Origin of the sequence: Acidiphilium sp. C61 (genome assembly GCF_905116885.1) — a bacterium.
GTDB lineage: Bacteria > Pseudomonadota > Alphaproteobacteria > Acetobacterales > Acetobacteraceae > Acidiphilium.
Map to the genome: position 1 here is coordinate 743017 of NZ_CAJHNI010000005.1, position 57671 is coordinate 800687.

At 60.6% G+C, this 57671-nt stretch carries 47 protein-coding genes, 1 tRNA gene and 8 pseudogenes (2 of these 56 only partly in view); 26 read left to right on the forward strand and 30 right to left on the reverse strand.

Annotated elements, in window-relative coordinates; all coding sequences use genetic code 11:
- From HUW10_RS06335 to HUW10_RS06350, 4 genes are all read left to right on the forward strand, one after another.
- Positions 1-671, forward strand: partial view of an L-aspartate oxidase gene (locus tag HUW10_RS06335; protein WP_174502732.1) — the final stretch only. The gene continues 790 nt to the left of window position 1, outside the view; the window shows 671 of its 1461 coding nt (coding positions 791-1461); its start codon lies off the left edge, out of view; its stop codon occupies positions 669-671.
- A complete protein-coding gene (gene nadC, locus HUW10_RS06340) occupies positions 668-1513 on the forward strand; it encodes a carboxylating nicotinate-nucleotide diphosphorylase (protein ID WP_174502733.1) in 846 nt (281 codons plus the stop codon). The genes HUW10_RS06335 and nadC overlap by 4 nt, the downstream gene beginning before the upstream one ends.
- Positions 1514-1519: 6 nt before the next feature.
- Positions 1520-2002, forward strand: coding sequence for a DUF3429 domain-containing protein (locus tag HUW10_RS06345; protein ID WP_174502734.1), 483 nt, complete (start codon positions 1520-1522; stop codon positions 2000-2002).
- 100 nt (positions 2003-2102) lie between these two features.
- Entirely contained in the window at positions 2103-2405 is a 303-nt protein-coding gene (locus HUW10_RS06350) for a hypothetical protein (protein WP_174502735.1), read from the forward strand.
- A 135-nt stretch (positions 2406-2540) separates the two neighbouring features.
- Here the strand turns inward: HUW10_RS06350 and HUW10_RS06355 are convergent, their stop codons facing one another.
- Together HUW10_RS06355 and HUW10_RS06360 are read right to left on the reverse strand one after the other, a co-directional pair.
- Positions 2541-3299, reverse strand: a complete 759-nt coding sequence (locus HUW10_RS06355; RefSeq protein WP_174502736.1) for a molybdopterin-binding protein — start codon at positions 3297-3299, stop codon at positions 2541-2543.
- Between the two features lie 14 nt (positions 3300-3313).
- Positions 3314-4324 (reverse strand): bifunctional GNAT family N-acetyltransferase/(deoxy)nucleoside triphosphate pyrophosphohydrolase, encoded by a 1011-nt coding sequence (locus tag HUW10_RS06360; RefSeq protein ID WP_174502737.1) that lies wholly within the window; start codon positions 4322-4324, stop codon positions 3314-3316.
- Positions 4325-4427: 103 nt separating this feature from the next.
- Here HUW10_RS06360 and HUW10_RS06365 point away from each other — a divergent pair, with 103 nt between their 5' ends.
- From HUW10_RS06365 to HUW10_RS06385, 5 genes are all read left to right on the forward strand, one after another.
- Positions 4428-5690: a glutamate-5-semialdehyde dehydrogenase gene (locus tag HUW10_RS06365; RefSeq protein WP_174502738.1), complete on the forward strand. Its 1263-nt coding sequence runs from the start codon at positions 4428-4430 to the stop codon at positions 5688-5690.
- A 2-nt stretch (positions 5691-5692) separates the two neighbouring features.
- Entirely contained in the window at positions 5693-6331 is a 639-nt protein-coding gene (locus HUW10_RS06370) for a nicotinate-nucleotide adenylyltransferase (RefSeq protein ID WP_371808644.1), read from the forward strand.
- Between the two features lie 125 nt (positions 6332-6456).
- Positions 6457-6852, forward strand: a complete 396-nt coding sequence (rsfS, locus tag HUW10_RS06375) for a ribosome silencing factor (RefSeq protein ID WP_174504773.1) — start codon at positions 6457-6459, stop codon at positions 6850-6852.
- Positions 6849-7325 (forward strand): 23S rRNA (pseudouridine(1915)-N(3))-methyltransferase RlmH, encoded by a 477-nt coding sequence (locus HUW10_RS06380; RefSeq protein ID WP_236656252.1) that lies wholly within the window; start codon positions 6849-6851, stop codon positions 7323-7325. Before rsfS ends, HUW10_RS06380 begins: the two co-directional genes overlap by 4 nt.
- Positions 7326-7379: 54 nt before the next feature.
- A tRNA-Met gene (locus HUW10_RS06385) sits at positions 7380-7454 on the forward strand.
- A gap of 330 nt (positions 7455-7784) precedes the next feature.
- Here HUW10_RS06385 and flgH read toward each other — a convergent pair.
- Genes flgH through flgF form a run of 4 tightly spaced genes read right to left on the reverse strand, consistent with a single transcriptional unit; the run spans position 7785 to position 11119 of the window.
- On the reverse strand, positions 7785-8564 hold the full coding sequence (gene flgH, locus HUW10_RS06390) for a flagellar basal body L-ring protein FlgH (protein ID WP_174502739.1): 780 nt from the start codon (positions 8562-8564) through the stop codon (positions 7785-7787).
- Positions 8557-9555 carry a flagellar basal body P-ring formation chaperone FlgA gene (flgA, locus tag HUW10_RS06395; protein ID WP_174502740.1) on the reverse strand — a complete coding sequence of 333 codons (999 nt, stop codon included), beginning with the start codon at positions 9553-9555 and terminating at the stop codon, positions 8557-8559. Before flgA ends, flgH begins: the two co-directional genes overlap by 8 nt.
- Positions 9556-9565: 10 nt before the next feature.
- Complete coding sequence (gene flgG / locus HUW10_RS06400; protein ID WP_174502741.1) at positions 9566-10348, reverse strand: flagellar basal-body rod protein FlgG; 783 nt, start codon at positions 10346-10348, stop codon at positions 9566-9568.
- Positions 10349-10375: 27 nt separating this feature from the next.
- Positions 10376-11119, reverse strand: coding sequence for a flagellar basal-body rod protein FlgF (gene flgF / locus HUW10_RS06405; RefSeq protein ID WP_174502742.1), 744 nt, complete (start codon positions 11117-11119; stop codon positions 10376-10378).
- Between the two features lie 168 nt (positions 11120-11287).
- On the opposite strand from flgF, the gene HUW10_RS06410 reads away from it, so the two are divergent.
- The 7 genes from HUW10_RS06410 to HUW10_RS06440 all read left to right on the forward strand — a co-directional run bounded on the left by HUW10_RS06410 (position 11288) and on the right by HUW10_RS06440 (position 20421).
- Complete coding sequence (locus tag HUW10_RS06410; RefSeq protein WP_236656253.1) at positions 11288-11884, forward strand: ImuA family protein; 597 nt, start codon at positions 11288-11290, stop codon at positions 11882-11884.
- The gene (locus HUW10_RS06415; RefSeq protein ID WP_174502743.1) at positions 11808-13109 is read left to right on the forward strand and encodes a DNA polymerase Y family protein; all 1302 of its coding nucleotides are present in this window, start codon (positions 11808-11810) and stop codon (positions 13107-13109) included. The genes HUW10_RS06410 and HUW10_RS06415 overlap by 77 nt, the downstream gene beginning before the upstream one ends.
- The gene (locus HUW10_RS06420; protein ID WP_174502744.1) at positions 13109-16228 is read left to right on the forward strand and encodes an error-prone DNA polymerase; all 3120 of its coding nucleotides are present in this window, start codon (positions 13109-13111) and stop codon (positions 16226-16228) included. The genes HUW10_RS06415 and HUW10_RS06420 overlap by 1 nt, the downstream gene beginning before the upstream one ends.
- A 72-nt stretch (positions 16229-16300) precedes the next feature.
- Positions 16301-16813, forward strand: a complete 513-nt coding sequence (locus HUW10_RS06425; protein WP_174502745.1) for a flagellar basal body-associated FliL family protein — start codon at positions 16301-16303, stop codon at positions 16811-16813.
- A gap of 50 nt (positions 16814-16863) precedes the next feature.
- Complete coding sequence (locus HUW10_RS06430) at positions 16864-17388, forward strand: hypothetical protein (protein ID WP_174502746.1); 525 nt, start codon at positions 16864-16866, stop codon at positions 17386-17388.
- A complete protein-coding gene (locus HUW10_RS06435; protein WP_174502747.1) occupies positions 17378-18103 on the forward strand; it encodes a hypothetical protein in 726 nt (241 codons plus the stop codon). The genes HUW10_RS06430 and HUW10_RS06435 overlap by 11 nt, the downstream gene beginning before the upstream one ends.
- Positions 18100-20421 (forward strand): lipopolysaccharide assembly protein LapB, encoded by a 2322-nt coding sequence (locus tag HUW10_RS06440; protein ID WP_174502748.1) that lies wholly within the window; start codon positions 18100-18102, stop codon positions 20419-20421. Before HUW10_RS06435 ends, HUW10_RS06440 begins: the two co-directional genes overlap by 4 nt.
- Positions 20422-20489: 68 nt before the next feature.
- Here HUW10_RS06440 and HUW10_RS06445 read toward each other — a convergent pair whose 3' ends face one another.
- A complete protein-coding gene (locus HUW10_RS06445) occupies positions 20490-20810 on the reverse strand; it encodes a transposase (RefSeq protein WP_174502749.1) in 321 nt (106 codons plus the stop codon).
- Positions 20811-20855: 45 nt separating this feature from the next.
- On the opposite strand from HUW10_RS06445, the gene HUW10_RS06450 reads away from it, so the two are divergent.
- Positions 20856-22043 (forward strand): IS256 family transposase, encoded by a 1188-nt coding sequence (locus HUW10_RS06450; protein WP_236656256.1) that lies wholly within the window; start codon positions 20856-20858, stop codon positions 22041-22043.
- 203 nt (positions 22044-22246) lie between these two features.
- On the opposite strand, the pseudogene HUW10_RS06455 reads toward HUW10_RS06450, so the two are convergent.
- From HUW10_RS06455 to HUW10_RS06485, 7 genes and pseudogenes are all read right to left on the reverse strand, one after another.
- Positions 22247-23355: pseudogene (locus tag HUW10_RS06455) on the reverse strand (IS3 family transposase); the annotation flags it as partial.
- A gap of 140 nt (positions 23356-23495) precedes the next feature.
- A complete protein-coding gene (gene istB, locus HUW10_RS06460) occupies positions 23496-24251 on the reverse strand; it encodes an IS21-like element helper ATPase IstB (RefSeq protein WP_174502216.1) in 756 nt (251 codons plus the stop codon).
- A gap of 11 nt (positions 24252-24262) precedes the next feature.
- Positions 24263-25804 carry an IS21 family transposase gene (gene istA, locus HUW10_RS06465; protein ID WP_174502215.1) on the reverse strand — a complete coding sequence of 514 codons (1542 nt, stop codon included), beginning with the start codon at positions 25802-25804 and terminating at the stop codon, positions 24263-24265.
- Between the two features lie 337 nt (positions 25805-26141).
- Positions 26142-26384 (reverse strand): annotated as a pseudogene (locus tag HUW10_RS06470) (transposase); the annotation flags it as partial.
- A gap of 39 nt (positions 26385-26423) precedes the next feature.
- Positions 26424-27791: an IS5 family transposase gene (locus HUW10_RS06475; protein WP_174502750.1), complete on the reverse strand. Its 1368-nt coding sequence runs from the start codon at positions 27789-27791 to the stop codon at positions 26424-26426.
- 199 nt (positions 27792-27990) lie between these two features.
- Positions 27991-28098, reverse strand: a pseudogene (locus HUW10_RS18665) (IS5/IS1182 family transposase); the annotation flags it as partial.
- Positions 28099-28227: 129 nt separating this feature from the next.
- Positions 28228-29622, reverse strand: a complete 1395-nt coding sequence (locus tag HUW10_RS06485; protein WP_174502751.1) for a hypothetical protein — start codon at positions 29620-29622, stop codon at positions 28228-28230.
- An 844-nt stretch (positions 29623-30466) separates the two neighbouring features.
- Between HUW10_RS06485 and HUW10_RS06490 the strand changes: the two are divergent.
- Together HUW10_RS06490 and HUW10_RS06495 are read left to right on the forward strand one after the other, a co-directional pair.
- Positions 30467-30601 (forward strand): annotated as a pseudogene (locus HUW10_RS06490) (transposase); the annotation flags it as partial.
- Between the two features lie 65 nt (positions 30602-30666).
- Positions 30667-30959, forward strand: a pseudogene (locus tag HUW10_RS06495) (transposase); the annotation flags it as partial.
- Positions 30960-31168: 209 nt separating this feature from the next.
- Here the strand turns inward: HUW10_RS06495 and HUW10_RS06500 are convergent.
- Positions 31169-32274: pseudogene (locus HUW10_RS06500) on the reverse strand (IS3 family transposase); the annotation flags it as partial.
- A 211-nt stretch (positions 32275-32485) separates the two neighbouring features.
- A pseudogene (locus HUW10_RS06505) lies at positions 32486-33401 on the reverse strand (IS630 family transposase).
- An 81-nt stretch (positions 33402-33482) separates the two neighbouring features.
- Here HUW10_RS06505 and HUW10_RS06510 point away from each other — a divergent pair.
- Positions 33483-33682 (forward strand): annotated as a pseudogene (locus HUW10_RS06510) (transposase); the annotation flags it as partial.
- 34 nt (positions 33683-33716) lie between these two features.
- On the opposite strand, the gene HUW10_RS06515 reads toward HUW10_RS06510, so the two are convergent.
- From HUW10_RS06515 to flgE, 11 genes are all read right to left on the reverse strand, one after another.
- Positions 33717-34199: a nuclear transport factor 2 family protein gene (locus HUW10_RS06515; protein WP_174502752.1), complete on the reverse strand. Its 483-nt coding sequence runs from the start codon at positions 34197-34199 to the stop codon at positions 33717-33719.
- A gap of 131 nt (positions 34200-34330) precedes the next feature.
- Positions 34331-35530, reverse strand: a complete 1200-nt coding sequence (locus tag HUW10_RS06520) for a pyridoxal phosphate-dependent aminotransferase (protein ID WP_174502753.1) — start codon at positions 35528-35530, stop codon at positions 34331-34333.
- A gap of 31 nt (positions 35531-35561) precedes the next feature.
- The gene (locus HUW10_RS06525) at positions 35562-37421 is read right to left on the reverse strand and encodes a hypothetical protein (RefSeq protein WP_174502754.1); all 1860 of its coding nucleotides are present in this window, start codon (positions 37419-37421) and stop codon (positions 35562-35564) included.
- 334 nt (positions 37422-37755) lie between these two features.
- On the reverse strand, positions 37756-38541 hold the full coding sequence (locus tag HUW10_RS06530; RefSeq protein WP_174502755.1) for a M48 family metallopeptidase: 786 nt from the start codon (positions 38539-38541) through the stop codon (positions 37756-37758).
- A gap of 54 nt (positions 38542-38595) precedes the next feature.
- Positions 38596-39468 carry a DUF1217 domain-containing protein gene (locus tag HUW10_RS06535; protein WP_174502756.1) on the reverse strand — a complete coding sequence of 291 codons (873 nt, stop codon included), beginning with the start codon at positions 39466-39468 and terminating at the stop codon, positions 38596-38598.
- A 21-nt stretch (positions 39469-39489) separates the two neighbouring features.
- Positions 39490-39831, reverse strand: coding sequence for a flagellar biosynthesis regulator FlaF (locus tag HUW10_RS06540; RefSeq protein WP_174502757.1), 342 nt, complete (start codon positions 39829-39831; stop codon positions 39490-39492).
- Between the two features lie 32 nt (positions 39832-39863).
- A complete protein-coding gene (locus HUW10_RS06545) occupies positions 39864-40262 on the reverse strand; it encodes a flagellar biosynthesis repressor FlbT (protein WP_174502758.1) in 399 nt (132 codons plus the stop codon).
- Between the two features lie 70 nt (positions 40263-40332).
- On the reverse strand, positions 40333-41205 hold the full coding sequence (locus HUW10_RS06550; RefSeq protein ID WP_174502759.1) for a flagellin: 873 nt from the start codon (positions 41203-41205) through the stop codon (positions 40333-40335).
- A 96-nt stretch (positions 41206-41301) separates the two neighbouring features.
- A complete protein-coding gene (locus HUW10_RS06555) occupies positions 41302-42363 on the reverse strand; it encodes a flagellin (protein ID WP_174502760.1) in 1062 nt (353 codons plus the stop codon).
- On the reverse strand, positions 42360-43820 hold the full coding sequence (flgK, locus tag HUW10_RS06560; RefSeq protein WP_174502761.1) for a flagellar hook-associated protein FlgK: 1461 nt from the start codon (positions 43818-43820) through the stop codon (positions 42360-42362). Before flgK ends, HUW10_RS06555 begins: the two co-directional genes overlap by 4 nt.
- Before the next feature lie 43 nt (positions 43821-43863).
- Positions 43864-45270: a flagellar hook protein FlgE gene (gene flgE / locus HUW10_RS06565; RefSeq protein WP_236656257.1), complete on the reverse strand. Its 1407-nt coding sequence runs from the start codon at positions 45268-45270 to the stop codon at positions 43864-43866.
- Positions 45271-45835: 565 nt separating this feature from the next.
- Here flgE and HUW10_RS06570 point away from each other — a divergent pair.
- From HUW10_RS06570 to HUW10_RS06595, 6 genes are all read left to right on the forward strand, one after another.
- Complete coding sequence (locus HUW10_RS06570; protein WP_174502762.1) at positions 45836-47098, forward strand: flagellar hook-length control protein FliK; 1263 nt, start codon at positions 45836-45838, stop codon at positions 47096-47098.
- A 48-nt stretch (positions 47099-47146) separates the two neighbouring features.
- A complete protein-coding gene (locus tag HUW10_RS06575) occupies positions 47147-47899 on the forward strand; it encodes a flagellar hook assembly protein FlgD (RefSeq protein WP_174502763.1) in 753 nt (250 codons plus the stop codon).
- Between the two features lie 599 nt (positions 47900-48498).
- Positions 48499-49326: a response regulator transcription factor gene (locus tag HUW10_RS06580; RefSeq protein ID WP_174502764.1), complete on the forward strand. Its 828-nt coding sequence runs from the start codon at positions 48499-48501 to the stop codon at positions 49324-49326.
- A 167-nt stretch (positions 49327-49493) separates the two neighbouring features.
- Complete coding sequence (locus tag HUW10_RS06585) at positions 49494-50321, forward strand: IS5 family transposase (protein ID WP_174502765.1); 828 nt, start codon at positions 49494-49496, stop codon at positions 50319-50321.
- A 333-nt stretch (positions 50322-50654) separates the two neighbouring features.
- Complete coding sequence (locus HUW10_RS06590) at positions 50655-50981, forward strand: hypothetical protein (protein WP_174502766.1); 327 nt, start codon at positions 50655-50657, stop codon at positions 50979-50981.
- Positions 50981-53887, forward strand: coding sequence for a glycosyltransferase (locus tag HUW10_RS06595; RefSeq protein WP_174502767.1), 2907 nt, complete (start codon positions 50981-50983; stop codon positions 53885-53887). The genes HUW10_RS06590 and HUW10_RS06595 overlap by 1 nt, the downstream gene beginning before the upstream one ends.
- A 68-nt stretch (positions 53888-53955) precedes the next feature.
- Here HUW10_RS06595 and HUW10_RS06600 read toward each other — a convergent pair whose 3' ends face one another.
- The 3 genes in view from HUW10_RS06600 to infB are tightly spaced (each overlapping or abutting the next) and all read right to left on the reverse strand, a layout consistent with a single transcriptional unit that may run on beyond the window.
- On the reverse strand, positions 53956-54942 hold the full coding sequence (locus tag HUW10_RS06600) for an L-threonylcarbamoyladenylate synthase (protein WP_174502768.1): 987 nt from the start codon (positions 54940-54942) through the stop codon (positions 53956-53958).
- The gene (gene rbfA / locus HUW10_RS06605; RefSeq protein ID WP_174502769.1) at positions 54939-55361 is read right to left on the reverse strand and encodes a 30S ribosome-binding factor RbfA; all 423 of its coding nucleotides are present in this window, start codon (positions 55359-55361) and stop codon (positions 54939-54941) included. The genes HUW10_RS06600 and rbfA overlap by 4 nt, the downstream gene beginning before the upstream one ends.
- Positions 55331-57671 carry the 3' portion of a translation initiation factor IF-2 gene (infB, locus tag HUW10_RS06610; RefSeq protein WP_174502770.1) on the reverse strand. It continues 347 nt past the right edge of the window, so 2341 of the gene's 2688 nt are visible here — the last part of the coding sequence; the start codon falls outside the window, past its right edge; it ends in the stop codon at positions 55331-55333. The genes rbfA and infB overlap by 31 nt, the downstream gene beginning before the upstream one ends.

Genomic DNA, 57671 nt, shown 5'->3' on the forward strand with positions numbered 1-57671 from the left:
CCATTGTCCATCATCTCGCCGCCGGCCACCGCGTCACGCTCGACGCCACACATCTCGGCGCCGGCTTCGCCGCCCGATTCCCGACGATCGACGCCGCCTGCCGCGCCGCCGGGATCGATCCCGCGCGACAGCCGATCCCGGTGCGCCCGGTCGCGCATTACCACATGGGCGGCATCGCCGTGGACGCGCAGGGCCGCGCGAGCGTGGGCGGGCTCTACGCCGCCGGCGAGGCCGCCTGCACCGGGCTGCACGGCGCGAACCGCCTGGCCAGCAACTCGCTGCTCGAAGCCTTCGTCACCGGCACCGATGCCGGAACCGCGCTCGCCGGTGAACCCGATGCAACCTCGATGACCGCGTCCGCCGCTGCGCCGCGCAGCGCACCGCCACCGGCGCTGGTGCGCGATCTTGTCAGCCGCCATCTCGGCGTGCTGCGCGATGCCGCCGGCCTGGCGCACCTGATCGAGCGCCTCGCCCCGCTGGCTCCGGCTCACGATGCCGCGCTGATCGGCCTCATGATCGGCGTCGCAGCACTCGACCGCGCCGAAAGCCGTGGCGCCCATGCGCGGACCGATGCGCCCTCCCGCGCCGCGCAGCCGCGCCATTCCGATCTCACCCAGGCGGCGGCCCTCGCCCGTGCCGCTGCCCTCGCGCAAAGGCCCCACGCCGCATGACCAAGCTGCCCCGCATCATGATCGAACCGGCTGTTCGCGCCGCCCTGCTCGAGGATCTCGGCCGCGCCGGCGACATCACTGCCGACGCGGTGATTCCGGACGACAGCCGCACCACCGTCGCCTTCGTCGCCCGCGAGAAGGGCACGATTGCTGGCCTCGATTGCGCCGCCATCGCCTTCGACCTGCTCGATCCGTCCCTCGCGCTCGATATCCTGATCCCGGATGGCGGCACGGTCGCGCCCGGCGACGTGATCGCGCGGATCGAGGGAAAGGCGCGTGCCATTCTCTCGGCCGAGCGGACAGCGCTGAACTTTCTCGGCCAGCTTTCCGGGGTTGCCACCGCCACCGCCGGCATCGCCGCCGCCATCGCCCATACCGGGGCGCGGATCACCTGCACGCGCAAGACCATTCCCGGCCTGAGGGCCTTGCAGAAATACGCTGTGCGCTGCGGCGGCGGCGCCAATCACCGCTTCGGGCTCGATGACGCGGTGCTGATCAAGGACAACCACATCGCCATTGCCGGCGGTGTCGGCCTCGCGGTGCGCCGTGCCCGCGCCGCGGTGGGCCATCTGGTGAAAATCGAATGCGAGGTCGACCGGCTCGACCAGCTCGCCGAGGCGCTAGAGGCCGGTGCGCATGCCGTGCTGCTCGACAACATGGACCCTGCAACTTTGCGCCGGGCCGTCGCGATGGCGAAAGATCGTGCGATCACCGAGGCCTCCGGCCGGATCACCCCGGAGAGCGCCCCCGCCATCGCGGAAACCGGGGTCGACCTGATCTCGGCCGGGTGGCTGACCCACAGCGCGCGGGTGCTGGATATCGGGCTCGATTTCATGACATAAACAGGCATGAACCGCGCTCCCTTCACCATCGCCACCCTGCTCGCAATCGCCGGGCTGGTCCCCTTCCTGGTCAGCCTCGCCGCCATCATCACCGACCCGACGCGCGCTCCGCTCGCGACCACTGTCATGATCGATTACGGCGCCTGCATCCTCGCCTTTCTCGGCGCGGTACACTGGGGCTTCGCACTGGAGCCAGGCGGCATCGTGCCCGAGATGCGGCTGAACAACCAGCGCCTGCTGTTCGGTGTGCTGCCGGCGTTGGTCGGCTGGCTCGCTCTGCTCGCCCTCTCGCTGGCCCAGGCGCCGCGCCTGGCCATCGCGATCCTGATTGCCGGCTTCTTCGCGACCATCGTGGCCGAAACGGTCGGCCGCGGGCGCGACATCGTGCCGGGAAACTATCTCATCCTGCGCTGGGCGATCTCGATCGTCGTGCTCGCGGTGCTGATCGTCGCTCTGTTCATCGAGGCGGTAGGCATGCGCCAGGGCTGAACCGCGGGATGAACGGAATTTCATCCAGCGGTAAATCAGGATCGCCGAATTCCGCCGCATTCTCCTGACAGATTACGATCATCGATCAGGAGATGCCCACATGAAGCGAACCAGCATCATCGTCGGCGGTGCGATGGCCGCCTGTGTTGTCCTCGCCGCGACCAGCGTCGCCCAAGCCGACTGGGATGGCGGCCCGAGCTTTTCAATCGGCTTTGCCGGCCCGCCGGCCTATTACGCGCCGCCGCCGCCTCCGGTCTATTACGCGCCGCCCCCACCCCGCTACTACGCACCGCCGCCACCGGCCTATTATGCGCCACCGCCGCCGGCGTATTATGCGCCGTCCTTCCCGGCCGGCCTGTCCTTCGGCTTCAGCCTGCCGTTGGGCCACGACGACGATCACTAGAGGATCGTCCGATCAGCTAGAGGATCGTCCGATCAGATGGAACCATTTGATTAGGCAAAGATACTATTTTTATCAATACAATAGAGCGCTACACCCGATCCGAAGGGATCGGGAAGTGCTCTAGCCGTGCCGGCATCACACCGGCGGTTCACCCCGGACCGGCGTGATGCCCTCGGCTGCAATGAGCGACTCGGCCTCACCGGCTGCTGCATCCAGCGCCTCGACATCCGTACCTTTGACAACAACCGCCACCCCGCTGCCGGCCTCGCGGTAGAACGGATAGCTGCCAACGTCGATCTGCGGATACCGCGCCTGGATCGCCGAGAGCCGGGCCGCGATGCTGCCTTCCTTCACCCCGAGCCCATGCACCGCCCGCATCGCGATCGGCGTGCCGCGGGTCAGCACAGTCTCCAGCCCGGTGAACATCGCCTGCATGATCCGCGGTACGCCGGCCATCACATGCACGTTGCCGATGGAGAATCCCGGCGCGATCGAGACCGAGTTCGGGATCGGCACGGCACCGCGCGGCAGCATCGCCATGCGCTGCCGCGCCTCGTTGAACTGCTCACGGCCGAGATGCCGCTCCAGCGCGTCCCAGCTCTCCTGATGCTTTTCCCACGGCACGCCGAAGGCGGCGGCGATGCATTCGCTGGTGATGTCGTCATGCGTCGGCCCGATGCCGCCGGTGGTGAACAAATTGTCATAGGCGGCGCGCAGTTCATTGACCGCGCGGACGATCCGCTCGGCGATATCCGGCACGACCCGCACCTCCTCGAGCCGGTGGCCGAGCACTGCGAGACGACCGGCGATGAATTTCGTGTTCACATCCTGCGTGCGGCCCGAGAGAATCTCGTTGCCGATGATCAGGATGACGGCGGTGGGGTTACTGGGCATACAGGTCTCCCGGATCACAGAAAATCGCGCAGCAGCGGCAGCAGCGGACGGTCGGCCGGCGGCATCGGGTATTCATCGAGCCGGTCCGGCGCCACCCAGGCCAGTGCCTGGCCCTCGCGCGGCTCGGGCGTGCCGCTCCAGCGGCGGGCGAGATAGAGCGGCATCAGCAGATGAAACTGGTCATAGGCGTGCGAAGCAAAGGCGAACGGGGCGACATCCTCCTCGCGGAGCCGAATGCCGAGTTCTTCCTCCATCTCGCGCACCAGCGCCTGTTCGGGGGTTTCGCCCGGGGCGAGCTTGCCGCCCGGAAACTCCCACAGCCCCGCCATCTTCTTCCCTGGCGGGCGACGGGCCAGCAGGATGCGCCCCTCGATATCGACCAGCGCGCAGGCGGCCACCAGCACCAGCGGCTTCACGGCAGTGACCGCGGTCGCTGACACCGGTTCGGGAGCTGCGAGATGGCGCAGCGCCAGCGCCTCCCGCGTGATCGCGTAATGCACCACCGGCAGGCTGGCGCCGGGCTGGCCGATGAACTTCGCATGGCCCCGCCCCGTCGCGCTGAACCCGGCGCGTTCGAGCAGCGCGACCGAGGCCGCATTGTCGGCGGCCACCGTCGCCTCGATCATGGCGATCGGCAGCTCGGCGAACCCCCAGTGCAGCAATTCGGCGACCGCCGCCCCCGCATGCCCACGTCGCCAGAAACGTCGGCCGATCCAGTAGCCCAGCGCAGCGCTGCCCCGCGCGGCATCGAGCCGCAGGCCGGCACTGCCGATCATGCCGCCATCGGCATCGAGAATCGCGAATTCATGAGCGCGCCCGGCCTCACGATCGGCCACCGCCGCAGCCACCCAGGCCTCGGCCGTCTCCAGCGGATAGGGAAACGGCGCTTCCGGCAGCCGGCGGCAGATGTCCCAATCGTTGATGAGTTGGTGGAAGCGGGCGGCATCCTCCTGCGCGAGCGGCCGCAGCACGGCGGTTCCGACGGCGTCCCTGGTGGCGATGTCCGGCACGAAAAACCCCCGCACTGTCTCCTGGCCGCTCCGGGATAGCTTGTCCGGGACGCGGCCGAAAGGGCGATCCACAGTTTGACGGTTGATTTGCCGGCCGCGGGCGCGCAATTCTTCCTCCATGGACACCGCGACCCATAAAGCCGAAGAATTCCTTAACGCCGCCGCGGGCCGCGCGCGCGCTGCCATGCGTGGCCTTGCAGCAATGCCGGCGGCCCGGCGCGATGGCGCACTGCGCGCCGCCGCGGCCGAGTTGCGCATTCACGCCGTGAACATCCTCGCTGCCAACGCCCGCGACCTCGACAGTTTCGCGGGATCGCCGGCGATGCGTGACCGGCTGCTGCTGAACGAGGCGCGCATCGAGGCGATCGCCGCCGGAATCGAGGCGATTGCCGACCTGCCCGACCCGCTGGCAGCCAGCCTCACCGAATGGACGCGGCCCAACGGCCTCGTGATCCGCCGCGTGCCGCAGCCGCTCGGGGTGATCGGCATGATCTATGAAAGCCGCCCCAATGTCGGCGCCGATGCTGCCGCGATCTGTATCAAGTCGGGCAATGCGGTGATCCTGCGCGGCGGCTCGGAAAGTTATCATTCGAATACCGCGATCTATCTCGCGATGACCAAGGGCCTGCGCCAGGCCGGATTTCCCGATGGCGCCGTGCAGATCGCCCCGAATATCGACCGCGCCTTCGTCGCGGCGATGCTGGGCGCGTCAGGGCAGATCGACCTCATCATCCCGCGCGGCGGCAAGTCGCTGGTCGAGCGGGTGCAACGCGAGGCAAGAGTGCCCGTGCTCGCGCATGCCGAGGGGCTGAACCACACCTACATCCATGCCGAGGCCGATCCGGGGATGGCCCGAACCGTGCTCGCCAACGCGAAAATGCGGCGGACCGGCATCTGCGGCGCCACTGAAACCCTGCTGATCGACGCAGCCATCGCCCCTGCCCTGCTCCCGCGCCTGATCGAGGATCTCGCCGCCCTTGGCTGCACCTTCCGCGCCGACGACCGCGCGCGGGCCATCGTGCCGAATCTCCCCGCCGCGGGGCCCGATGATTTCGACACCGAATGGCTCGATTCGGTGCTTTCGGTCAGCGTCGTCGACGATCTCGACTCAGCACTCGACCACATCTCCCGGCACGGCTCGTCGCATACCGAGGCGATCGTCACCGAAAACGCCGATGAGGCTGGCCGTTTTCTCGCCGGCACCGACAGCGCGGTGGCGATGTGGAACGCTTCGACCCAGTTCTGCGATGGCGGCGAGTTCGGCTTCGGCGCCGAGATCGGCATCGCCACCGGGCGAATCCACGCCCGCGGCCCGATCGGCCCGGCACAGCTGACGACATTCCGCTACCACGTCGTCGGCACCGGCCAGGTGCGTCCCTGAACATTGACCGACTGCCGCGCTTCGGCGACCGCAGGCCACTGCGCATCGGCCTGCTCGGCGGCAGCTTCAACCCCGCGCATGAGGGCCATCGTCACGTCGCGACTGCGGCGCGCAGGGCGCTGAAACTCGATCAGGTCTGGCTCATGGTCTCGCCCGGCAATCCGCTGAAGAGCCGCGCTGACATGGCACCCTTCGCCGAACGCTTCGCCTCTGCGACACGGCTTGCCGACGGGCGGCGACTCGTCGCAACGGGGATCGAAGCCGCGCTCGGAACCCGCCGGACCGCCGACACCCTGGCCAAGCTGCGCCGCCGGTTTCCCCGCGCGCACTTCGTCTGGATCATGGGGGCAGACAACCTCGCCCAGTTGCACCGCTGGCACCGCTGGCGTGATATTGCCGCCGCCGTGCCGATCGCCGTGCTGCCGCGGCCGGGCGAAACGCGCGCCGCGCTGGCCGGGCGGGCCGCGGATGTGCTACGAAATGCACGGATCGCTGCGCGCTCGGCGGCGACCCTCCCCGGCAGCCCACCGCCGGCCTGGACTTGGCTGCCCGCGCGCGAAAATCCATTATCAGCCACCGCGCTGCGCGCCCGTGCCCGCAAGGCAGGCGCGTCGCACGGCATTCAAGGAGACCGGCCATAGCCCGCCCGCCGACCCGCTCGACCCCGCCCACCGCCGCACCGCGAAAGCCGGCGGCGAAGCGCAAGCCGCCGCTTCCCGCCGAGGCTGCACCCAAGACCCCAGGAACCCCGCGCAAGAAGGCCGCCATCGCCGGCCCCGCGCCGCAAACCGCACGCCAGCGCCGCAGCGCGGACAAGGCTGCCGAACGGCTCGCGCAGATGGAACAGGTCATCACCGAGAGCCTAGCCGACGACAAGGCCGAGGATATCGTGACGATCGACCTTGCCAGCCGTGCCAGCTTTGCCGACCGGATGGTGGTGGCCACCGGCCTTGCCGACCGGCAGATCGCCGCGATGGCGACCCACCTGCTCGAGAAGCTCGCCGCCATCGGCGTCAAGCGCGTGCAGGTCGAGGGTGCCGGCGGATCGGACTGGGTGCTGGTCGATGCCGGCGACATCGTCGTCCATCTCTTCAAGCAGGAAGCGCGCGAGCTCTACGCGCTCGAAAAGATGTGGAGTGCCGATCTGGACGAGCCGGTGTGACGGCTCCGAGCGCCCGGTTGCGCATCGTTGCGATCGGGCGCGATACCAGGGGACCGGAAGCCGATCTCGTCGCCCGCTACGCCGCGCGGCTCCAGCCCCGGCTGGAAGTTGTCGCCCTGCCTGATGGCACCGGAAGCCCGGCTGAGATCAAGCGGCGCGAGGCAGACGCGATCCTCCGCCGCCTTACCGCCGACGATCTGGTCATTGCTCTCGATCTCGACGGCAAAGCGCCTGACAGTGCTACCTTCGCCGCAATGCTCGCCTCATGGCGCGAGACCGCCCGGCCGCTAGCCTTCGTCATCGGCGGCGCCGAAGGCTTGGAGCGGCGGATCATCGAGCGCGCCGAGGCCGTGCTGTCGCTTGGCCGGCTGACCCTGCCCCACCTTTTCGCCCGCGCCGTGCTCGCCGAACAGCTCTACCGGGCGCAATGCATCCTCGCCGGACACCCCTATCACCGGGCGGGGCGGCCATGAAGACAACATGATTGACTTGCTCCTCCTGTGACGCTACCTCAACGCCAGCCATGGGGCGGCGTAGCTCAGCGGTAGAGCAGGGGAATCATAATCCCTTGGTCGGTGGTTCAAATCCGCCCGCCGCTACCAAGGCGTTCAATCCTGCACAATACATTGGCTCAATGGAACAAGCGACTATGGTCGCATGTGACCAAGGTATTTTTTCTTGCATGGTTCATGGGTCCACAGAACCGTGCGGCGCTTGACCTGTCGGTTCACGGTCATGACTGTCAATCATTAGCTCACTTCCCGGTCCTTTCGGATCGGATTTGGTGCTCTAGCGTATTGATAAACAGAGGATCATGGCATCGGCACGGAACAGCCGAGCAGCCTGACAGGATAACCGGCAGATTCACCGTCAGGAACGCTTGTACTCGGATGGCGTGAGCCAGCCTGCCGGGCGACCCTCGTGCCGCAACGTCAGAACGGCACGATATCGTCGAGAATCTGCTGACCGTAGCGAGGCGATTGCTGCCCGCTCACAATGCCGCGGCCGCCATAGGAAATCCGTGCTTCGGCCAGCTGATTGGACTGAATGGTGTTGCTGCTCGAAATATCCTGCGGCCGGCAAATGCCGGAGACGGTCAGGACTCGCAATTCATGATTAACCCGCATTTCCTGCTTCGCCATCACCACGAAATTTCCATCCGGCAAGACTTGGGTGATCTCTCCCGCGAGGGAGAGCGAAACCGCCTCGTTGCGCTGGATCTGACCGGTGCCGGTCGAATTGCCGGCACCCGACACTGACACCAGGCTGGATGGGCTGACTGCCTTGCCGATCACGCGCGGTATCAGGCTCTCCAGACCGAACAGGTTCGGCACGCCAAGGGATTCCGAGCCGGTGCGACCGAGCGTCGTCTGGTCTTTGACATTGGCATTGTCATTGATGTTGATCAGAATGGTGATGATATCGCCGACCTGTGAAGCCCGCTGATCCTTGAAGAATGCGCGCGCCCCCCGGCGCCAGAGGCTGTTGGGCTCGGTCGGCACCTTTCTGAGCGGCGGCATGGGCATGCTCACGGGGCGCCAGGATGGCTCCTTGGTCGGATTGACGATGGGCGACATCGGCGGCGGCCGACCGACATAGGCAAGGTTGGAAAACGCGCCACATCCCTGCAAGAGCGAGACAACGGCAAAAGCGGAGATCCTCAGCCCACGCCTGCGCTGTTTCGACAGGAACACAAGGAAACGCTCAGCCATTCTGGCCAACCATGCGGCTGTAATACGGCACCGTCCCATTCTGTGGCGTGGGGTGGCTGCCGGGGATGACATGGGCATGATTCTGCCCATCGACCACGGCCTGCACCACCTCGCGCGAACTCGGATTGAGAACCGGGATCACGGCACCTTCAGGGCCAGAGGCCAGTGCCACCCCCTCGGCCGTCACTTCAAGACCGGGTGTCTCCACCGCGAGGCTGACCGTCGCGCCGCGGGTGACCATCATGACCCGTGCCATGGTTTGCCGGCTGAGTGGCGTGCCCGCAGCAAGGCGGCGGCTGATCTGCATGCCAAGCACGTCGGCCGCGCTGGTCAGGATGCCCTGCGGCAACGCTGCCCTGGCGACCCATGCCATCTTGACGTCATTGATGGTGACGACATCGCCGGGTTGCAGGGTGCGGCGAGCGACGATCACCCGCTCGGCAGGTGCCGCGATACCGGTAATATCGAAGCTTTCGGGCTTCATGCCGGTGGCGCTGATCAGGAGGGAGGCGGCAAACTGCCCGTTGACCTGATCATAGCGAACATTGTTGACCACGATGTCCGGCAGCGCGCCGGGTGGAATCATCGGCAGGCGATCCGAGCCCAGCTGAACCACGAAATGGTCGGGTGCGCCTGCGCCGAGCAGGGCGGGCCGCAATACGTGCGTGATCGCCGCCGCCCTGACCGGCACGCCCGGACGCTCGATGACGACGACATTGTCCGACCCGCTGCCTGTCCAGCCGACGCCGTAGGCACGGGCAATGGCCGAGAGCTGCGCTGCGCCAACATTGATCCGCTGCCCCGGCGCAGGCGCCGGCCCCAGGACATCGCCCGCTTTCGGCCCCGCATCGCTGAACAGATCCTGAAGCTGGACCACGGAACGGTTGATCGTGACGATCCCGCGCGGCGCCGGCGCCGCGACCGCGACACCGGCGGCAAGGCCAAGCATGACGGTCAGAACCGCAATCGTGCGTCCGGTCGATCGGGGCATGTCGCAATCCTCAGAGTTGCGTCAGGGTCTGCAGCATCTGGTTGGTGGCGGTGACGACCTGACTGTTCATGTCATAGGCGCGCTGGGCCGTGATGAGATCGGTCACTTCACTGACGACATTGACATTCGAGTTCTCGACAAAGCCCTGCATCACAGTTCCGAAACCGGGGGCGCTGGCCGCGCCGGTCACCGGATTGCCGGAAGCGGCGGTCTGGAGGAAAAGGTTCCCGCCCTGCGCGGCAAGGCCGGCATCGTTCGGGAAGACCGCGAGTTGCAACTGACCGACCGTTTGCGGTGCGGTCTGCCCGGGCAGTGAAACCTGAACCTGGCCGGACGCATTGATCGTGACATTCGTGGCGTTTGTCGGCACCTGAATGCCAGGCTGGACGATATACCCATCCGCAGTCACGATCGTCCCATTCGGCGACAGTCCGAACGTGCCGTCGCGCGTGTAGGCGAGCTGGCCGGACGGCAGGGTCACCTGGAACCATCCGTTGCCCGAAATCGCCATGTCAAGCGTGTTGTTCGTCTGCTGGAGATTGCCCTGCTGATCGATCCGGTAGATCGCAGCGGTCTTCACGCCGAGGCCGATCTGCGTGCCGGACGGAACGATCGTCCCCGCATCCGAACTGTTCGATCCCGCGCGCCGCAGATCCTGGTAGAGCAGATCCTGGAAGGCGACGCGCTGGGCCTTGTAGCCCGTGGTCGTCATGTTCGCGATGTTATTTGAAATGACTTCCACATTAGTCTGCTGGGCCTGCATGCCGGTGGCAGCGATATCGAGTGCGCGCATTCTTGCTTTCCTGTCAGGACAGTGGCGTCAGCTGGTGGTGCCGCCGAGGATCTGGGAGATGGCAGACTGACTGCGGCTCTTCTCGGAGGTCAGGAACTGGGCGAGCATCTCGTAGTTCCGGCTGGCCTGGATCATGTTGGTGATTTCCGTGACCGGCTGGACATTCGATTCCTCTACCGCCCCCTGCACGATCTGCGGGTTGGGTGAGGGAATGGGCGGGGCCGCCGCCTGGAAGAGGTTTGCGCCCTGGGCAGTCAGGGTTTGCGGATTTGCAACCGTCACGACGCCGATCTGCCCGATAATGCCTTGCTGGGTGCTGACCGTCCCATCGGCCGCGATGGTTAGCGCGCCGCTCTGCGGCGGTACCGTGATGGGCTGAGCGTTCGTGCTGAGAAGACTGTAGCCATCGGCATTGGCGATCGTGCCATCCGGCATCAGGTTGAACTGCCCGTCCCGCGTCAGGCGTGGGCCGTTCGGGGTCTGGACGGTGAAATAGCCGCCGGCCGGCAGTGCGAGATCAAGGGGATTGCCGGTGTTGCGGATGGTTCCGGGCTGCGCGTCGCGCCAGGTTCCGTTGGACTGGGTATAGGCCTGGGTGGACCCGCCGGGAGGTGCAGTGACGCCGCGCATGTGATCGAGCCAGGATGTCGATGCGAGATGCAGCGACTGGTAGCCGGGCGTGGATGCGTTGGCGATGTTGTTTGCGATCACGTCGACATCGCGGGATGCCGTCAGCATGCGCGAAAGAATGATCGTGCTGGTATTCTGCATCCTGTCCTGTCACCCTTTTGGGACGTCGCACCGGAACGTGCAGCGGAACAATGGCGGTTAAAGCTTAATGATCGGCTAAGCCGGTGAATAAATTCGCCCCGGCGCCCTCGCGATACCGGGATTGACGCCGCCGCAGAAAAGAACAAAATAAGAACAAAGGATAGGTTCATGACCAGTGCGGCGCTCTTTTCCGGTCTGCAATCCCCGGATATCCGGCCGGGGAGCGTGCATGAAATCGCCGGCGATCAATCCATCGTGAGCTTCGCGGCCCTGCTGCTTGGCCGCACGCGAGGCGCGCCGGTCTGCTGGGTCGGCACCTCGGTCGATCTCTACCCGCCCGGGCTTGCGGGGCTGGCGCTCGATCCTGGCCGGCTCGTGCTGGCCGAGGCAGAGCGGGAGGATGATCGGCTGGCGCTGCTCGAGACCGCCCTGGCCGGTGGCCTGCACGCAGCCGGGCAAGTGGCGCGGGTCTACCGCCTCGCGGTGCGGCGCATCGCGCTCGCGGCACGGCGGGGGCAAGCTCTCGGGCTGGTGCTGAATATGGGAAAGGCGAGTGATTCAAATGCGTTCGCAACGAGATGGCGGATTGGCGCAGAACCTTCGGGGCCAGATGGCACGCGGCGATGGCGGGCCGAGCTGCTGCATGCGCGCGGCACGCCGCCGGGCACCTTCGGCCTAGAGTTGAACCATGACGGGACGACGCATGCTTTCGATCTGGCTGGCGGCGGGAGTGCCCGTCAGCAGCCTCTCAGACGCGCCGGCTAATCTGGCCCTTGAGCGGCTCGCCCTGCGCTGCCAGGGCTTTACGCCGCTGGTGGCCCCGGACCCGCCGGATGGTGTTCTGCTCGATATCACTGGCTGCGCCCATCTGTTTGGCGGCGAGGCCCAGCTATGCGCACGGATTAGCGCCATGCTGCCCGGCGCCCGGATCGCGGTCGGCGCCACCGCGGCGGCGGCGCGGGCGCTGGCGCGGCACGGCATGGCGGCGGGCGGCGGGCTCGATGAGCTGCCGGTGACGGCGCTCGGGCTGGAAGCGACGGTAACGCAGCTTCTGCACCGGCTCGGCATCAGGCGGATCGGCGCGCTGGCGCGCCTCTCGCGCGGCGAGATCCGGGCGGGTTTCGGCGAAGACCTTCTGCTCAGGCTCGACCGACTGCACGGACGGGCGGCCGAGCCGCTGCATTTCCTGCCACCGCCGACCGCATGGCGCGAAGCGGAATCCCATCACGACCCGTTGCTGACGGCAGAACAACTCAGCGCCGCACTCGCACGCCTCGTCATCCGGCTTTGCGACAGGCTGGAGGCGGCGGAATGCGGGCTGACGTCACTGCGTGTCAGGTTCCGGCGGGTCGATGCGCGGGTGATCGAAGAGACGATCGGCTTCGCCGCTCCCGCGCGTGATGCGCCGCATATCTGCCGGCTGCTGGCCGAACTGCTGAACCGGGTCGATCCGGGGTTCGGCGTGGAAGACCTGGAGATCGAGGGGGAGGTGGCGTCGCTGCTGGCCAGCCAGCCGGAGTTGGGCGGCGCTTTGCGGCCGGATCACGCCCGCACCTTCGACCTGATGGCCGGCCGGGCCCGACTGTCGCGGCTGGCACCGGTGGCGAGCCATGTACCGGAACGCGCGATGCGCCGGTTTCCGGTGACGGAACCGCCGCCAGGCTGGCCGCCCGCCTCGCATCCGCGGCCGGTCAGGCTGTTCGTCCGACCCGAGCGGATCGAAGTGATCGCGCCGGTGCCCGACGATCCGCCGCGGCTGATGCGATGGCGCGGAGCGATCCATCGCATCGTCCGCGCCACCGGGCCGGAGCGGATCGCGCGGGAGTGGTGGCGCCACGAGCCGGCCGAAGGCGCCGGTCGCACCGAGGCGGAAATGCTGCGCGACTATTACGCGATCGAGGATGAGGCGGGGTGCCGCTTCTGGGTGTTCCGCACCGGGCTGCATGGCGGAGTGCAACCGCCGCGATGGTTTATCCACGGGGTGTTCTGATGCCCGCCTATGCCGAACTCGCCGCCGCCAGCGCGTTCAGCTTCCTCGAAGGCGCGTCGCACCCGCAGGAGCTGGTCGACCAGGCGCTTTATCTCGGCCATGCGGCGCTTGGCATCGCGGACCGGAACACGGTCGCCGGCGTCGTGCGGGCTCATGTCGCGGCGAAGCAGGGCGGGCTGCGGCTGCTGGCCGGCAGCCGGCTGGGCTTCGAGGATGGCCCGGACGTCATCGCCTATCCGCGCGACCGCGAGGGCTGGGGGCGGCTCTGCCGGCTGCTCAGCATCGGCAAGGGGCGGGCGGCGAAGGGCGGCTGCCGGCTTCGCCTCGATGATCTGGAGGACCATGCGCCCGGGATGGCGCTGATCGTGATGCCACCGCCCTGGCCCGACGAAGCCTTCGCCGCCAGCCTCGACCGCATTGCCGGCTTCTCCGCCCCAATCTGGATCGGGGCGGCGCGCCGCTATGCGCCGGACGACGCCGCACGGCTGGAGGCACTCGCCGCCCTGGCCGGACGGCGGCGGCGGCTGGTGGCGGTGAACGACGTTCTGTATCACGCGCCCTCGCGCCGGCCGTTGCAGGACGTGCTGCGCTGCATCCGCCATGGCTGCACGATCGCCGGAGCCGGCCTGCGCCTCGAGCCGCATGGCGAGCGGCACCTCAAGCCGGCCACCGAGATGGCGCGGCTGTTCCGCGGCCATGAGGCGGCGATCGCGGCACAGGCGGAGATTCTGGATGCGGTCGGCTTCGCGCTCGGCGATATACGCTATGAATACCCCGACGAGCCGGTGCCCCCCGGCAAAACGCCCGATGCGCATCTCGCCGACCTCGCCTGGGCGGGGGCGGCGATCCGCTATCCCGGCGGCGTGCCGGCGGCCATCGCGGCGACGATCCGCCGCGAACTCGAGCTGATCGCGCAGCTCGGTTACGCGCGCTATTTCCTGACGGTGAACGATATCGTCGGTTTTGCCCGGCGGGAGGGAATTCTCTGCCAGGGGCGCGGGTCGGCGGCGAATTCGGCGGTCTGCTACGCGCTCGGCATCACCGCGGTCGATCCCGCCGAGATCGACCTGCTGTTCGAGCGCTTTATCTCGGCCGAGCGGGGCGAGCCGCCGGATATCGACGTCGATTTCGAGCATGAGCGGCGCGAGGAGGTGATTCAGTATATTTATGGCCGCTACGGCCGCGCGCGGGCGGCGATCGCGGCGACGGTGATCCACTACCGGCCGCGCAGCGCGATCCGCGATGTCGGCAAGGCGCTCGGCCTCGAAGCGGCGACGATCGAGACGCTGGCGGCGCAGAGCTGGAATCCGGGCGATGCGCTGTGGTCCGATGCCCGGCTGCGCGAGGCCGGACTCGATCCGGCCGCGCCGGACCTGCGGCGCGCCATCGGCCTCGCGCGCGAGCTGGTCGACCTGCCGCGGCACCTGTCCCAGCATGTCGGCGGATTCGTGCTGACGCGCACCCGGCTCGACGAGATCGTGCCGGTCGGCCCGGCCGCCATGCCGGGGCGCAGCTTCATCGAATGGGACAAGGACGATATCGACGCGCTGGGGTTGATGAAGGTCGACGTGCTGGCGCTGGGCATGCTCACCTGCATCCGCAAATGCTTTGCCCTGCTGGGAATCGCCGATCTGGCGGACGTGCCGCGCGAGGATGCGCGCGTTTACGACATGCTGTGCCGGGGGGATGCGCTCGGCGTGTTCCAGGTGGAAAGCCGGGCGCAGATGAACATGCTGCCGCGGCTGCGGCCGCGCGTCTTCTATGACCTGGTGATCGAGGTCGCGATTGTCCGGCCAGGGCCGATCCAGGGGGATATGGTGCACCCGTATCTGCGACGGCGGAACGGTCTGGAAACGCCGGACATGCCCTCGCCCGCCCTGCGCGCCGTCCTTGGCAAGACACTCGGCGTGCCGCTGTTCCAGGAACAAGCGATGCGGATCGCCATCGAGGCGGCCGGCTTCACGCCCGGCGAGGCCAACGAGTTGCGCCGCGCCATGGCGACCTTCCGCAACGCCGGCACGATCGAGCGGTTCTTCACCCGGCTTGTCGAGGGCATGGTCGCGCGCGGCCATGAGCGCGATTTCGCGGAACGCTGCTTCCGCCAGATCGAGGGCTTCGGCACCTACGGGTTTCCCGAAAGCCATGCCGCGAGCTTCGCCCATCTGGTCTATGTCTCGGCCTGGCTGAAATGCCACCACCCGGCGGAATTCGCCGCCGCCCTGCTGAACTCACAGCCGATGGGGTTCTACCAGCCGGCGCAGATCGTGCGCGATGCGCGCGAGCACGGCATTGCCGTCCGCGCCGCCGATGTGGCGGCGAGTTCGTGGGACTGCACGGTGGAAAACGGGGCGCTGCGGCTCGGCCTGCGGATGATCAGGGGGTTCAGGGCCGATTGGGCAGCGCGGATCGACGCCCTGCGGGCTGGGGGCCGACTCGACCTGCCCAGGCTCGCATCGCTGCCGAAAGCCGCCCTCGAAGCGCTGGCAGAGGCCGGCGCCCTGCGGTCTCTCGGCATGGACCGGCGCACCGCGCTCTGGCAGGCCAGCCTTGTCGATCATGCGCCCCCGTTCCCGATCGGGCCGCTTTCTTCCCCTGCCGCTACCCCCGACCTGCCCCGGATGCAGCCTGGCGAGCACGTGGCCGCCGACTATCGCGCCACCGGCCTGTCGCTGCGCGCGCATCCGCTGGCCTTGCTGCGAAGCCATCCCCGGCTGCGCGGCACCATCACCTGCAAGGCGATGGACGACAACATTCCGGACGGTGGCCAAGTCCGCCTTGCCGGCCTGGTCACGGTGCGCCAGCGCCCCGGCAGCGCCAAGGGGACGGTCTTCATCACCATCGAGGATGAAACCGGCATCGCCAACCTGATCGTCTGGCCCGCCCGTGTCGAGGCGCTGCGACAGGAGATCGTCGGCGCCCGGCTGCTCGGCGTGCAGGGCCAGGTGCAGCGCGGCGTCGAGCGAGATATCACGATGGTGCATGTCCTGGTCGATACACTTGCCGATTTGTCAACACTGCTGGACCGGCTCGACTCGCCGGATATGGCAGGCAAGGCGGGCGCACGAGGAAAATCGAGGCAGCAACGACGGACAGCACCACAAAGCCGTGATTTTCACTGATGCCCAAACGGAACATAACCATCCATTAATATTCATCCAAGATAATCTCCTCTGAGGATCAGAGGACAATCTATGGCCAAGCCACCGACAGCCGCAAAAAATGCAGCCGACGAAACCTTGCCCGAAACCGAGGGCGAGGCGGCGCCGGCAAAGCCGTCACGGCGCAAGCTGATCTTCATCGGCGGTGCGGTTGCCGCGCTTCTGCTCCTGGTCGGCGGCCTGTGGATCACCGGCATCCTGCCGCGCATGCTCGGGGAGAAACCACCGCAGAAAGTGACTGGGCCGGTCTATGTCAAAATCCCGGAAATCGTAGCGAATCTCGACGTCCCCGGTGGCCAGGATTCATACGTCAAACTTGAGGCCACCATCGAACTCGCGGATGCAAAATCGGCAAAAATCGCGACGGCAGACATGCCCCGCATCGTCGATGTGTTCCAGACCTATCTTCGTGCCATGCGTCCCGGCGAGCTTCGTGGCGCATCTGGCACCTACCGCCTGCGAGAAGCTCTGATCGATCGCATCGAGGTCGCGACCGCGCCGGCCGTGGTGAAGGATATCCTGTTCCAGGAACTGATCGTTCAATAATACCGATCTCTGCCCAGTGTCGAAGCAAAAATTGTTGAAATGGTGAAAAAATGCTAACCTATATCCTGACTTACGGCGCGTGGGGATTTCAGAGCGTATTATTTGGGGTTCTGGTTTTCACACTGGTCTACGCCCGCCGTCTGGATAAATCCATTCTCCAGATGCGCGCCGATCGCCATGCGTTGCAGGAGTTGGTCGACCAGATCGGCACATCGGTGAGTTCAGCCATTTCCGCCACGGAACGCCTGAAGGAGCAGGCCAGCCAGAGTTTCACCGCACTGGAGGAAGCATGCCAGGCCGCCGCTGCCTCCACCACTCGCCTCGACGAACTGATCAGCCAGGCCAACATCGCCGCGGACACCCAGAAACGCGCCGAAAGCAAGGAGGGCTTCGATATGGCTGATGCGACTTCCGCCGTGATCGACCTGAAACCTCAAGACGCAGTCGCGTCTCCGCGCGGGGTGCTGATGGCGAAGCCAAACCCCCTGCACCGTTCGCCCCAACCCCGGCGCCCCGCTAAGCTGCAAAGCAGAGCCGAGCGCGACCTTGCCCGGATGCTGCTTGATGCCACCTGACGAGTTCCAATCCCGCGGACTGCCTCGGCTTCTGCCGATCGTGACGTTCTGTCTGTGTGGAACCATTCTCTTTAAATCGGCAGGGCTTGTCGATGCGGCTTTCGCAGGCACCTCCACGTCCGGAAAGGCGTCAGCAGGCCTTCAGCATGCCCAGGCCAAGCCATCAGGAACAACGAGCGCGAGCTCTGCCCCATCGGCATACGAGCCTGTGGCCAACTGGAAGGACAAGCCGCCGCCGCCGCCTCTCTGCAAGCCAGACCCTCTCGACCAAACCGGCGAGCGGAAGGTTTTGCTTCAACTCAAACAGCGGGCCGAGCAGCTTGATGAACGCGCCGCGGCACTGAATCGCCAGAAATCTGAGCTGGCCGTCGAAAAGGAAGCGATCGCCAAGCAAATCGCGGCTATCAAACCGCTGGCCCAGAAGCTTGAGCAGATCAGTACCGCGCAAAAGGCCGCGGATGAGAAAAAGTGGGCGGCTCTGGTTTCCACCTATGAAACGATGGATCCACGGAGCGCTGCGCGGATTTTCGATGGGCTCGATCCCAAAATCGTCCTGAATGTCATCCAGCGCATGAGCAGCCGAAAATCAGCCCCCATTCTGGCCGCCATGAGTCCGCAAAAGGCGCAGATTGTGACCGAGAAGCTCGCCGGGATGTCGGCCATGACGCCCAAGCCTCAGCCCGTCGCTTCCCTCCTTCCCGATGGCGCACCATGACTCGCGCCCGCCTGCGTCGCACAAAAAAAAGAAAGCTCGGTTATTTCGCCTGCATATCTCTCGCGCTCTGCGGAAGCATGCCGCACGCAAAGGGAAGTGATTCGTCATCATATTGGTTTCGTATCCTGGTACCGGATAACCTGGTCCCATCAAATATTGGTCAGTCGATTTTCAAGGAAGGCGACGATACATACCTGATACTTTCTGATAATTTTCCGATAAAAGCCTACGCGCTAAGAAAAATAACCGGAAACCAAAAAGCATCGGTCATTCATCTTCAAAATTCCACGGTTCTCAAGATACCCACGCCTCCGGGGCAATCGTTGTCGACGCAGCCAGGCACCAGCTCGATTCACGTAAATCTGACACCGTTGGTACCGCAGAAAAACGTCAAGGTTTCTTTCGATAAAGGCTTTATAAATCTCTACTGTAGCGATGCCGGCCCTATCGTCACCATGGCTGATCCACAAACAGGAAGGCCGTTACTCGTCGGTACTGTGACTGGTTCAACCGCGCTGAGTGACGCGCCCAGCGGGCCGGGGTACAGTTTTTTGCCGACATCGCGCGGTATTGCCGTTATTGCAACATCGGATGAAGTTGCCATGTCCCGTCAGCCTGACGGGTTTAGCCTCGGTGCGCTGAAAGCCGGTGTTGGACTCCCGATCGGCAGCCCCCTTCTAGTCCCTCCCCTTACTGCGGCTGCAAGAACGCCCGACGGTCTCGACCTTCCACGTTACAATCTGATAGGTCTCCGCCAAAGACTCGGCTTGCAACGCATCGCTGTGACCCGGGCCCCTGCACTCGATAAACAGGAGCCGACATTCAAGCTGGTACGGGTCATGCTTGCACTCAATATGGGCCCCGAAGCCGCCGGCGCGCTTGACCGGCTTGCACAAACCCAACCCCTGGTCACGAAGGACCCTCAGTGGAGTCTTCTCCACGCCGTTGCAGACATCATCTCCAACAAGCCAGATAGTGCTCTGAATTATCTTGGAAATATAAAAAATAATACGAACATAACAAAAATACTGAGCGCAATTTCTCTTGCCCAAAAAGGAAAATATACCGAATCGATAAACGGAATTAAATCCGGTATAAATTATATATTATCACTACCGACACCAATACGAAATCATATTCTCCCAATCGTTGCGAAATCTCTGATCAAGACAAATAATTTTGATACATTTAAGCAATATATGAAATTTTTTCCGAATAATTCTATACTTAATTTTTATAAAGGTGAATATTATGAAAAAAGTGGAAACTTGAACAAAGCACTTTCCGTTTACAATAATCTACTTCATTCAAGAAATAATATGGCGTTTGGCCTTGCGAATTCACGCAAAATATATCTGGAATATAAGACACATAAATTGAGTGCACATTCTGCAGCTAGCCAGCTATTACGCCATGTTTATGATTGGAGAGCACCAAAGCACGAATTAAACCTGCGCATGAAGATCTCAAAATTATATACGAAAGCTCATGACTGGCCTTCCGCCATGTCAGAGCTTAAGCGTGATTTAGAATTATTCCCGGCAGACGCAGCGACGATCAATTATCTTCGTGAAACATTATTTTCAAAATTGCTTGAATCTGGACAGCTTTCAAAACTTGCCCCCCTAGGGGCAGTATCAATTCTTCAAAATAATATCGACCTCCTTCCCGACAGCAAAAATGAAATGAAGGCTGTTTCAGAATTAAATTCGGATCTGAAACAGCTTGGACTTTCAGACAATTTGTCCACACCGCTTCAATATCTGATTAATAAAAACAAAAATCCAAAAAATATATCAAAACTTGGTCTTATATTGGCGAATCAACAATATTATGATAATAATTTCACTTTAGCCAAGCAAACTATTGATCGTACGAAAAGTTCATTTGCCGATGATGATGTCACTCGGAAAAGACAAGCCTTGTCTCAACTTATTGCGGACAAGCTTGATCCGAGTACGACGAATCATCCCTCTACCAGCAAGAATAACCTGATTACCGTAGCACGGCACTCCCATGAGCAAAAAAATTGGGGACAGGAAGAAGATTCATTATCAAGATACGCTTCCAAATTTTTAAGAGGAAAATCTAAACTAAACAAAAAACAAGCAGAAATCATAAATCAGCTTGCGACAGCTGCATATAAAAATAATGACCAGAAAAAAATTGACAATCTACGACAACTCTATCTCGAAAAAATGCCACCAGGTCCAGAAGCGGCACTATTCCAGATCATAACTAGCCAGCCCCTATCCAATCATTCAGACTTACAAGATGCAATCAACAAAATAAGGGCCCTTGAAAATATATCAAAATAGATATATTTCAATCAAAATACTCATGCCCACTACTGCATTGGCCACAACTCACCACTAAGCCTAGGTTGTCACCTGTGAAAACCTGCGAGTAAATTTCGTGCGGTTTTGTCATATCGTGTGGCGATGGCGCGCCAGTCCTTGAGCCTGCAGAAGGCGCGTTCGATGAGATTGCGCTTTCTGTAGGCGACGGGGTCGAAGGGCGGAATGGCGCGGCGGTTGGGCATGGGCGAGATCACCGGCCTGGTGCCTTGGCGGGTGAGGAAGGTGCTAAGATCATCAGCGCCGTAGGCCTTGTCGGCGATCAGCTCTTCTGGTGGCGGTATTGTGGGCAGAAGCGCCCTCGCGCCGCTGATGTCGGAGGCCTGTCCCGGCGTCAGGAGGAGTGTCAAGAATCGCGTGTGTGAGTGGCGTAGTGGGTAGAAAGGAAGACCCACATGGCACGACGGAAAGCACCGGCGATCCCGGACGATTTTCTGGACCAGCTGCTGGCTGGGGATGACGCGGCGGCAGGGCTTAATTCCGGGGATCTGGTGAACGCGCTGAAGAAGGCTCTGGCGGAGCGGGCCCTGAGCGCAGAGATGGATTACCATCTGAGTGACGAAGCGGAGGGGGAGAACAGCCACAACGGCTATGGCCGCAAGTCGGCGTCGACCGGCACGGGGAAGATCGAGATTGCGATCCCCCGAGACCGTGCGGGTAGCTTTGATCCGCAGTTGATCGCCAAATACCAGCGCCGGTTTCCAGGCTTCGATGACAAGATCACCTCGATGTATGCGCGGGGGATGAGCACCCGGGAGATCGCGGAACATCTGCGCGAGATCTACGGCATGGATGCCGCGGCGGAGTTGATCAGCACGATCACCGATGCGGTGCTGGACGAGGTGACATCCTGGCCGCAGCGTCCGCTGGACCCGGTCTATCCGCTGGTATTCTTCGATGCCATCCGGATGAAGATCCGCGACGAGGGCGTGATCCGCAACAAGGCGATCCATATCGCGCTGGGGATTATGGCCGACGGGACGAAGGTCGTACTCGGCATCTGGATCGAGCAGAACGAAGGCGCCAAATTCTGGCTGCGCGTGATGAACGAGCTGAAGAACCGTGGCGTCGAGGACATCCTGCTGGCCGTGGTCGATGGCCTCAAGGGGTTCCCGGAGGCGATCACGGCTGTCTTTCCCGAGACGATCGTGCAGACCTGCATCGTCCACCTGCTCCGGAATTCGATGGATTTCGTGTCCTACAAGGACCGCAAGGTGGTCGCCACCGCCCTCAAGGACATCTACCGGGCCGTTGATGCCAGGCCCGCCGAGGCCACTGCCAGGCTGCTCTATCTGATCCTCAACCGATCCAAAAAAGAGTGGGTGATGCCACCTCGAGAATGGGCTATGGCAAAGGCTCAGTTCGCCGTCATCTTCGGCGACCACTTCGTAAGGGCCCCTGGCGGCCTGATGTTCCACCGCCAACCATACACGGAATTCCTGATACCGCCGCGCCCTGGCGCCGCTGATGTCACGCGCTGTCTTGCCGGCCTTGATCGCTTCCTTCTCCGCGTCCGTGTTCCGCTGCTTCGGCGCCGGCACCAGCGACGCATCGACGATCTGGCCCGACATCGGGATGTATGAAGTGGACCCTTTGGTGTGGACCACTTGGGGCGGGATTTAAGATGGAAGCTGATCCGTTCTGATCTCCCAAAGGGCTATCAAGCTACCTGCTGTTGTTGCGGCTGTGGAGATGTGGGCAACGTGGTAGCGTTGTCCAAGCTTCTCCGCAGGATAAGCGTCATATCCACGGCCGCCGGCGGCAGAATGCCGACCATTGCTTCGCGCCACACCGCCATCGGCGCGCGGTTGTCCAACGCCATGTGAGGGCGTTGGTGGTTGTAGAAGTCAAACCATTGGCCCAGGCCGGCGCGCAGTTCCGTGCCGTCAGCGTAGCCCTTGATATACAGGTCTTCGTATTTCAGCGATCGCCAGAGCCGCTCGATGAACACGTTGTCCATCCAGCGCCCCTTGCCGTCCATCGAGATCCGGATCTCCGCCGCGGTCAGGACGTCGGTGAACGCCATCGAGGTGAATTGCGAACCCTGGTCGGTGTTGAAGATTTCCGGCTTGCCGAACCGGGACAGGGCCTCTTCGAGCGCCGAGATGCAAAAGCCGGTGTCCATCGTGTTCGAGACCCGCCAGGCCAGCACCGCTCGGCTATGCCAGTCCATGATCGCCACCAGGTAGAGAAAGCCGCGGCCCATCGGCAGGTAGGTGATATCGGCGCACCAGACCCGGTTCGGCCGGTCGATCACCAGGTCCCGTAACAGATACGGGTAGATCCGGTGCCCCGCCGACGGCTTGCTGGTCCGCGGCTTCGGCCCGAGCGCCGCAATCCCCATCAGCCGCATCAGCCGTTGCACTCGCTTGCGGTTGACCCGCAGCCCCTCGGCCGCGAGCACCGCCATCAGCCGGCGCGAGCCCAGAAACGGCCAGCGCAAAAACAGCTCGTCGATCCGCCGCATCACGTCCAGATCATTGTCGTTCGCCGCACGACGCCGTCGGTACACCCCGGATCGCGCCAGCCCTAGCAGCGCGCACTGCCGGCGGATCGACAGCACAGCATGATCGCGATCGAGCTTCGCTCGCCGGTCCGGCACGCTCATCTTCCGGACCTCTTTGCTAAAAAATCGTTCTCGATCGTCAGTTGGCCGATTTTCGCATGCAGCTTCTCGATCTCCCGCTGCCCGGCGGCCTCCGCATCCTGCCCGATCTTCGGATCAAACGCCCGCGCCGCCTGCTCCTGCAGTTGCTTCTTCCAAGCGTAAATCTGGTTCGGATGAACCTGATACCGCGCCGCCAAGTCAGCAACCGTTGCCTGCTCGCGCAGCGCCTCCAAGGCAATCTTCGCCTTCAGCCCCGCCTGCGCATTCCGGTGATGATGAACGGTCAATCCGTTCGATCGTGAACACCGATTCCGGCGATCATGAACACCTGCTCGCTCTGGCCTGAACGGGGCCTGACGGGCGGCCGGCGGTCATGGTGGATCGCTGCCACTGACGGTTGCGCCGTCTCATTTTTCCGTGGGGTTCGTCAAGCGCCCTGATCGGATTGTGTGGTGACGGCGTGACGCTTGCGCAGGCTCGGTCCCTTCAGTTCGATGCGATGGGCGCGGTGCACGACGCGGTCCAGGATCGCATCTCCCAGGGTGGGATCCCCCACCAGGTCATGCCAGCGATTCACGGGCACCTGGCTGGTCACCAGCAGGGAGCCCTTTTCATAACGATCATCAACGATTTCCAGTAGGTCGCGGCGCTGCTCGGCGGTCAGGGGCTCGGGTCCCCAATCATCGATGATGAGCAGGCGGGTGCGTTCAAGGGCCGCCAACATCCGGGGCAATCTTCCTTCGCCGCGCGCCGTCGCGAGTTCGGCAAACAGGCGTGGCGCCCGCCGATAGAGGACCGAGAAGCCCTCCCGGCACGCCTTGTGGCCGAGCGCGCAGGCGAGCCATGATTTGCCCACGCCGGTCGGGCCGCTGATGACCAGATGCTGGCTGTGCGAGATCCATTCGCAACCGGCAAGTTTGTGGAACAGGGCTCGGTCCAGACCGCGCGGTGTCCGGAAGTCAGTATCCTCGACAACCGCATTCTGGCGCAGCCGCGCCTGGCTCAGCCTGCGGGCGAGGCGCTTGTTGTCCCGGCTGGTTGCCTCACGGTCGACCAGCAACCCGAGCCAATCCTCGCGGGTCAGATCGTCAGCCGCCGATTGGTTCTGCATCTCGATGAACGCGTCGGCCATTGCCGTCAGGCCGAGGCCGCGCAGGCGCTCCACCATGGGATGGATCAGCATCTTGTTTCCTTTCAGTGATAGTAGCCGGGGCCACGGATGTTCTCGTGGAACAGGCTGGGTTGTTCGGTCTTGTCCGTGGTCTTCCTCTCCTGAGCATTCTTCAGGATCGCAGCGACCGAGCCGTAGGAGCGGGTTCCGAGTGCCAAGGCACGGGCGCAGGCGGCATCCAGCCGCTCGGGGTCGTAGCGCTTTGCCAATCCGAGGATGCCAATGCAGGAGCGGAACCCCTGTTCGGGATGCGGGCGCGAGCGCAGGATGATTTCGACCAGGGCGGCGGTGTCGTCACCGACCGCAGTGGCTTCGCGCAATATCCGTTCGTGGGTCCAATCGCGATAGCGCCGATGCGAACTCGGCATGTGATCCGCGATTGTGGTCGGCCGGTGCTGGCGGAAGCTGCGCTGGTGCGTGGCCACCAGCTTGCCCCGGTGGAAGATTTCCACCGTCTTCGCCGTGATCCGTGCCTCTACTGTTTCGCGGATCAACCGGAACGGCACCGAGTAAAAGTGCTTGTCGATCTCGACATGGTAATCGAGGTTCACGCGGCAGCGCTTCCAGTCCGCGTATTCGTAAGGCGTGGGCGGCAGTGGTTGCAGGGCCGGGCGGTCGAGCTGCTCATAGAGCGCCCGCCGGTTGGTGCCCCAGCCGCGCATCGGTCGATCGTTCACCTGATCGACCAATTCGCGAATCGCCTGGTTCAATTCAGCCAGCGAGAAGAAGCGGCGGTTGCGCAGCCGTGCCAGGATCCAGCGCTGGACCACCTGCACGCCGACCTCGGCCTTCGCCTTGTCCCGCGGCTTGTAAGGCCGCGCCGGAATGATCGCGGTGCCGTAATGCGCCGCCATGTCGGCGTAGGTGCGGTTCACCGTCGGCTCATAAAAGCACGCGCGCGTGATCCCCGCGCGCAGATTGTCGCTGACGATCTGCCGCGGCGTGCCGCCAATCGCGGTCAACGCGTTAACGTGCGCGCCGATCCAGTCCGCCAGCCCCTGGCTCCAGGTCGCTTCGGCGTAGATGAAGCTCGAGGCACCGAGTACGGCAACAAAGATTTCGGCCCGCCGGATCTCCCCGCTCGCCCCATCGATCACTTCCATGGCGTGGCCAGCGAAGTCGACGAACAGCCGCTCTCCCGCCATATGCACCTGGCGCAGCGTCGGCTTCAGACGACCCACCCATTCCCGGTAGAGATCGCAAAACCAGGAGTAGCTGAACCCGTCCTGGCCGCCGGTGCCGGCCCGGTATTCTTCCCACAGCAGCGACAGCGTCACATTCGGCCGGCGCAATTCACGATGCACCGCCGCCCAATCCGGCACCGGCCGGCGGTCCGGCGCAACATCCGGCAGCGGCGGATATAGCAGCGTCTCAAGCTGCGCGTCGCCAAGGTCTTCAGGCAGAGGCCAATTCAATCCCGCCAGCCGCGCCCGGCTCAGGTAACTGTTCACAGCTCCTACGCTCAGACCCGTACTACCCGCAATCGCTCGCTGGCTCAGTCCCTGCGCAAATCGCAGCCGCAAAACATCACGTATCTTCCGCATCGACAATCTCTCTCCCGGCATTCCCATCCCTCGCTGCTCAGCAAAGGATCGGGATTACCCCTGGTTGAAGACTGTCAGCAGCGGCGCCCCACCATCGCACTCCAGGACACGTTCATGAGCACCCGAACCGGTGTTCACGATCCGCCGGAATCCGCGTTCATGATCAACCGGATTAGGCGTTCACAATCAAACGGAATCGATGTTCACAATCAACCGGAACGCGCAGCCCCGCCTCAATCTTCCGTCTCGTCTTGCTCATGTTCCGCTCCGTCTATCATGACAAAACGGCCAATTTCCAACTTAGCCCCTGGTCCCATTTCTAGGATCCACTTCAGGAGCCCTTCTTCTGCAATTGCTAGTCGAACGCCTTCATCACCTGCTTCAGCGTGCCGGTCTCGGTCAATTTGTTACGGAACAGCCGGATCGTGTTCTCATCCGGCGTCGGCCCGCCAAGATCAAAGCGCAGGAAGCGCATCCAGGACAGGCGGTCCCGGATCATGAACTCCATCCTGGCATCGCTCAGATTGTGCTGGGTCTGAAGGATCAGCGTCTTGAACATCGAAACAGGGTCGAAGGGCGGGCGGCCACCCCTGGCTCCGTCGCAATAGCCCAGCCCTTCAACCAGCTAGTCGTCTGTGAACTATGTGATTTGGCGGTGGGCGAAGCCGAGGCTTGGTGAGCGGTTTGGGGCATAGAGCCATGCGACGAGGGCACAAAGAAGCCTGATCAGCCATCTGCGGAGGAGGCGGAGGTTGTGGCCGGCGCCGGCGAGGACGGCGTTGATGGCATCACCGTCGACGCCGAGCAGGAAGTTTCGCCCCAGATGGCCATCGGTCTTCATGTGGCCGATGACGGGTTCGATGGCTGTGCGTCGGCGCAACTCGCGGCGGATGGTGGGGGTGATGCCGCGTTTCTGGCGGGAGATGAAGATCTTTCTGCCCTCGGCTTCGACGCCGTGGCCGCGATAGCCGCGGTCGACATAGGCGCGGGCGACGGCAACCCCGGTGATCCGCTCGACCTGCTCGATCTGGCCGGCCAGAGTGTGGCCGTCATAGGGATTTCCCGGCTGGCTCTGCATGCCGAGAACGAACTGACCGCCGGGTGCAGCGGCGTTGGTGGTGGCGATGGAGACCTTCACGCCGAATTCGAAGCGCGTCCTGGCCTTGCCCTTGCCGATGCACTCCACCTCAGGCGCGTGCAGGGAATAGAGCTTGTCGGCACCGCGGTCGGAGCGCTTCTGGCGAAGCAGGCGATTGATCAGGCCCAGCGTTTCGGCGAACGTGGCCTTCGCTTCAGCGTTGCCTGCGATCTTGCGGGTGATGTCACGAGCCAGCCGGCCCAGCCAGGTTCGCAGCTTGCGCACGCGAGCCGCGGCCTCGCGGCGTTTGCCACCATGGTGCAGGCGCGCCGCCTCCTGCCTGGCGTAGCGCGCGACCCGGCGATACGACTGGCGCAGCGTGATACCGTGCTTGCGCGCCATGCGGGCGAGTGTCTCGATGCCGCTGTGCAGCAGCTTGCTGTCGGTCGGATGCGTCACGGCCTTTGGCTGGACCGTGGTATCGATGGTGACCCGCTCGTAGTGCTTCTCCGCCACGGCCCCACCCCGCTCGGCCGCCGCCAGCGTCTCGGCGAGCAGGGCCTCCATCCGCTCCGCCCCGATCCGCTTGCGCCAGCGCGTCATCGAGGATCGGTCAAGGGGCAGCGTGTGCTGGAAATGCGTCTCGCCGCAGAATGCCTGGACATACGGACTGTCGAGATAGCGCGCGCAAATCGCTTCGTCGGACAGCCTATCCATGTCCTTGAGAAGATGCAGCGCCACCATCAGGCGGGTCGGCAGCGCCGGACGTCCCGCCGCCTCGGCGTAGAGTGCGCCAAAGCGTTCCTCGAAGACCCGCCAGTCGATCAGCCGGGCCAGCCGCGTCAGGGGATGCCGCTGGTCGATGATGTTCTCCAGCCGCGAGCGGAACAGTTCGAGATCATCCTGCGGTGCATTCAGCTTCGGCGGCATTCTTTCCTCCACGCCAAACACATGATGTTCGGCATCAAAGGGAGAGAATCACGATCGCGACCACCGCGCAACGCTCCAACGGTTTTGCAAGGTTTTTCCACTCAGGTCTCCCACACCTTGCAAATCCCAATATTGCCCGCCGCTAAAAAGTCATGACTAGATCAGCAAAGTTCGATTTTTCACAGGTGACCAGCTAGCCACGGAAATGCTCGAAATCGACCGTCGCTTCCAGAACCTCCAGCGGATCCCCGGTCTTGCTCAGACGCTCAAGATGCTCCGAGAGTCCGAATAGCGACCACGCCTCCATCCACCCGCCTCCAATTCACGACCCGCTCAGTGAATCACGAATTCAACAACCTTCACAGAGTTATTGCGGGCGTCCAGCTCAAAAATTCATATTTGATTTTACAGAAATCTATTTTTATTAAAAAAATATCTAAAAATTTTTTTTATATAAGTAAGACCCCTCAACGACATCTGAATACATCAATCGATATCCATAATTATACATGTAATCATCGATAGATACACCATAATTTTTTTCAATTAAAATTGATTTGCTATTAAATATAAAATTTCCAATAATATCAATTTTTTGATCAAAATTTAATATATTTATTATTGTCAAATCAAAATACTCAATTTCTTTTATATATTCATTTAATTTTTCATTATTGAAGTTCATAAAATATTCAATATCTATTTCAATAGATTTGAAATTTATATTATTTGCAATTAAATTATTTTGAAATTTTAAAAAATTTTTATTTTTAAAATCTACCGTCCATACTTTGTAATCTTCAATACCACAAAGACCGACTGAAAAATATCCAATATCTCCAGATAAATCTAAGATTTTTTTAGGAGTAAGATTTCTTTTTATAAAACTAATTATTTTTTCATTGTGAAATATTCTATTGTTTTTTACAAACAAACCGATATCATCATCTTGAAGTATAATCGCTCGGCCAGATTTTAATTGTGTAAAAGACTCATTTTCTCTAATAGTTTTACAAAAATTATTTATAAAAAACTCAACAGTTTCTGGAATACCAAATTTATTCACCATATTTCTAATTTGATCATCATTTTTTCCTCTTACATTTATGTTAAAAAGACTTTTACTTTGGTCCGGATTTATATCTATAAAATATCTATCTCCAATAGAAGAAGCGCAATTCCCCTTTAGTGTATGCATAAACCAAAACCAAATATCATCTGCTGTAGGGCACAGTTCCATTGCTAAATAAATATCTAAGATGCGATCATCAAAAGAATCAGGCGGGTATAGTACACCTCCTACACCTGTTGGAAAAACTAATGGCGATTTTATTTGGCAAAAATTCTCTTCTGGTGTATCTACAATCCATTTATTGTATTCTTCTATTTTTTCATTAAAATCATATTGAATTATATGCGCCCTATGGGCAACAATGCCATTAATATTTTTAAAAGATAAAATTAGTTCTTCAATCCAAGTGGGTTTATATAATACATCATCATCTGCCGTTACTAAGTATTCGTTTGGAAACTCAATTAATGATGGTATAAGTTTATTATATGACTTCCAATCTTCATTCAATTTTTTTACTTCGAAATTACTATTTATTAATTCAATAATTTTTCTCGGCAATAAATTATATTCATTTTTAAATACCCATAGAATAATTTTATCTGGCTTAATGCTCTGATTCAAGAGAGAAATAATAGTAAAATAAACAGTTTGAAATCTGCTTGGATAAGATGTAAGACTAATGATTACTTTGTTTTTCAAATCATGATTTTTAATTATATTTGGCTTAATTGCTTTGAGTAAGTTTTCAATATTCATTTTGTGGCCTCACTCTCATAATTTACCTTTATTACTTGATTTAAGCGGCGTGAACAAACCGCATAGAACGTAACCTCAACAGGGTGCAATTTGATTTGACACTGAATTCTGGAATAGAGATCGGAGCTATTTCCTAGATGGATGAGGGGTAAGAAATTGATTTTTTTCAAGTTGTTTCTTGCTAAGCCTTGAGCGGGAAAGCAGAGAGCTGAATACTGGAAAATTTTTGCAGTGTGCCTCCGAATTAAAAGGATGAGCAAAGCAAAACTTTTGGCTGTTCTCGAGAAAGTTCCATAACCTAGACACATCTTCGCACCCCCATCGAAATGCTAACCACAGATATTATGTATAACCCCGGCGCGGCTTGTGACAGCGCCGACTACACGGACCTGACGGAAGAGCGCGATGGGGATTCTTGCATCCCGATGGTCGACCGGGGATCCGATAGCAACTCCGTAGGGTTGGACGCACGGAATATCGGGACGATCTTCGAAAGACCGAAAAGAGCCGCTGCGTCCAGCATTTTGTTGACCGGCCTTTTCTACGCACTCCGCAATTGTATCGAGCGTTACTCCAAGAAACTCAATGATAGGCGCTGGATCGCTACCAGATACAAACAAATGGCAGCAAATTCCTCGGTTTCACCATCCTAGCCTCGATCCTCCTCTAGACCATGTATTTCTATGATATCCATCTAATATTATACACCTTATACACCTAAGAGCTGTGTTGCAAAGGATGGTTGAGTGATTTCAGTAGGTTGTGATTCAGTTTGTTTACGAAGACGAGCGGAGACACAATGGCCTGGACTGAAATCGCCCGGCATTGAGATTGCCGGGCCGAATTGCGCTACGCAAGCGACCTCACCGACGCCGAATGGGCCTTGATCGAACCGTTCATGCCCTTGCCGCCGCATCGAGGCAGCCCCCGGACGGTAGCGCTGCGAAGGATTGTGGAAGCCATCTTCTACATGCTGTCGATCGATCTGCCCCCTTCTGAGTGGTCCCGGATCTGTTTTAGGATTTGGCCTGAAGGAAGACCGGGATGGCGAGGAATCACAAGCCGGAAGAGATCATCGGCAAGTTGCGCGAGGCTGAGATTGTTCTGGCGCAGGGCGGGACGGTCGCGGATGCATGCCGTCGGATCGGCGTCACCGAGCAGAGCTATTATCGGTGGCATAAGGAGTGTGACAGCCTGAAGATGGACCAGGCGCGTCGCATGAAGGAACTGGAGCGGGAGAACGCCCGGCTGAAGCGTATGGTGGCCGATCTGTCGTTGGACAAGGCGATCCTGACGGAGGCGACACGGGGAAACTTCTGAGCCCCGCGCGGCGCCGGCACTGAAGTGGACCCTTTGGTGTGGACCACTTGGGGCGGGATTTAAGATGGAAGCTGATCCGTTCTGATCTCCCAAAGGGCTATCAAGCTACCTGCTGTTGTTGCGGCTGTGGAGATGTGGGCAACGTGGTAGCGTTGTCCAAGCTTCTCCGCAGGATAAGCGTCATATCCACGGCCGCCGGCGGCAGAATGCCGACCATTGCTTCGCGCCACACCGCCATCGGCGCGCGGTTGTCCAACGCCATGTGAGGGCGTTGGTGGTTGTAGAAGTCAAACCATTGGCCCAGGCCGGCGCGCAGTTCCGTGCCGTCAGCGTAGCCCTTGATATACAGGTCTTCGTATTTCAGCGATCGCCAGAGCCGCTCGATGAACACGTTGTCCATCCAGCGCCCCTTGCCGTCCATCGAGATCCGGATCTCCGCCGCGGTCAGGACGTCGGTGAACGCCATCGAGGTGAATTGCGAACCCTGGTCGGTGTTGAAGATTTCCGGCTTGCCGAACCGGGACAGGGCCTCTTCGAGCGCCGAGATGCAAAAGCCGGTGTCCATCGTGTTCGAGACCCGCCAGGCCAGCACCGCTCGGCTATGCCAGTCCATGATCGCCACCAGGTAGAGAAAGCCGCGGCCCATCGGCAGGTAGGTGATATCGGCGCACCAGACCCGGTTCGGCCGGTCGATCACCAGGTCCCGTAACAGATACGGGTAGATCCGGTGCCCCGCCGACGGCTTGCTGGTCCGCGGCTTCGGCCCGAGCGCCGCAATCCCCATCAGCCGCATCAGCCGTTGCACTCGCTTGCGGTTGACCCGCAGCCCCTCGGCCGCGAGCACCGCCATCAGCCGGCGCGAGCCCAGAAACGGCCAGCGCAAAAACAGCTCGTCGATCCGCCGCATCACGTCCAGATCATTGTCGTTCGCCGCACGACGCCGTCGGTACACCCCGGATCGCGCCAGCCCTAGCAGCGCGCACTGCCGGCGGATCGACAGCACAGCATGATCGCGATCGAGCTTCGCTCGCCGGTCCGGCACGCTCATCTTCCGGACCTCTTTGCTAAAAAATCGTTCTCGATCGTCAGTTGGCCGATTTTCGCATGCAGCTTCTCGATCTCCCGCTGCCCGGCGGCCTCCGCATCCTGCCCGATCTTCGGATCAAACGCCCGCGCCGCCTGCTCCTGCAGTTGCTTCTTCCAAGCGTAAATCTGGTTCGGATGAACCTGATACCGCGCCGCCAAGTCAGCAACCGTTGCCTGCTCGCGCAGCGCCTCCAAGGCAATCTTCGCCTTCAGCCCCGCCTCAATCTTCCGTCTCGTCTTGCTCATGTTCCGCTCCGTCTATCATGACAAAACGGCCAATTTCCAACTTAGCCCCTGGTCCCATTTCTAGGATCCACTTCACAAGCCATGGGATGAATCCGTCCAGACCTCGGGATTGCGGCACCGATCGCGGCCTCCGCGACCCACGCCCGACGGTCGAATGAGGCTCTTCAAACGGCCAGGAGCGCAGTATCCAGATTCAGATCCAACCAACCGCTCAATACGCAAGGGTAAATACGGGCGTCCAGCTGGTCCAGAGCCTGCCGATCAGGTTCCATGGGCCAGTAACAGTTCGCTCTCCGATCTCTCTGAGCATGGCCTTGAGCCGCGCGAACGCCTTCTCGATCGGATTGAAGTCGGGACTATGGGGGGGGGGCGCAGGGTTGCGCCGGCCGCTTCGATCCGTTCACGCACCGAGTCACGCTTGTGGCTCGACCGATTGTCCATGATCACCACGTCGCCGGGCCGCAGTTCGGGTGTGAGAACTTTGGTGACATACGCCTCGAACCAGTCGCCATTGATGGAGCCGCCCAGCGCCATCGGCGCGACCATGCCGGTCATGCTCAGCCCTGCCACCAACGTAGTGGTCTTGCGGTGACCGCGTGGGAAGCCCATCCGCAGACGCTCGCCCCTAGTGCAGCGGCCATGACTGCGGGTCATGTTGGTGGCGGTCCAGGTCTCGTCGATAAAGACCAGGCGATCAGCGTCCAGATCGAACTGGCTATCGAACCAGTCCTGGCGCTGTTTCAGGATATCGGGGCGGTCCTGCCTCAATGGCGTGGCCAGTCCTTTTTTACGCGTCATGCCGCGGCGGACGAAGACGCGGTGAAGCCCACCGAGACGTGCAACCCGACATCGATGAGTGCCAGGCGCAGCTCTGCAAGCGAGATGTCCTTACGCGCTTCCCAGATCGTGAGGATGTCCGCCCGCCGTTCCTTAACCCGGCATGAGCGCGTGTTGCCACCCTGAGGCTTCGGAGCAAAGCTGCCGATATCGCGACGCTGGGCTCGCCAGCTGAATGCCGTCGCCGGCGCCACTCCAAAGCGGGAGGCTGCCGCTGCCCGGTAACTCATCCCCTCATCAATCGCCGCCAAAAGCCGCCGACGAAGATCCATCAATAGTGGTTGGCCCATCCATACCGCCATCCTTCTCCAGCACGGAATCTGGATCAGAAATCACCGCAAATGGGAACCCCTCGCGATTCACACCGGTCGAAAACCACGCTAGAGATCGTCAAGCGCTCCGACACCGCCAGCGGGTTCGAACTCCTGCCGCGACGCTGGGCCGTGGAGAGAACGTTCACCCGGCTCGGCAGATGGCTGCGCCTCGCAAAGGGTTTCGAAGCCCCGTTACCAGCGCCACTGCATGGCTCATCCTCGCACATATCCGCCTGCTCACAAGGAAAATCACACGCAAATGTCAGCCATACTGCCATTCCGATTACGGCTCTAAGGCTGTAAGCCGAAGCCGACCATTTCTATCCCTGGATGGACCTCTGGACGAGCGCCCAAAGGCCAAAGAAAGCGCCGTTCGTTGGCCTCAATTCGTTTGTCGTTGATACTCGCCTCACGACGACGCATCAAACCAGTTGCGTTAAACTCCCATTGCTCATTGCCATAGGCCCGGAACCATTGGCCTTCCTGATCTCGATATTCATACTGAAATCGAACAGCGATGCGATCATCGGTAAATGCCCATAGCGCCTTGGCAAGCCTGTAATCCAGCTCTCTTTCCCATTTACGCTGAAGAAACTCTATAATTGCGGTGCGTCCAATAAAAAATTCATCTCGATTTCGCCATGCGCTGTCTTCAGTATAGGCGCCAGCAACGCGCACTGGATCACGAGAATTCCATGCGTCCTCCGCAAGGCGAACCTTCAATGCCGCACTTACAGCATCAAACGGCGGGAAAGGCGGTCTGTGTTCCGTCATTACACCATCTCCTTCATACGGCTTTGAAGCACTTTCCGGTCCATAGGGACCGAATGCAACGCGCCAGGATATTGATGCTTACAGTATCCTAATCCGATCAGATGGCCGGACCTGACCGGATGAAGCCCCATTCACATCACTGCTTTACAAAATTCCACGATCCGGGAGCATGCTGCCTCAAGAACCGCATCCGATGCGGCGGTCGAAAGCCGGATATGGCCAGGCATGGCGAAAGCCGTTCCAGGAACAGTCGCGACAAACGATTCCTGAAGCATAGCGCCAGCAACATCTTCGTCACTGGCCAACAGGCGTCCCCCCTTTGTCCGACGGCCTAAAAGTCCAGTCACAGAAGGGAAAGCATAAAACGCCCCCTGAGGACGCGAACACGAAAGACCGGGTGCCTCAGCAAGCATTTCAAAAACCTTTTGGCTCCGCCTATGGTAGATCAGCCGTCGTTCATCCAGAATATCCTGCGGACCATCCAGCGCAGCCACTGCTGCCGCCTGGCTGATCGTCGAAACACCGGCGGTTGAACTGCCCTGCACAACCGTCATCCCATCGAGCCAATCGCGCGGCCCAGTGCAAAAGCCTAATCGCCACCCGGTCATCGCATAGGATTTCGAAACACCTGACATCGTCAAAATGCGATCAGCAAGGTCTGGGGCCCTGGCTGCCAGGGTCGTGTAAACTCCGTCAAAAACGAGATGCTCATAGATGTCGTCGGAAATTACTCGCAACTGCGGATGCTTGCGCAACACATCCGTAATCCCGTCCAGCATGCCAATATCAGCAACCGCGCCAGACGGATTGTTTGGGTAATTCAAGAGCAAAAGCTTGCTTCGGGCCCCAACAGACGCCTCGAGAGCAGGCGCCGAAAGGAGGAAACCAGTTTCCGCAGGACAAGGTACAAAGACTGGCCTTGCTCCCGCAAATTCAACAACTTGAATGTACCCAGACCAACACGGTGTCGGAATGATTACTTCATCACCTTCGTCGGCAACAGCCATGACTGCATCGAAAATTGCCTGCTTGCCACCATTTGTAATCAGCACGTCGGCCGGAGCTACCTGCAATCCCTGGTCTCTTGCAAACTTCCGAGCGACAGCACCGCGTAAGGCATCAGTTCCTACAATAGGCGGATATCGCGTCTGCCCGTCGATTGCGGCTTGGTGGGCCGCCTCAATTACGTGAGGTGGGGTCGGAAAATCCGGTTCTCCAATCGCTAGCGAAATGACGTCACGCCCCGCTGCACGGAGGGAGCGTGCGAGAGCAGCAGTTGCAAATGTGGCGGCAGGTCGGGTTCGAGTGACACGTGATGACAGCGGGTTCATCCCGCGTCAGCACCACACCCGAGGAAAATATTCAAGCACCTCCGTGGCTCTGGCAATATTCTCTCCAGACATCACGCAGAGCATTTCCAAGGTTCCGACCAAAACGGGGGGCGTCACAAAGCGGACTCTCCAGAACCTGCTGCCGGAGGCCGGCACGGAGAATAGCCAACGCCTTCAGATCGGAAGCAATGGAGACTGCACGATCAACATAAGCTTCAACGCTATTCGTCACGCAATCTGAAAGTCCGACATTACACAAATGGCTGACCGAGTGCCGTGCTGCGAAAAATTCTCCAGCTAATGTAACAACAGGGACACCCATGAACAACGATTCGCACGTAGTTAAGCCACCAGAATAGGGCACCGGATCCAAGGCAATGTCCACATCCTGATAACCTGAAATAAATTGGTGGTGCGCGGCACGGCCGCGCAATTCCAAGCGCTCGACATCAATTCCGTACAAAGCTGCACGTTCTCGGAAGCGTGGAGGGATCATAACCTCCGAAAACTGTGGGCACCGCAAGACCAATCTTGCGTTTTGCACGCGCGACAGTATGCGTCCCCAAAGGCCAAGAGTTTCATCAGTAATTTTTGTAAGATTATTGAAACAACCAAAAGTAACAAACCCATTTCCGAGTGCAGGCAACGACGTTACAGAAGGCGGACTGACAGGTGGAGAGTAACATACATAACCATCCGGGAGACGTAACAACCGCTCTGTGTAAAAGCGTTCATAGCCGTCCGGCGTCTCCCAGCGATCCGTAATGATCCAATCCACGCGCCGCATTCCCGTGGTTGCTGCTTGAGTCCCAACCCACTTAACTTGAACTGGAGCAGGCCGATAGGCGAGTGCACCCAACAGTCCGCTATCTCCAATACCGCTCAAGTCAATTAAGATATCTACTTCATTTTCAGCAATAAGCTCACCAATTTCTAGCAGATTTTTGCCCGCACATTCATGCCATTTTTCTGCCAAACGATTAAATCGTACAGCAAACGGATCATGTTCAACATAATGGCCAAAGCACTGGAGCTTGAATTTCTCTCTATCGAGTTGTTCGAAGCCAGCGCATGTCAACCAACCGACAGGGTGCCGCTTGAGAGTGTGCGAGAGCAAACCGACACGCAAAATTCGGTCGGGATCAAAATTATTAATCTTTGTTAGCGGAGGGCAATCTTCCGGTGTACTCGAGGCAAGACGCTTCATTGCCGCAAGCATAATTTCTGCGGTGGTTCCTTCCTGATAGGGGAGCAGGGAGCACTCAGTAAGAGCCAACAATTCCGCCGGAGCATATGGACTCGCGAGCTGTACATCTGCCATCGATCCAGAAATCTCGCCGGCCGACGCTTTAATAATGGCACGATTTAATAAAATCATAGGAGATTTCACTGGAGAAATAACAGCATCCTCCAATAATATCATTGCCTCTCCATATTTATATTGACGTTCAAGAGCTACCGCGAGATCGTTCCTTATATCAACATCATTCTGTCTTTGCTGAAAAGCATCACGTAGCAGCTTCTCGGAAATTTCTGGCTCGAGATTCGCATCTCTCAAGCTCGCCATAAGTTGTAATATGTCGACATCGTTCGGCTGGAGTTCCAGCGCAGTTTCTGCAAGCGCAATAGCCTCCTGGAGATAGCCCGCCTGGCGCGCAATTTTTGCCTCACAAGCAAGTTCTACTGCGGGTGTCCAAGGCGGGCTCTCAATAGCCACCTGAAACTCTCCACCCACGGCGGCCGTAAGATCACGGTGCATGAGAGCGTAAGGAAGACGATGGGGTGCCAGACGCCCCGCGACCGTGATGGCGTGGCAGGCTAGCCCAGGGAGCTCCATTTCCATCGAAGCAAAAGCAAGCGCATGCCAGGCTTCATGGTTCGTTGGCTCCATGTCCGTGGCTCTCGAAAGGTAGTCAAAGGCCTCGTGAGGTTCGTTATCCTGTAATGCCAGAACTCCCGCACTAATGAAACATTCCACCCGACACCGAGGAAGAGATGTCGCTTTGCGATAAAGTGCCCTCGCTTCCTTCATTTTGTGTTCGGCGCGCCGACATTGGGCCATCCTAATCAGTGGCTCATCCCAATCAGGAGCCAAGCTCATGGCCCTGCTCAAAAGCGATGTCGCCAATGCCCGCGAACCATCTCGCTCAGCAATAATCGCTTCGGCGACTAGATCAGCCGCCGCCGAACTATGTCCAGAACTCAATGGTTCCAGAATTCTATTATCAGGCATGATGCCGCAAGCTGCGAGTAGTAGAATTAAACAAGGCAGTAGCCTCGTCCCATTTCCCTGTACTCCCTGCGGCGTGAACAGCCAGCAGGCAGGTATCCAAGTCAGCGATACCATCAGCAACAAGCTCACCGATGCAGGCGGACGCATCTACAAATGCACCCCGCTCGAGTAATATCGAAATGAGAATATTGCTCAGCTTTAATTTTTCGGCGTGATCTACCCCAAAACCACTCCCCAACCGAGTGAGAGCCGCCTTGATCGCAGCCTCAGCCTCTCCAGGTGCATTACGCGCTAGCGCACCCAGAACCTGAAGGTTATCAGGCATTTCTGCCAACGCCTCACGCAGGCATGTATTCCCATCTTCGCTATAGCCAAGCTCAATGAGAGCTCGGCCGAGCATGGATTTAGCGGTCGCATCATTTGGATCCAATACGACCGCTTCCGCCGCAGCCTTGGCGGCCTCGACCCAATTGTGCTCACCAAGGCTGATCTCAGAGCTCATTCGTAACAGAAGCGGGTTGGCAGGATGCTCGATAAGCGCATCAGCGACAATTTGCTTGGCACGATCATGATTGCCCTGCCGGAACTCAATCATGGCTTCCAATACTATAATTACGCCCGCATCAACACCATAGCGTCGTAAAGATGGAATTAAAAGTGCAGCCGCATTAATCTGATCACGCTCAATCAATTGCTTAATACGATTCAATATAATATCGTATACCTGTGGCTGATCAGCCTTCTGTTGGACATCAGTACTTTTTTTTGACTCTTTCACTTTCTGTTCCTTTTGAACATTATTTGGTTAAACTGAAAACTCTTCTAGTCACATTTACGCAATTAGAGAGTTGGCTTGAACAGCGAGGGATATTAGACTAGCCGATCCTCCTCCAATGCTATTCTGACTTGCCTGGTTCACGGCGAGGAATCGATCTGTGAAAGATTGCACAAAATTTTTATCTTGAAATTTTGCTATATCAAGGCGGCTGTTAATTGCTTGCTCTTGTGCCGTTAATGGCTGAAATGCGATCTGTTGGGGCAACCCTAGCGCAGTCGTAACGACGGACCGCATGATTGCATCACCCAAAATTTGCGTCGCATTCGTAAATTTTGAAGCATTTTGTATGAAATAAAGCGCATTTGATAACCCTGGCGTCTGTTTATCAAGTGACTGACGCCATAATACTTCGGCATACGCATTCGTTAAAGTTGATATTGTAGATTGTTTTTTTATTACCGACAGGCCTTGTGAATAAAATTGATACAACTGAGCGGTTGCCAACCATTGAGTATTTGTTGAAGCAAGTTGATTAGCAAGACCATTCGGGTCTTTCGTGTTTGACAGTAAGGCTTTCTGTGCCAGGGCGGGAAAGCTCGCTTCGGAGCCCAAACCATTTGCCGTCAACAGAACTTTAAGAACTGTTGGATTTGACAAAAGGTCTTTCGCTGACTTGGCCGAATTAACAGCCTTCGTAAATGCCGCGATATCTCTCTGCACTTGAGGCGCCTTAGCCTGCGCCTGGATATCCTTCGTCTCATTACGCTGGGCAATTTCTAGAGAAAGAATTGGATTCTGGGAGCTAAATACGGTTGAACCTGCCCCTCCTCCATAACTTGCCTCCAGTAGCGACGTTATGCTGGATGAGGAACCAACATTAGACGCCGAAAATAGAAGATTTATGTTGGAGGAAAGAGATACAGACACAGTGAGCTCCAGAAATTTACTTCACACTTTTCCGCTTAGACCGTTCGAAAAATTATCACAAATTGTCGCAACAAAATCTAAGTCTATTGTCTCAGCGTCCATGGTCCGGAGAACGGTATTTGCTACAGAAACAATCTGTATACGCAATGGTTCAGGCAAGGGGTTGAGTGGATCTAAGTTAGTAGCGAGCACTGTTTGCCAAACCCGCCTTGCCGTCGCGATGGCCTTAACACGCTCAAGTTCATTATCCGCAGTACGTAGCATTACACTAACACTACGAAACACCTCTGCGTCTTGCTGTCTCTGGTCTCTGAGATTATTTGCATTTTCGTAAGCTTTAAGTGCTTTTGCTTGATACGACATTTATGATCCTTTTTGATCACAGACTAGGAGATTTACTGTCTGGATTCGAGAACAGCTGCTTCGTGACGCATAATCCGACGGGAGAGCTTGAGCGCTTCGTAACAATCATCGGCCTTTGCACATTCCAGTGCTCGGTCGAGTATCTCCCGTGCTAGTACAGAGGTTGTTGCTTGCTTAAATTGCTCAATGAGTTCGCGGGCCCTGATTAACGCCGCATCTCTTTCTTCATTCGTGCCTATGTATGCAGTCTGAAGAGTAAAATAGATCTGCTTCGCAGGCGTATTCACTTCGTCTGGACGCAATATTTGCTTGCCAAACATGAATCGAGCCTTCGCGGTAAGCTCTATCCGCGATTTTGTGCGGAAGCGGATCGGTGCACCATTTAGAACCATTATATCGCCTTGGCGAAGCTCCAGCACCAGAACCGACATTCGAGTATCCTTTATAAGGCGGCAGGCAGATCCGGCCTGTCACTGAGACAGACCGGATCCGAGCCGATCATTAGATCAGCTTCGTGAGGATGGACGGCTGCTGGTTGGCAATAGAAAGTGCCGAAGTGGCCAACTGCTGTTGAATCTGCAGCGACTGAAGTTTAGCCGATTCAGCTGCCATGTTGGCGTCAACAAGGGCGCCGAGACCGTTGCTCAGGGCGTCCATTTTATTTTGGTTGTATGTAATCTGCTCGTTGATCTGATTTGTCAGATTACCATAAGTGTTCAGATACGAGCCGACCGATGCAACCTGCGAGCTGAATTTCCCGCCCGAGGTTATGAACGCGGCGACACTGGAATATGTGCCGAGCGACTTTCCAACGGTGCTGAGGGCATTATACACAGAACTCAGACTGGTCGACGTGATCTTCAGAGTTGTCCCGCTGGCGTCGAGCGCAACATGAAGAGCCGCGCTCGTAAATCCGGAAGCAGAAGATTTGAGCGCCGAACTCGTTCCGCCGATGAGGGACTGGCCGTTATACCCTGCGCCCTTGATGAAATACTGGAGGTTCTGCAGCTGCGAGGTGAACTGAGCAGCATACTGTGATCTCTGGGACGACGAGATTGTAGAGCTCGACAAATTGACCAATGTCGAATCCATGCTCTGCATCAGGTTCGAGATATTGGTCAGAGCGGTATTGGTGGTCGACAGAAGCCCCTGGGTATCGCCGAGCTGCTGGTTTGCCGCAGTGAGACCCGCGACATTGGTGCGAACCGACTGGGCCACTGCAAAGGCAGCACCATTGTCAACGGCACTGCTGACGGAGTAGCCCGTCGAGATCTGGTTCTGGACGCTGTTCAGCGCCGTATTGATCGAGTTGAGGGTTTCAACGCCCACCATAGCGGCGGAGTTGGTGATAATCGAGCTAACCACACCGGACATGCTTTGTATCCTTGGCTATCATTTAGTCTTTGTTCCGCATTTTGCGAAGATGACGTATATTACGCCGCACTCGTTAACGCTCGATGAAGTTCAGCCTCAAATATATTGAGTGAGGCTCATCGTTTTCACCGCGGCGATAAGCTGATAGGACGCCTGCAATTGCGTCTGAGTTGATGAAAGCTGCGACAGGGTCTTTGCCATATCGACCTGGTCGAAGCCGGCCACCTGATTCGTGAAGGCCGTATAGGTATTCTGGAGATCAGAGATCTGCGTATTCACCAGCGCCTGGTTGTTCCCGAGCGCGCCTGCGTCCTGCGCCATCGTGTTGATTGCATTCCCGAGGCTGGACGATATTGCGCTCGCGAAGCCGGTAAAACTCGGATTGGATATCTGACTGGAATTCAGACTTCCTATCGCGGAGAGCGTTGTGAGAATGTCCTTGACGTAGGATCCGGTTGTATTGCTTCCGGTCGACTGGCCGATGAACTGGTTCCCACTTGCGACGATACCCGTGGTGATGGGTACCCCGCCGGCGCCAAGCACAGCCGGAGCTGCTGAATTACTCGACAAGCTGCTGGAAAATGGATTGTTTGACGCGCTCGTTGCCGCAGCAAACACACCGGAGACGGAAAGGCTGTTCGTGGCATTCTGAATGCTGACGTAAAAGGCCGCGCTGGTGAAACTCGTCGCGTTCGGAACTGGCGGTATCGTGCTGTCCTGCCCCGCGAATATGTAGCGTGTGCCATCCTGGCTGTTGAGCAGGCTGGCGATCTGTGTGACCGCCGTTCGCGCGGTTGCCGCAGCGGTATCCAAAGCGCTGCTTGTGAGCGAACTCACGCTCTGGAACTGTTGCAGCGCCTTGGACGCGATATCGCTGATCGTCTGGATCGCGTTCTGTTGGACGCCCATCTGGCCTTGGGCAACCTTCAGATTTGATATCGTGTTGTTGAGCGTATTCAGCGACGCGTTGAGCGTGAGCGTCGGGCTGGCAGAGCCGGACTGCGCGCTCTCGAGGCCCGCATAAGTTGTTGCGACATATCCGGTCTGGGACTGAATTGTCAGCTGGGCAAGCTTCTGGCTGGTGACGTTCGAATCACTTGCGAGTTGCTGGATCAGCCCGAAATTACCCGTGGAGAGTCCTGAAATGGATGCACTCATTGGACCATCGCCTGAACCGCCTGCCACATTTGCTGGGCGATCGTCACCGTTTTGGCGTTCGCCGCATACGCGTTCTGCAGCGTGACAAGCAGACTCATCTGCTGATCAATATTCACGCCGCTTGTAGATGCCGCCTGCGTCTGCAGGGCTGTTGCGAGGCCACTCGCATTCGTCGCGGCAGTTTTTGCCGAACTGCTGAGCGTTGCTTCGTTGGCGGTAAAACTCGAGGCAACGGTCGTGAGAGATCCGGAACCGGAATAGGGGAGAGTCGCAGTGCCGGAAGCATCGGAATATGTCGAGATCGCTGCGGGCTGCACTGAACCGCTCAGCGTGGTCGTGCCGAGTGCCGAGCCCAGAACATTCTGGATCAGGCCCGTAAACCCTGCCGGCCCACTTGGGGGATTTGGCGTAAACAGCACGGCCCCGGACGAGCTGGTGACTGTATTCGTGCCGTCGCGCACCGATGCGGGGTTCGCCGTAACGGCAGGGTTAACAGTGATGGACGCGGAAAACCCTGTTGTCGAACTGGAGGGCACGCCACCCGAGGGATCCGTGAACAGGCTCAGGCCGGCATTGGCAAACCGGGCGGAAAGGGCCTGGGAAAATGAGTCGAGACCGCCCTGAATTTGGGGTAGCGTCGTGTTGACTAGCTGTTGCGCACCGCCAAGCTCGCCACCGAAACTGACAGCAGTGCCGCCAACCGAAAATGCGGTACCGCTCGCCGTCGATGAAACAGTGACTTGGGATGTACCGTTCAGTGGCAGTTCGATACCGTTCGGTGAAAACAGCGAAACCGCCCCGTTGGCTTGAGAAATCGTCTTCGCACCGGTCAGCGACGCAACGGTCTGGATAGCCAGATCCCGCTTGTTCGTCAGGTCGGCAGTGCTTTTGTTCTGCTGCCCGAGATTGATGATCTGCGCATTCAGCGAGCCGATCGTGGCCAGCGTGGTATTCAGCTTCTTGACGTCCGCCGCAACAGTGTTGCCAGTCGACTGCACGGCCGACTGGACAGTGTTGGCAATCGTGTTGATCTGGCTTGTCAGAGACTGGGCCGAGTTGACGACGGAAAGCTGCTGGACCGTGCTGGAGGGATCTGTTAGCAACGTCTGGAAACCGGATTGCAGATTGGCCACCAGGCTGGGCAGGTCGTTGTTCTGGCCGGGCGTCCCCATCACCTGGTCGATCCCGGACAGGGTCGAGGAGACGATGCCCTGATAGGAATTCTGCGCCAGCGACTGATTGACCTGAGCCTGTATGCTGGCGTTGAGCTGCCGCGTCGCCGGCCCGGCGATCACGCCGGAGCCTTGACCGCCGGCGGTTTCGGCCGAAAGACTGACCGTCTCAACCGAATAGCCAGGCGTCGTGGCGTTCGCCACGTTCTGCGACACGACGGCCATCTGCTGGTCGATGGCACTCAGCCCGCTGCTGGCGATCGCGAGTCCGGTTCCGATGCTCATAATATCTTGTTATCCGGTAAAAAGATTACGGAAGGGTAAACGGTTACTGAACCATGTTGACCGTTGTCTGGAGAATCTGCTGTGCCGCCGTGACGACTTTCGTATTGGCGGTATAGGCTTGCTGGGCATTGATCAGGTCGGTGAATTGCGTCGCGATATCCACGTTGGAATTCTCGATCGAACCCGTCACGAGCGACCCGCCGCTGCCACCAACCGCGTTGATCGTCGCAGCACCCGACGCCTGGCTAGCGGTTTCGAGCTGGGCGCTCTGGTTCTGCAGCGCATCCGGCGATGCGAACGATGCAAGCGGCACCTGCGCCACGAGTTTGGAAAACCCATTGGTATAGTTCGCGGTAATGTTGCCCTGGGTATCGATCGACAAATTGCTGAAATCGCCGGAGGGCGACCCGTTCTGGGTAACACCCTGCAGGTTCAGCGTCGTGCCCGCATACTGGGTCAACCCGGTGGTGCTATTAGGACTACCAAAATCAAGAGTGATGTTCTGGGTAGCGCCATTGAATGTCGGCGAAATCTGCAATTGGCCGCCCGTCGCAGTTGCACTCGATCCGGTGGCCGGCGTGATGGAGCTCAGCGTCCCGTTCGAATTGAACACGACATTCGCCGTGAAATTGGTGGGTTTTCCAGCATTGCTCGTATCATTCGGGGACGAAGCCGTCAGCGTCCACTGCGTCTGACCGCCCGCGATGGACGTTGGAGAGCTGAACTGGAGATCGAGTTGCTGGAGGTTGCCCAGAGAGTCATAGGTGTCCACCTGGGTGGTCACCGGCGTCGTCGTCGGCGTGGTCGGCAATGTTGCTGAAATCGTCACATTCGAGGTCGGGACCGGCGGCGAAGCGCCCTGGGAGACCTGGATCGGCGCGAGCGCCGAGGTGTTGATGGTTCCCGTCGTAGGGTTGGCCGCCCAGCCATCGAGATAGGCGCCGGAGCCGTTCACCAGATACCCGGAGGCGTTCAGCTTGAAGTCGCCCGCACGGGTATAATATTGCTGAGCGTTGAACGTCTGGGTCGTCTTGCCACCAACAGTGTTGGTGCCGGCCGGCATCGATACGGTGAAATATCCGTTGCCGTTGATCGCCATGGCAAGCGGATTGCTCGACTGGGTGATCGTCCCCTCGACCGTATTGGTATAATCCGGGTTGGCCACCACCGAGTCAGGGCCGTTGCTGGTCGCAGTACTCTGGACAAGATAATTGATGAAATGGGTGTTGACGCCCTTGTAACCGGTCGTCTGCGCGTTCGCGATATTGTCGCTGATATTGGTGAAGGCGGCCGACTGGGCCTGCAGGCCACTGACCGACGTATCCAAAGCACCGAAAATCGACATCCTGTCCTCAGCTCCAAATGGTTGACGGCTCATCCGCGGCGCCGCCAGCTTCGCCTGGGCGACGGTGGGAAACGCACGTTCGCCTCGCTGCACGAACCATGCCAACGGGCGGACGCAAGCCAAGCCGCCTTATCCACCCGGCCCGGCAGGTTCGACCCGGCAGAAACAGCCGGCCACTTCGGTCGAACCCGGCAGATTTTGCCGCCCTGCTGCCTGACCGGACGGACATATCCTTGCGTTTCTGTCGGAGCGGTCTTGGCAAGACTTTTGCTTATCCCCGTACATGACCTCCGGAACCGTCATCCTCGCCACACCCAGCCTACCCGCCGCGCCGCCGGCGCAGGGCAGCGCGAACTCCTCGCCCTCCTCCACGGATGCAGGCGCCGGAAGTTCTGGGAGCAACGTCGCCTGCAGCCAGACCAGCTCAACTATGGCATCGAGGGCATCGGCGGCGGCGAATAAGCAGACCGATTCCAGGACGGCGGCAGGCGGCGGTCATGCTCCCTCCTTCGGCGCCGCACTGGCCGGGGCCACCAAAGGATCCGGCGACACGACAGCCACTGCCGCCGGCAGCACGGCCGAGACTGCGTCCGAAGCGGGAGCAGGCACCAAAGCCAAGACGGCCGGAAATACTGGCGCTCATCAAGAAAGTGGCACCGCGGGCGTCGGGGTGCAGATCGCGACAGCCGATCCCGACGCCGCCCTGCCGACCATGCAAGCAGCTGGGACACCGTCAGGCGCCAACGCCGGACAGACGAAGGACGCATCACACAAGACTGACCACAACGGCACGGCGACGGGCACGGCAACAGCCTCTGGCGCCACTACGGCGAGCGTGGCGCCAACTGCACAAACGACGACGCCGCAACCGCCGGCGGGACCCGTCATCTCGATCATGGCCGCGGCGGCGCATCTGCCCGCCGGCAGCCAGCCACCCGCCCCATCCACTGACACCCAAACCGCGCCGGCGGTGACCAGGAAGATTTCTGCCAACAGCCCCCCGACCGCGGCCGCTGGCAGCGCGTCCGCCGCCGGAACCACTTCCGCCGTCTCCTCCTCCGCTGCAGCAGCGTCAACCGCACCGACACCCGCCGAAGCCGCCCTGGCGCATGAGGCCGTGGCGCGGTTTCATGCAGCGCTCGCCACCGCCAAGTCCGGGCACGCGGATCCGGCCAGTGCGAAACCATCATCCACGGCGACGGGCAACACGGCCTCAGCACCAGTTGCGACCGGCACCGCCGGACAATCCGGCGCGACTGCGTCACCCGGAGTGGTCGCCTCGCCCCTGCTTGCCGCATCGGCCGCCACCTCCGCGCCGGCCGGCAGCGCGAACGGCGCGGGCGCAGCGACGAGCGCCAATCCGGCTTCGGCGTCGAGCCAGATTTCTGCGGCCCTGGTCAATGTCAGCAAGCTCGACGGGTCTCACGCCAGCGCCGGCGCGGCATCGGGCACCCGCCTGACCATCGCGCTGGCACCGCCCGCCATCGGCACCGTGACGCTGCAGATCGACCGTCACGCCGATGGCAGCTCATCGGTCACCATCGGCGCCAGCCATCCCGATACCCTGCTCGACCTGCGGAACGACCACTCGACTCTCGATCAGGTTCTGACGCAGGCCGGTTTGCCGGCTGCCAACCGGAGCATCAGCTTCAACCTGATCGAGCCGCGGCCCGGCGCCGCGAGCCAGCCGCAGGCCGGCAACAGCTTCACCGGCGGCTTCGGAGGCAATCTCGGGGGCAATCTCGGGGGCGGCTTCGGATTTTCCGGCGGCACGCCGCAGGGAGGCTCGGGCGGGGGCTCGGCCCGGAACGCCGACCCCGTCTACCGGACCCCGGCCATTGCCGCCGGCGTCGCCACAAACTCGGTGGCAGAAGCCGTCGGCCTGCCGGCAAATGTGGCGCTGCGCCGCTTCGGCGTGAATGTCATGGCCTGACGATATGCCCTACCTTCCGTTCCGAATCCGATTCCAAAGGAGCCCACGATGACCAGCAGCGTCGCCTCAGTCGCCTACCAGCAGAGCCAGCTGACGGCCGCCGCCAACACCGCTGCTGCCGGCATCGGCGGCGCGAGCTCCACCTCGAGCACCAGCGGCACCGCCAGCTCCTCCAGCACGGGCGGCAGCTCGACGGCGAACGCCCTGAGCTCGCTCTCCTCGAACTACAACAACTTCCTGACCATGCTGACCACGCAGCTGCGCAACCAGGACCCGACCAACCCGGTCAGCTCGAGCCAGTTCACCTCCGAGCTCGTCCAGTTCTCGCAGGTGGAGCAGCAGATCAACACCAACCAGAGCCTGACCCAGCTGCTGCAACTGACCCAGGCGGGCGACCTCACCCAGGCGAGCGCGATGCTCGGCAGCAAGGTCACCGCGACATCGAGCCAGCTGCCGCTGCAGAACGGCACGGGGACGCTCAATTTCAACGCACCGACATCCGGCCCGGTGGCGATCGCGGTATACAACAGCGCCGGCCAGCAGATTCTCGACAGCGCGATCAACGCCACCGCCGGCAGCAACTCCTGGACCTGGAACGGCAAGGATGCATCCGGCACGCAGATGCCGGACGGCGCCTATAACGTCGCCGTGGTCGAAGGCGGGGCAAATGGCGCCACCACCACCCTCCCCTTCACCATCACCGGGACCGCCACCGGGGTGACGAGCAGCACCAACAGCGTTTCGCTGCAACTCGGCAACGTCGCGATCCCCTTCACGGCGGTTACCAACGTCACGAAATAAGAGTTCGCGCCCCGGGCCAGAAGCGGCCCGGCCGTCGCCTTGGGCCGATCTCCATCGCGGAGGTCGGTTGCAGTGTCCGCAGCCGGCGACATACTCCCGCAAATAGGGCCGTGACGTTGCCGGGCGGCGCTCAAGAGCATCGCGCAGTAGATATGCGTCAGTATCACTATTATATTTACACTCACTGTATTGTGAGTGTTTGTGGCACACGTTGTCGCGCCACCCAGGATTTCAAAAATCGCATATCACGTCCTGCGCGGAGACGCCGGCTGTTATGTCCGCCACCGCAATCGCGGTGAGTCCAATGCGGGTTCAGATCCCTTTTTCGCGCCAAATTTTCTATATGCATGAAAATGTTGAATATTTTTATTCCTTAAATAAAATAAAAAATATCCATGGACCGTTTCCCGAAAAGTAAATTGATGGCGTAAATGTAAATTTTCGATTACAATATTTTCTTTCTTAATATTTTTCTTCTTACAGATTCAAACTATCATATCTCTTGTTTATCTAGAGTATTCGTTTATCTAAAACAAAATGAATTATCGAAATCGGAATGAACCAGATAATTCTAATTACGTAATGATAAGGGTGCCCTGATGAACTCGCTCTCCCAGAACGGCAAATTTGATATCGAAATCGATATAAAGAAATTCAATTTACCCGTTTTCTGTGAATCTGACGACGTTCATATTGAATTTCCTGAAAATATATTCAATGTATATTATTACAAAATCAAGAATGACATATTAAAGGAAATACGTGACAATATCTTTGTCTGTGATTTATTTTTGTTTGTTTTGCAGGGGGATAACTTCTCCTCCCTCGCCACTATCACCGAAATTCGCGATCTGACGCGCAAGCCGATCATTATCCTGGTGAAGAATTACAGCGAGGCCGTGGCCGTCACCTTGTTCAGGATCGGCGCCGACGAGGTTCTCGACGCATCGATCGGCATGCATGATCTCGAAATCCGCATCAGCAACATGGTCAAACGGCAAAACAGGCACGCTCCCCGAGACATCGAAACACCGAGCGTCGCGATCGCGGATTTCCTGTTTCTCAACATTCGCAACCGCGCCGTGCTGCATGAAGTCTTCACGCCTTACGAGCTGATGGCGCTCAGCCTGCTCGTGAGAAATGCCGACAAGATCCTGTCCCGCAGCGACATGGCATCTGCCATCAAGGGGCGCGCCGTCGGCTATAATGATCGCAGCATCGATAATCTGATGTCGCGTATCCGCAAGAAACTCCGGACACTCGGCCTTGAGAAATACAAGATCCGCAGCTTCAATTCCGTTGGCTATCACTTCATTTCCGGTGGTGAAAATTTCATCGCCGATCTCGACAACGCGCTGCAAACCCAGATTTACGCGGGCATGAAACCCCGCGACGCCGAAGCTGCGTCATCGGGCGCAGACTGGTAATCACGCTTCCGCTTTCAGGCAGCCAACACCAGGCCTCCGCGCGATCCGCGATCCGCGCGGAGGCAAGTGCGCCACGAAATTCACACTCAGAGCCGGACCGAAAAAGATAGTTGAGCGATTTCAGTAGGTTGTGATTCTGCCGGTTTGCAACAACAGACGGATTCGCAATGGCTTGGACTGAAACCGCTCGGCAACGATATTGCCGGGCCGGATTGCGCTACGCAAGCGACCTCACCGACGCCGAATGGGCCTTGATCGAACCATTCATGCCCTTGCCGCCGCATCGAGGCAGGCCCCGAACGGTGGCACTGCGAAGGATTGTGGAGGCCATCTTCTACATGCTGTCGACCGGTTGCCAGTGGCGGCAGATCCCGAAGGAATTCGCGCCGTTCACCACTGTGCAGGGCTATTTCTACCGCTTCTGTCGCGACGGCACGTTCGATCGCATCAATCACGTCCTGGTCATGCAGGCGCGGGAAATAGCCGGACGAGAGGCGTCTCCCACAGCCGGTGTGATCGACAGCCAGTCGGTCAAGACCACCGAGGCTGGCGGGCCGCGCGGGTTCGATGCCGGAAAGAAGATCAAGGGACGCAAGCGCCACATCGTCACCGATACAATCGGCCACCTCGTCGGTGCGATCGTTCATCATGCCGGTATTCAGGATCGGGATGGGGCGCCCGACGTGCTCAAATCCGTCAAATCCCTGTATCCTTGGTTGCGGCACGTATTCGCCGACGGCGGCTATGCCGGTCCCAAACTCAATGGACGCCTCGCCAAAATCGGCACATGGACCATACAGATCGTCAAGCGCTCCGACGCCGCCAGCGGGTTCGAACTTCTGCCGCGACGTTGGGTGGTAGAGAGAACCTTTGCCTGGCTCGGCAGATGCCGGCGCCTCGCAAAGGATTTCGAAGCCACCGTTATCAGCGCCACCGCATGGCTCTTCCTCGCACATATCCGCCTGATCACACGAAAAATCGCCCGACACAGGTAGCCACACTACCATTCAGATTCGGGCTCTCAGACCAGACAACCGGCGGCATCTACCGCCTCTCACAATAATTGATTTTTTTATATTTTTTTATATCGCCTGAATAATAAATAAAATAAGTAAATATCAAATATATTTCAGATAATTTATTCATAACACAACTTATTTTTAGATGATATAATGTAAACTCCTCTTTGTTTATCCGATATTCAAACTTGTATTATGTATTTTCATATTTTAACGGTCGTGTGTTCAGATCACAGGAACCCGACAGATGAATACAGATTGCACATCGACCGGCTTCCGCGGGACTGCCGTCATTCACCCATGAACAGAATGAGCTATGCGCGGCGCGCCGCCGGTTGCGGCCTGAACCGGCTTGCCGATCTCGTTCGATCCCGCCAGGGATTGCGGCGAATGGCGCTGGCCTGCCTGCGCGCCGCCCCGTGGTTCGACCGCTGGCAGCGCACGCTTCGGCATCAATTTCTCACCGGTGCCGCCGGCGGACTGCCAATCACCGCGTCCCGGCTGCATCGCCACTCACGCCGCGGCAAGGTTGCGGCCGGCCGCATCCCCCATCGGCGCGACCTCGCGGACCTCAACGCCACCGCCGGAAGGCTGTATCTGCAGATGCTGCGCGCCCGCACCGGCCGGCAGGGCTGATGCGCCTCGTCATCGATGTTCAGGGTGCCCAGACCAAAGGCAGCGCGACACGCGGCATCGGCCGCTATACCCTCGCCCTGGCGCAGGAGATCGCCCGGCTGCGGGGCGATCACGAGATCATCATCGTCGCCAGCGATGCCTTCCCCGAGAGTCTCGCGCCACTGCGCCGCCGCTTCGCTGGCCTGCTGCCGCCAGGTGGCTTTCGGGTCTGGAAGTGCCCGCGGAACTTGAGCCCGGCGGATCAGGCCGGCCTCACCCGCAGACGGGCGGCTGAACTCGTCAGGGAGGCCTTCCTTGCCAGCCTCCGGCCGGACGCGGTCCTGATCTGCAGCCTGTTCGAGGGCAGCAACGACGACAGCGTCGCCAGCATCGGCATGCTGCACGACATCCCCACCGCCGTAGTGCTCTACGACCTGATCCCGCTGATCCACCGGGAGATCTATCTTTCGCCAAGCCCCGTATGGGAAGCATGGTACGAGGCGCAGCTCGCGCATCTCCGCCGCGCCGATCTCGTACTCGGCATTTCCGGCTCGACCTGCCTGGAGGCCGAAACCATGCTCGGCCTGCCCGCTTCGCGCATCGCAGCGATCGGCGCCGCCGCCGACGATGCATTCCACCGCCAGGACCTGCCGGCAGCCGCGTTGCAGGCGGTCCGCGCACGGCACGGACTCGGCGATTGCTTCGTGATGTATACCGGCGGGATCGATCACCGGAAGAACATCGAGCGCATGATCGCCGCCTTCGCCCGGCTGCCGGCGCACCTGCGCGACGCGCATCAGCTCGCCATCGTCTGCTCCGCCGATGCCGCGGCGCGCGAACGGCTGCAAACCCTCGCTCGCGCGGAGGGGCTCGGCCCGCACGACCTCGTGCTGACCGGCTTCATCCCGGAAGACGAGCTGATCGCGCTCTACCATGCCTGCACCCTCTTCGTATTCCCGAGCTGGCACGAGGGGTTTGGCCTGCCGGCGCTGGAAGCCATGGCCTGCGGCGCGCCGGTGATCGCCAGCAACACATCGAGCCTGCCCGAGGTCGTCGGGTGCGACGAGGCGCTGTTCGACCCGATGGATACCGGCGCGATCGCGGCGAAACTCGCACAGGCGCTCGGGGATGAGCCATTCCGCCGCCGCCTCACCGCGCACGGCCTGCGCCAGGCGGCAACGTTCTCATGGCAGACCACCGCCCGCCGCGCGCTTGACGCGCTCACGGCCCTGAAACGCCAGCCGCCACAGCCAGCGCCGGCAGCACCGCGCCCGCGCCTCGCCTATGTCTCGCCCCTTCCGCCCGAGCGCAGCGGCATCAGCGACTACAGCGTCGAACTCCTGCCCGAACTCGGCCGCTTCTACGAGATCGAGTTGATCGTCCGGCAGGACGAGGTGCTGCCCGCCTGGCTCGGCACCCTGTTTCCGATCCGGACGCCGGATGAGCTGCGCGATAACCCCGCCCGCTACGATCGCGTATTATACCATGTCGGCAACTCGGCCTTCCACGAACACATGTTCGACCTGCTGGCCGAAGTGCCCGGCGTCGTCGTGCTGCACGACGTCTTTCTCTCCGGCGTCATGCGGTGGATGGAAGACAGCCGGCACAGCCCCGGACACTTCGCCCGCGCGCTCTATCGCAGCCACGGCTATGCCGCCGCCGCCGCGGGACTCGGTTCGCGCGATGCCGGAGCGATCATCAACACCTATGCCTGCAATCTCGATCCGCTCGACAAGGCAGTGGGCGTCATCGTCCACAGCGCCGGCGCGGCCAGGCTCGCCGCGGACATCCACGGCGCGGCGATGGTGCGGGACTGGTCGGTCATCCCGCTGCTGCGCACACCCACATTGCCGCGCCCGCGCAGCGCGGCGCGCGCGCGGCTCGGCCTGCCCGGCACGGCCCTGCTCACCTGCAGCTTCGGCATTGTCGCGGAAACCAAGCTGAACCACGCCCTGCTCGACGCCTGGCTCGACAGCGACCTGGCCGAGAATCCGGATGCCATGCTCGTCTTCGTCGGAGAATCAAGCAGCGATGCCTATACCGCCGCCCTTCTCGAACGCATCTCCCGCAGCCCCGAAGCTGCGCGCATCGCCATCACCGGATGGACCGACGCCGCGACGTATCGCGACTATCTCGCCGCCGCCGACATCGCGGTGCAATTGCGCACGGCCTCGCGCGGGGAAACTTCCGCCGCGGTGCTCGACTGCCTGAACAACGGCCTTGCCACCATCGTCAACGCCAATGGCGCGATGGCGGAGCTCGACGAGAACATCGTCGTCAAGCTGCCGGATGCGTTCGACCAGGCAAGCCTTGTCGCCGCAATCGAGCGCCTCGCCGCCGATCCGGCAGCGCGGCAGGCCCTCGGGCGCGATGCGCGCGAGCATGTCCGCCGCCGCCACGCGCCGCGCGCCTGCGCCGAGGCGTATCACCAGGCAATCGAGACGGCGTGGCGTCGGGCCCTCATGTCGGTCGAGGGTGCGATTGCGCGGATCGGCCATCTCGACCCGCCGCTATCCGCGACAGAACTGCGCGAGGCCGCCGCGTGCCTCGCGCAGAACCGCGACCGACCCGGCCTGCGGCAACTGCTTGTCGAAATCCCCGCAGGCTCCGGGGGCGATGCCGCTCCACACGACCGGCTGGCCGCGTTGCTGCGCGCGCCGCCGGCCGGATACCGGGTCGAGCCCATCCGCTTCGACACCACATCCTGCCGCTATGCCAGGTGCTGGACGATGGACCTGCTCGGCCTGCCGCGATCCGGCTTCACTGACGACCACGTCGAGGCGCATGACGGCGATATCCTGTTGTTGCAGCCCGCCGGGGCCGCGGCAGCGGAGACGATGCGCAGCGCCTTCATCCGAAGCTGGGACGCCCTCGGCATCCGCCTCGGGCGAATCGACGATGACATCCGACCGGATCACCCCAGGTAATCGGGTGAAGATGCTCTGTTTATCAGTATGATAGAGCACTGCATCCGATTCAAAAGGATCGGAAAGTGCTATCGGAAAGTGCTCTGGGCACCGCCCCGCGGCGCGGCGGCGCGCGCCAGACGGTCATTGATCGCAATACCCAGCCCCCGCGCCGGCACCGGCGCCACCGCGATGCGCACCAGGCCGGCGGCGATGGCCGCATCGTCCAGCTCGTGCAACGCGTCGAACAGCCGGGCAGCGGCCTCGACCAGATCACCCGCGGGCGAGAGGTTGCGCGCCACCGCGGCGGCACCCGGCACCGGGCCGAAACCGAGCCAGGCCTCGTCCGCCTCCGGCGCCGCGGCACCGAGGCGCAACGACAGCACCGGCGCGTAGTGTGACGCCAGCATCCCCGGCGCCTTCACGTCATCCCCGCTCCCACCCGCGAGATCGACCGGGCCAATCACCGCCTCCATTGCCTCGCGGGCAATCCCGCCGGGGCGAAGGATGGTGGCGTGCGGGCCGGTCAGGTCGAGGATGGTGGATTCGAGCCCAACCGCACAGGAGCCGGATTCCAGGATCCCGGCGATCCGCCCCTCCAGCCCGGCGAGGACATGCGCCGGGCGCGTCGGACTCAGCCTGCCGGACAAATTGGCCGAGGGTGCCGCCACCGGCCGACCGACAGCGGCGAGCAGGGCGCGGGCGACCGGATGGCCGGGCACGCGAACGGCGAGACTGTCGAGCCCGGCGGTGGCGAGGGCAGCGATGTCGCTCTCGTCGCGGCGCGGCAGCACAAGGGTCAGCGGACCCGGCCAGAACGCGGCAGCAGCCCGCTCCGCCCGCGAATCCGCCAGCGCGTGGCGAAACGCAGCATCGGCATCGGGCACGTGGCTGATCAGCGGGTTGAAGCGCGGCCGTCCCTTGGCCTCGTAGATCGCGGCGACCGCTGCGGCGTTGGTTGCATCCGCACCCAGACCATAGACAGTCTCGGTCGCAAAGGCGACGAGCCCGCCGGCACCAAGTAGTGCCGCGGCCCGGGCGATCCCGGCCGCATCCGCGGCGAGGCGCTCGGTCATTCCTCGTCCGGCTTCAGCAGATCTCTGGCAACTTCCGGCCGGTGCAGCAGACGGTTGATCCGCGTTGCCTCATCCAGCGCGTGATCGGGCTGAAAATGCAACTCGGGGACGAATTTCATCCGCAACCCATGCCCGATCGCGCCGCGCAGATAAGGACCGACGCGCCGCAGCGCCGGCAGATAGCGCTCGATATCCGCGGCACCGAGCCGAGAGACGAACACGGTCGCGTGCTTCAGATCGGGGCTCATCCGCACCTCGGCCACGGTGACATGCACGCCCAAGAGGTCCGGATCGCGGAACTCGGTGCGGGCGAACAGTTCGGCGAGCCGGTGACGGAGATCTTCCGCCACCCGGCGCTGCCGCTGCGACGGCCCTTCGGCGCCGCCCTTTACGCCGGAACGGTTTCGGTCTCGTAGCATTCGACCACGTCGCCTTCACGAAGATCAGAGAAGCCAGCGAAGGACAGGCCGCATTCATAACCGCGCGCGACTTCCCGCACATCGTCCTTGAACCGCTTGAGCTGCGACAGATCGCCCTGGTGGATGACCACGCCCTCGCGCAGCAGGCGAACGCCGGCACCGCGCTTGACCTGCCCCTCGGTGACGTAGCAGCCAGCGACCTTGCCCACCTTGGTGATGTTGAACACCTGGCGGATTTCGGCGTAGCCGAGGAACTTCTCGCGCTGGATCGGCGCGAGCTTGCCCTTCACCATCGTCTCGATGTCGTCGGACACCTGGTAGATGATGCTGTAGTAGCGGATATCGACGCCATCGCGGCTGGCCAAAGTGCGGGCCTGGGCATTGGCGCGCACGTTGAACGCGACGATGATCGCATCCGATGCCTTGGCAAGCTGCACGTCGCTTTCGGTGATCTGGCCCACCCCGGCGAGCAGCACGCGCACGCGCACCTCCTCGTTGCCGAGTTTCTGCATGGTGACCTGGATCGCCTCGGCGCTGCCCTGCACATCGGCCTTGATGACGAGCGCGACCTCTTTCTGCTCGCCGGCCTGGATGCGGGCGAGCATCTGGTCGAGCGTTCCGCGCGCCGCGGCGCCGGCGGCGGCGGCATGATCGCGCATCCGGCGCTGACGGAACTCGGCGATCTCGCGAGCGCGCCCCTCGTCCTCGACGACGACGAACACCTCGCCCGCCCCCGGCACGCCGGAAAGCCCGAGAATCTCGACCGGCGTGGAAGGGCCGGCTTCTTTCACCGTCTGCCCACGGTCGTCGATCATCGCGCGCACACGGCCCTGCTCGGTGCCGGCGACGATGATGTCGCCCTGCCGCAGCGTGCCCTTCTGCACCAGGATCGTCGCCACCGGGCCGCGGCCGCGATCGAGGCTGGATTCGATCACCGCACCTTCCGCGGTACGGTTCGGGTTCGCCTTGATGTCCAGCAACTCGGCCTGCAGCAGGATCGCCTCCTGCAACGCGTCGAGCCCCTGCCTCTTCAGTGCCGAAACCTCGACATCCTGGGTCTCGCCGCCCATTGATTCCACCGCGATGTCGTATTGCAGCAGCTCGCTGCGCACACGGTTCGGGTTGGCGTCGCCCTTGTCCATCTTGTTGATGGCAACGATGATCGGCACGTTGGCCGCCTTGGCGTGGCGGATCGCCTCCACCGTCTGCGGCATCACGCCGTCATCGGCGGCAACGACCAGCACGACGATATCGGTGACCGACGCGCCGCGGGCGCGCATCGCGGTGAACGCCTCATGGCCTGGCGTGTCGATGAAGGTCATCTTCGCACCGGAATCGAGCGTCACCTGATAGGCGCCGATATGCTGGGTGATGCCGCCGGCCTCGCGGGCCGCGACATCGGTCGAGCGCAGCGCATCGAGCAGGCTGGTCTTGCCGTGATCGACATGGCCCATGATGGTGACGACCGGCGGGCGCGGCTTGAGGTCGGTCTCGGTATCCTCCTCGCCCTCGAGCCCCTGCTCGACGTCGGATTCCGACACGCGCTTCGACTTGTGGCCGAATTCCTCGACCACCAGCTCGGCGGTATCGGCATCGATCGTTTGCGTCGCGGTGGCCATGACGCCGAGCTTCATCAGCGCCTTCACCACCTCGGGAACGCGCGCGGCCATGCGGTTGGCGAGTTCCTGCACGGTAATGGTCTCCGGCAGGATCACCTCGCGGACGACGCGCACCTGGTCGGAGCGCAGCCGCTCCAGCTCGGCCTGACGACGCTCGCGGTCGCGCTGGCGGCGGACCGAGGCGAGCGAGCGAACGCGCTCGTCATCGCCGGACATCGCGGCCTGGACGTCGATCCGCGCACCACGGCGGCGGTCGTCGACGGCTTTTTTCGGCGCCGGCGCGGAAGGTTTGCGGCTCGGCGCAGCGCTGCCGGGGCCACTGCCTCCGGGACGGCGCGCCGGGCGCGGTGCTTCCTCTTCCTCCTCGCGCCCGCCACGGCCGGCGCGCAGGCGAAGGGTTTCGGATGCAGCGCCCGCAGGCGGCGCGGATGCCGGGCGGCGCGGCGGTGCAGCGGGGCCCGGGCGAGCGGCGGACGGCGCGGCGGAGGCAGGCCTCGGCGTCGCCGGCGGTGCAGATGCGGCGGCTTCCGGCGCGGGGGCTGTCGTAGCGGCGGTGGCCTGGTCGGCCTTGCGCCGCTCGGCTTCCTCCTGCTCACGGCGCTTCGCCTCTTCCTCCTCGGCGCGGAGACGAGCCGACTCCTCGGCGGCGCGCGCCTCTTCCTCGGCCTTGCGCCGGGCTTCCTCGGCGGCG

What these genes read in the sequence shown, in the direction of transcription:
- nadC (WP_174502733.1), top strand. Translation starts at nt 668, where the DNA reads ATGACCAAGCTGCCCCGCATCATGATCGAACCGGCTGTTCGCGCCGCC.
- HUW10_RS06345 (WP_174502734.1), top strand. Translation starts at nt 1,520, where the DNA reads ATGAACCGCGCTCCCTTCACCATCGCCACCCTGCTCGCAATCGCCGGG.
- HUW10_RS06350 (WP_174502735.1), top strand. Translation starts at nt 2,103, where the DNA reads ATGAAGCGAACCAGCATCATCGTCGGCGGTGCGATGGCCGCCTGTGTT.
- HUW10_RS06355 (WP_174502736.1), bottom strand. Translation starts at nt 3,299, where the DNA reads ATGCCCAGTAACCCCACCGCCGTCATCCTGATCATCGGCAACGAGATT.
- HUW10_RS06365 (WP_174502738.1), top strand. Translation starts at nt 4,428, where the DNA reads ATGGACACCGCGACCCATAAAGCCGAAGAATTCCTTAACGCCGCCGCG.
- flgH (WP_174502739.1), bottom strand. Translation starts at nt 8,564, where the DNA reads ATGGCTGAGCGTTTCCTTGTGTTCCTGTCGAAACAGCGCAGGCGTGGG.
- flgA (WP_174502740.1), bottom strand. Translation starts at nt 9,555, where the DNA reads ATGCCCCGATCGACCGGACGCACGATTGCGGTTCTGACCGTCATGCTT.
- flgG (WP_174502741.1), bottom strand. Translation starts at nt 10,348, where the DNA reads ATGCGCGCACTCGATATCGCTGCCACCGGCATGCAGGCCCAGCAGACT.
- flgF (WP_174502742.1), bottom strand. Translation starts at nt 11,119, where the DNA reads ATGCAGAATACCAGCACGATCATTCTTTCGCGCATGCTGACGGCATCC.
- HUW10_RS06410 (WP_236656253.1), top strand. Translation starts at nt 11,288, where the DNA reads ATGACCAGTGCGGCGCTCTTTTCCGGTCTGCAATCCCCGGATATCCGG.
- HUW10_RS06415 (WP_174502743.1), top strand. Translation starts at nt 11,808, where the DNA reads ATGACGGGACGACGCATGCTTTCGATCTGGCTGGCGGCGGGAGTGCCC.
- HUW10_RS06420 (WP_174502744.1), top strand. Translation starts at nt 13,109, where the DNA reads ATGCCCGCCTATGCCGAACTCGCCGCCGCCAGCGCGTTCAGCTTCCTC.
- HUW10_RS06425 (WP_174502745.1), top strand. Translation starts at nt 16,301, where the DNA reads ATGGCCAAGCCACCGACAGCCGCAAAAAATGCAGCCGACGAAACCTTG.
- HUW10_RS06430 (WP_174502746.1), top strand. Translation starts at nt 16,864, where the DNA reads ATGCTAACCTATATCCTGACTTACGGCGCGTGGGGATTTCAGAGCGTA.
- HUW10_RS06435 (WP_174502747.1), top strand. Translation starts at nt 17,378, where the DNA reads ATGCCACCTGACGAGTTCCAATCCCGCGGACTGCCTCGGCTTCTGCCG.
- HUW10_RS06440 (WP_174502748.1), top strand. Translation starts at nt 18,100, where the DNA reads ATGACTCGCGCCCGCCTGCGTCGCACAAAAAAAAGAAAGCTCGGTTAT.
- HUW10_RS06450 (WP_236656256.1), top strand. Translation starts at nt 20,856, where the DNA reads ATGGCACGACGGAAAGCACCGGCGATCCCGGACGATTTTCTGGACCAG.
- istB (WP_174502216.1), bottom strand. Translation starts at nt 24,251, where the DNA reads ATGCTGATCCATCCCATGGTGGAGCGCCTGCGCGGCCTCGGCCTGACG.
- istA (WP_174502215.1), bottom strand. Translation starts at nt 25,804, where the DNA reads ATGCCGGGAGAGAGATTGTCGATGCGGAAGATACGTGATGTTTTGCGG.
- HUW10_RS06475 (WP_174502750.1), bottom strand. Translation starts at nt 27,791, where the DNA reads ATGCCGCCGAAGCTGAATGCACCGCAGGATGATCTCGAACTGTTCCGC.
- HUW10_RS06485 (WP_174502751.1), bottom strand. Translation starts at nt 29,622, where the DNA reads ATGAATATTGAAAACTTACTCAAAGCAATTAAGCCAAATATAATTAAA.
- HUW10_RS06515 (WP_174502752.1), bottom strand. Translation starts at nt 34,199, where the DNA reads ATGACGGAACACAGACCGCCTTTCCCGCCGTTTGATGCTGTAAGTGCG.
- HUW10_RS06520 (WP_174502753.1), bottom strand. Translation starts at nt 35,530, where the DNA reads ATGAACCCGCTGTCATCACGTGTCACTCGAACCCGACCTGCCGCCACA.
- HUW10_RS06525 (WP_174502754.1), bottom strand. Translation starts at nt 37,421, where the DNA reads ATGGAGCCAACGAACCATGAAGCCTGGCATGCGCTTGCTTTTGCTTCG.
- HUW10_RS06540 (WP_174502757.1), bottom strand. Translation starts at nt 39,831, where the DNA reads ATGTCGTATCAAGCAAAAGCACTTAAAGCTTACGAAAATGCAAATAAT.
- HUW10_RS06545 (WP_174502758.1), bottom strand. Translation starts at nt 40,262, where the DNA reads ATGTCGGTTCTGGTGCTGGAGCTTCGCCAAGGCGATATAATGGTTCTA.
- HUW10_RS06550 (WP_174502759.1), bottom strand. Translation starts at nt 41,205, where the DNA reads ATGTCCGGTGTGGTTAGCTCGATTATCACCAACTCCGCCGCTATGGTG.
- HUW10_RS06555 (WP_174502760.1), bottom strand. Translation starts at nt 42,363, where the DNA reads ATGAGTGCATCCATTTCAGGACTCTCCACGGGTAATTTCGGGCTGATC.
- flgK (WP_174502761.1), bottom strand. Translation starts at nt 43,820, where the DNA reads ATGAGCATCGGAACCGGACTCGCGATCGCCAGCAGCGGGCTGAGTGCC.
- HUW10_RS06575 (WP_174502763.1), top strand. Translation starts at nt 47,147, where the DNA reads ATGACCAGCAGCGTCGCCTCAGTCGCCTACCAGCAGAGCCAGCTGACG.
- HUW10_RS06580 (WP_174502764.1), top strand. Translation starts at nt 48,499, where the DNA reads ATGAACTCGCTCTCCCAGAACGGCAAATTTGATATCGAAATCGATATA.
- HUW10_RS06585 (WP_174502765.1), top strand. Translation starts at nt 49,494, where the DNA reads ATGGCTTGGACTGAAACCGCTCGGCAACGATATTGCCGGGCCGGATTG.
- HUW10_RS06590 (WP_174502766.1), top strand. Translation starts at nt 50,655, where the DNA reads ATGAGCTATGCGCGGCGCGCCGCCGGTTGCGGCCTGAACCGGCTTGCC.
- HUW10_RS06595 (WP_174502767.1), top strand. Translation starts at nt 50,981, where the DNA reads ATGCGCCTCGTCATCGATGTTCAGGGTGCCCAGACCAAAGGCAGCGCG.
- HUW10_RS06600 (WP_174502768.1), bottom strand. Translation starts at nt 54,942, where the DNA reads ATGACCGAGCGCCTCGCCGCGGATGCGGCCGGGATCGCCCGGGCCGCG.
- rbfA (WP_174502769.1), bottom strand. Translation starts at nt 55,361, where the DNA reads ATGCTACGAGACCGAAACCGTTCCGGCGTAAAGGGCGGCGCCGAAGGG.